52 protein-coding genes and 1 pseudogene are annotated in these 57,671 nt (G+C 58.6%); 29 read left to right on the top strand and 24 right to left on the bottom strand.

The genetic code is table 11. The features are described from left to right. Nucleotides 1-623: 623 nt before the first annotated feature. The 12 genes from ACTIEN_RS11855 to ACTIEN_RS11800 all read right to left on the bottom strand — a co-directional run bounded on the left by ACTIEN_RS11855 (nucleotide 624) and on the right by ACTIEN_RS11800 (nucleotide 13,196). Nucleotides 624-1,403 carry an XdhC family protein gene (locus ACTIEN_RS11855; protein WP_439523350.1) on the bottom strand — a complete coding sequence of 260 codons (780 nt, stop codon included), beginning with the start codon at nucleotides 1,401-1,403 and terminating at the stop codon, nucleotides 624-626. After that, nucleotides 1,400-2,581 (bottom strand): vWA domain-containing protein, encoded by a 1,182-nt coding sequence (locus tag ACTIEN_RS11850; RefSeq protein WP_439523349.1) that lies wholly within the window; start codon nucleotides 2,579-2,581, stop codon nucleotides 1,400-1,402. Before ACTIEN_RS11850 ends, ACTIEN_RS11855 begins: the two co-directional genes overlap by 4 nt. After that, complete coding sequence (locus tag ACTIEN_RS11845) at nucleotides 2,578-3,453, bottom strand: AAA family ATPase (protein WP_439523348.1); 876 nt, start codon at nucleotides 3,451-3,453, stop codon at nucleotides 2,578-2,580. The genes ACTIEN_RS11850 and ACTIEN_RS11845 overlap by 4 nt, the downstream gene beginning before the upstream one ends. A 50-nt stretch (nucleotides 3,454-3,503) precedes the next feature. Further along, nucleotides 3,504-5,930: an aerobic carbon-monoxide dehydrogenase large subunit gene (locus tag ACTIEN_RS11840; RefSeq protein WP_439523347.1), complete on the bottom strand. Its 2,427-nt coding sequence runs from the start codon at nucleotides 5,928-5,930 to the stop codon at nucleotides 3,504-3,506. Beyond that, nucleotides 5,927-6,421 carry a (2Fe-2S)-binding protein gene (locus ACTIEN_RS11835; protein WP_439523346.1) on the bottom strand — a complete coding sequence of 165 codons (495 nt, stop codon included), beginning with the start codon at nucleotides 6,419-6,421 and terminating at the stop codon, nucleotides 5,927-5,929. Before ACTIEN_RS11835 ends, ACTIEN_RS11840 begins: the two co-directional genes overlap by 4 nt. Before the next feature lie 14 nt (nucleotides 6,422-6,435). Beyond that, nucleotides 6,436-7,290 carry an FAD binding domain-containing protein gene (locus ACTIEN_RS11830; RefSeq protein ID WP_439523345.1) on the bottom strand — a complete coding sequence of 285 codons (855 nt, stop codon included), beginning with the start codon at nucleotides 7,288-7,290 and terminating at the stop codon, nucleotides 6,436-6,438. Between the two features lie 112 nt (nucleotides 7,291-7,402). Continuing rightward, complete coding sequence (locus ACTIEN_RS11825; protein WP_439523344.1) at nucleotides 7,403-8,530, bottom strand: MHYT domain-containing protein; 1,128 nt, start codon at nucleotides 8,528-8,530, stop codon at nucleotides 7,403-7,405. 111 nt (nucleotides 8,531-8,641) lie between these two features. After that, complete coding sequence (locus tag ACTIEN_RS11820; protein ID WP_439523343.1) at nucleotides 8,642-9,823, bottom strand: phytanoyl-CoA dioxygenase family protein; 1,182 nt, start codon at nucleotides 9,821-9,823, stop codon at nucleotides 8,642-8,644. A gap of 193 nt (nucleotides 9,824-10,016) precedes the next feature. Beyond that, entirely contained in the window at nucleotides 10,017-10,235 is a 219-nt protein-coding gene (locus ACTIEN_RS11815) for a hypothetical protein (RefSeq protein WP_439523342.1), read from the bottom strand. A 15-nt stretch (nucleotides 10,236-10,250) separates the two neighbouring features. Then, entirely contained in the window at nucleotides 10,251-11,045 is a 795-nt protein-coding gene (locus ACTIEN_RS11810) for an ATP-binding cassette domain-containing protein (protein ID WP_439523341.1), read from the bottom strand. Between the two features lies 1 nt (nucleotide 11,046). Beyond that, the gene (locus ACTIEN_RS11805; protein WP_439523340.1) at nucleotides 11,047-12,171 is read right to left on the bottom strand and encodes an ABC transporter permease; all 1,125 of its coding nucleotides are present in this window, start codon (nucleotides 12,169-12,171) and stop codon (nucleotides 11,047-11,049) included. A gap of 77 nt (nucleotides 12,172-12,248) precedes the next feature. Continuing rightward, nucleotides 12,249-13,196 (bottom strand): sugar ABC transporter substrate-binding protein, encoded by a 948-nt coding sequence (locus ACTIEN_RS11800; RefSeq protein WP_439523339.1) that lies wholly within the window; start codon nucleotides 13,194-13,196, stop codon nucleotides 12,249-12,251. 159 nt (nucleotides 13,197-13,355) lie between these two features. Here ACTIEN_RS11800 and ACTIEN_RS11795 point away from each other — a divergent pair, with 159 nt between their 5' ends. Next, nucleotides 13,356-14,357 carry a LacI family DNA-binding transcriptional regulator gene (locus tag ACTIEN_RS11795; RefSeq protein WP_439523338.1) on the top strand — a complete coding sequence of 334 codons (1,002 nt, stop codon included), beginning with the start codon at nucleotides 13,356-13,358 and terminating at the stop codon, nucleotides 14,355-14,357. On the opposite strand, the gene ACTIEN_RS11790 is transcribed toward ACTIEN_RS11795, so the two are convergent. Genes ACTIEN_RS11790 through ACTIEN_RS11780 form a run of 3 tightly spaced genes read right to left on the bottom strand, consistent with a single transcriptional unit; the run spans nucleotide 14,354 to nucleotide 17,517 of the window. Next, a complete protein-coding gene (locus tag ACTIEN_RS11790; protein ID WP_439523337.1) occupies nucleotides 14,354-15,487 on the bottom strand; it encodes a Gfo/Idh/MocA family protein in 1,134 nt (377 codons plus the stop codon). The two genes, ACTIEN_RS11795 and ACTIEN_RS11790, sit on opposite strands and share 4 nt — an antisense overlap. 16 nt (nucleotides 15,488-15,503) lie before the next feature. Continuing rightward, a complete protein-coding gene (locus ACTIEN_RS11785) occupies nucleotides 15,504-16,400 on the bottom strand; it encodes a TIM barrel protein (RefSeq protein WP_439523336.1) in 897 nt (298 codons plus the stop codon). A 13-nt stretch (nucleotides 16,401-16,413) separates the two neighbouring features. Then, a complete protein-coding gene (locus ACTIEN_RS11780) occupies nucleotides 16,414-17,517 on the bottom strand; it encodes a Gfo/Idh/MocA family protein (protein ID WP_439523335.1) in 1,104 nt (367 codons plus the stop codon). A gap of 124 nt (nucleotides 17,518-17,641) precedes the next feature. Here ACTIEN_RS11780 and iolD point away from each other — a divergent pair, with 124 nt between their 5' ends. The 5 genes from iolD to iolG are packed head-to-tail and all read left to right on the top strand — an operon-like array spanning nucleotide 17,642 to nucleotide 23,161. Then, entirely contained in the window at nucleotides 17,642-19,507 is a 1,866-nt protein-coding gene (iolD, locus tag ACTIEN_RS11775) for a 3D-(3,5/4)-trihydroxycyclohexane-1,2-dione acylhydrolase (decyclizing) (RefSeq protein ID WP_439523334.1), read from the top strand. Further along, entirely contained in the window at nucleotides 19,504-20,484 is a 981-nt protein-coding gene (iolC, locus tag ACTIEN_RS11770; RefSeq protein ID WP_439523333.1) for a 5-dehydro-2-deoxygluconokinase, read from the top strand. Before iolD ends, iolC begins: the two co-directional genes overlap by 4 nt. 11 nt (nucleotides 20,485-20,495) lie before the next feature. Continuing rightward, complete coding sequence (locus ACTIEN_RS11765) at nucleotides 20,496-21,338, top strand: 5-deoxy-glucuronate isomerase (RefSeq protein ID WP_439523332.1); 843 nt, start codon at nucleotides 20,496-20,498, stop codon at nucleotides 21,336-21,338. Next, the gene (locus ACTIEN_RS11760; protein ID WP_439523331.1) at nucleotides 21,335-22,165 is read left to right on the top strand and encodes a class II fructose-bisphosphate aldolase; all 831 of its coding nucleotides are present in this window, start codon (nucleotides 21,335-21,337) and stop codon (nucleotides 22,163-22,165) included. Before ACTIEN_RS11765 ends, ACTIEN_RS11760 begins: the two co-directional genes overlap by 4 nt. A 9-nt stretch (nucleotides 22,166-22,174) precedes the next feature. Continuing rightward, nucleotides 22,175-23,161, top strand: a complete 987-nt coding sequence (gene iolG / locus ACTIEN_RS11755) for an inositol 2-dehydrogenase (protein ID WP_439523330.1) — start codon at nucleotides 22,175-22,177, stop codon at nucleotides 23,159-23,161. A 103-nt stretch (nucleotides 23,162-23,264) separates the two neighbouring features. On the opposite strand, the pseudogene ACTIEN_RS11750 reads toward iolG, so the two are convergent. The 7 genes and pseudogenes from ACTIEN_RS11750 to ACTIEN_RS11720 form a co-directional block, all read right to left on the bottom strand. Continuing rightward, a pseudogene (locus ACTIEN_RS11750) lies at nucleotides 23,265-23,542 on the bottom strand (O-antigen ligase domain-containing protein); the annotation flags it as partial. Between the two features lie 175 nt (nucleotides 23,543-23,717). Next, nucleotides 23,718-25,046: a TRAP transporter large permease gene (locus ACTIEN_RS11745; protein ID WP_439523329.1), complete on the bottom strand. Its 1,329-nt coding sequence runs from the start codon at nucleotides 25,044-25,046 to the stop codon at nucleotides 23,718-23,720. Beyond that, complete coding sequence (locus ACTIEN_RS11740; protein WP_439523328.1) at nucleotides 25,043-25,609, bottom strand: TRAP transporter small permease subunit; 567 nt, start codon at nucleotides 25,607-25,609, stop codon at nucleotides 25,043-25,045. The genes ACTIEN_RS11745 and ACTIEN_RS11740 overlap by 4 nt, the downstream gene beginning before the upstream one ends. Before the next feature lie 74 nt (nucleotides 25,610-25,683). Further along, entirely contained in the window at nucleotides 25,684-26,736 is a 1,053-nt protein-coding gene (locus tag ACTIEN_RS11735; protein WP_439523327.1) for a C4-dicarboxylate TRAP transporter substrate-binding protein, read from the bottom strand. 48 nt (nucleotides 26,737-26,784) lie between these two features. Next, nucleotides 26,785-29,166 carry a xanthine dehydrogenase family protein molybdopterin-binding subunit gene (locus ACTIEN_RS11730; RefSeq protein ID WP_439523326.1) on the bottom strand — a complete coding sequence of 794 codons (2,382 nt, stop codon included), beginning with the start codon at nucleotides 29,164-29,166 and terminating at the stop codon, nucleotides 26,785-26,787. Then, nucleotides 29,163-29,663, bottom strand: a complete 501-nt coding sequence (locus ACTIEN_RS11725) for a (2Fe-2S)-binding protein (protein WP_439523325.1) — start codon at nucleotides 29,661-29,663, stop codon at nucleotides 29,163-29,165. Before ACTIEN_RS11725 ends, ACTIEN_RS11730 begins: the two co-directional genes overlap by 4 nt. After that, complete coding sequence (locus tag ACTIEN_RS11720) at nucleotides 29,663-30,493, bottom strand: FAD binding domain-containing protein (protein ID WP_439523324.1); 831 nt, start codon at nucleotides 30,491-30,493, stop codon at nucleotides 29,663-29,665. The genes ACTIEN_RS11725 and ACTIEN_RS11720 overlap by 1 nt, the downstream gene beginning before the upstream one ends. Nucleotides 30,494-30,637: 144 nt before the next feature. On the opposite strand from ACTIEN_RS11720, the gene ACTIEN_RS11715 reads away from it, so the two are divergent. Beyond that, nucleotides 30,638-31,282, top strand: a complete 645-nt coding sequence (locus tag ACTIEN_RS11715) for a TetR/AcrR family transcriptional regulator (protein WP_439523323.1) — start codon at nucleotides 30,638-30,640, stop codon at nucleotides 31,280-31,282. 127 nt (nucleotides 31,283-31,409) lie between these two features. Here ACTIEN_RS11715 and ACTIEN_RS11710 read toward each other — a convergent pair whose 3' ends face one another. After that, entirely contained in the window at nucleotides 31,410-33,266 is a 1,857-nt protein-coding gene (locus ACTIEN_RS11710) for a sigma 54-interacting transcriptional regulator (protein WP_439523322.1), read from the bottom strand. A gap of 211 nt (nucleotides 33,267-33,477) precedes the next feature. Here ACTIEN_RS11710 and ACTIEN_RS11705 point away from each other — a divergent pair, with 211 nt between their 5' ends. The 4 genes from ACTIEN_RS11705 (at nucleotide 33,478) to cynS (ending at nucleotide 37,198) form a co-directional block, all read left to right on the top strand. Then, entirely contained in the window at nucleotides 33,478-34,872 is a 1,395-nt protein-coding gene (locus ACTIEN_RS11705; protein ID WP_439523321.1) for a CmpA/NrtA family ABC transporter substrate-binding protein, read from the top strand. A 3-nt stretch (nucleotides 34,873-34,875) separates the two neighbouring features. Continuing rightward, complete coding sequence (ntrB, locus tag ACTIEN_RS11700; RefSeq protein ID WP_439523320.1) at nucleotides 34,876-35,712, top strand: nitrate ABC transporter permease; 837 nt, start codon at nucleotides 34,876-34,878, stop codon at nucleotides 35,710-35,712. Between the two features lie 10 nt (nucleotides 35,713-35,722). Further along, nucleotides 35,723-36,628: an ABC transporter ATP-binding protein gene (locus ACTIEN_RS11695; RefSeq protein WP_439523319.1), complete on the top strand. Its 906-nt coding sequence runs from the start codon at nucleotides 35,723-35,725 to the stop codon at nucleotides 36,626-36,628. 99 nt (nucleotides 36,629-36,727) lie between these two features. Then, on the top strand, nucleotides 36,728-37,198 hold the full coding sequence (gene cynS, locus ACTIEN_RS11690; RefSeq protein ID WP_439523318.1) for a cyanase: 471 nt from the start codon (nucleotides 36,728-36,730) through the stop codon (nucleotides 37,196-37,198). 219 nt (nucleotides 37,199-37,417) lie between these two features. On the opposite strand, the gene ACTIEN_RS11685 is transcribed toward cynS, so the two are convergent. After that, complete coding sequence (locus tag ACTIEN_RS11685; RefSeq protein WP_439523317.1) at nucleotides 37,418-38,422, bottom strand: LacI family DNA-binding transcriptional regulator; 1,005 nt, start codon at nucleotides 38,420-38,422, stop codon at nucleotides 37,418-37,420. Nucleotides 38,423-38,542: 120 nt separating this feature from the next. Here ACTIEN_RS11685 and ACTIEN_RS11680 point away from each other — a divergent pair, with 120 nt between their 5' ends. The 18 genes from ACTIEN_RS11680 to ACTIEN_RS11595 form a co-directional block, all read left to right on the top strand. Further along, nucleotides 38,543-39,601, top strand: a complete 1,059-nt coding sequence (locus ACTIEN_RS11680; protein WP_439523316.1) for a sugar phosphate isomerase/epimerase family protein — start codon at nucleotides 38,543-38,545, stop codon at nucleotides 39,599-39,601. Nucleotide 39,602: 1 nt separating this feature from the next. Further along, on the top strand, nucleotides 39,603-40,733 hold the full coding sequence (locus ACTIEN_RS11675) for a Gfo/Idh/MocA family protein (protein WP_439523315.1): 1,131 nt from the start codon (nucleotides 39,603-39,605) through the stop codon (nucleotides 40,731-40,733). After that, on the top strand, nucleotides 40,730-41,578 hold the full coding sequence (locus tag ACTIEN_RS11670) for a sugar phosphate isomerase/epimerase family protein (RefSeq protein ID WP_439523314.1): 849 nt from the start codon (nucleotides 40,730-40,732) through the stop codon (nucleotides 41,576-41,578). Before ACTIEN_RS11675 ends, ACTIEN_RS11670 begins: the two co-directional genes overlap by 4 nt. Next, nucleotides 41,575-43,086, top strand: coding sequence for a sugar ABC transporter ATP-binding protein (locus ACTIEN_RS11665; protein ID WP_439523313.1), 1,512 nt, complete (start codon nucleotides 41,575-41,577; stop codon nucleotides 43,084-43,086). Before ACTIEN_RS11670 ends, ACTIEN_RS11665 begins: the two co-directional genes overlap by 4 nt. Further along, nucleotides 43,083-44,069: an ABC transporter permease gene (locus ACTIEN_RS11660; protein ID WP_439523312.1), complete on the top strand. Its 987-nt coding sequence runs from the start codon at nucleotides 43,083-43,085 to the stop codon at nucleotides 44,067-44,069. Before ACTIEN_RS11665 ends, ACTIEN_RS11660 begins: the two co-directional genes overlap by 4 nt. Beyond that, nucleotides 44,066-45,052 carry an ABC transporter permease gene (locus ACTIEN_RS11655; protein ID WP_439523311.1) on the top strand — a complete coding sequence of 329 codons (987 nt, stop codon included), beginning with the start codon at nucleotides 44,066-44,068 and terminating at the stop codon, nucleotides 45,050-45,052. Before ACTIEN_RS11660 ends, ACTIEN_RS11655 begins: the two co-directional genes overlap by 4 nt. Nucleotides 45,053-45,093: 41 nt before the next feature. Next, entirely contained in the window at nucleotides 45,094-46,212 is a 1,119-nt protein-coding gene (locus tag ACTIEN_RS11650) for a substrate-binding domain-containing protein (protein WP_439523310.1), read from the top strand. Nucleotides 46,213-46,284: 72 nt separating this feature from the next. Next, a complete protein-coding gene (locus ACTIEN_RS11645) occupies nucleotides 46,285-46,848 on the top strand; it encodes a cupin domain-containing protein (protein ID WP_439523309.1) in 564 nt (187 codons plus the stop codon). 618 nt (nucleotides 46,849-47,466) lie between these two features. Further along, entirely contained in the window at nucleotides 47,467-49,413 is a 1,947-nt protein-coding gene (locus tag ACTIEN_RS11640) for an ATP-binding protein (protein WP_439523308.1), read from the top strand. Between the two features lie 138 nt (nucleotides 49,414-49,551). Further along, on the top strand, nucleotides 49,552-51,222 hold the full coding sequence (locus ACTIEN_RS11635) for a PAS domain-containing sensor histidine kinase (protein WP_439523307.1): 1,671 nt from the start codon (nucleotides 49,552-49,554) through the stop codon (nucleotides 51,220-51,222). Nucleotides 51,223-51,246: 24 nt separating this feature from the next. Further along, complete coding sequence (locus ACTIEN_RS11630; protein ID WP_439523306.1) at nucleotides 51,247-51,654, top strand: response regulator; 408 nt, start codon at nucleotides 51,247-51,249, stop codon at nucleotides 51,652-51,654. A gap of 113 nt (nucleotides 51,655-51,767) precedes the next feature. Then, entirely contained in the window at nucleotides 51,768-52,706 is a 939-nt protein-coding gene (locus ACTIEN_RS11625; RefSeq protein WP_439523305.1) for a response regulator, read from the top strand. Next, entirely contained in the window at nucleotides 52,651-53,085 is a 435-nt protein-coding gene (locus ACTIEN_RS11620) for an Hpt domain-containing protein (RefSeq protein WP_439523304.1), read from the top strand. The genes ACTIEN_RS11625 and ACTIEN_RS11620 overlap by 56 nt, the downstream gene beginning before the upstream one ends. Nucleotides 53,086-53,384: 299 nt before the next feature. Then, nucleotides 53,385-54,047, top strand: a complete 663-nt coding sequence (locus ACTIEN_RS11615) for a TetR/AcrR family transcriptional regulator (RefSeq protein WP_439523303.1) — start codon at nucleotides 53,385-53,387, stop codon at nucleotides 54,045-54,047. Between the two features lie 163 nt (nucleotides 54,048-54,210). After that, nucleotides 54,211-55,059, top strand: a complete 849-nt coding sequence (locus ACTIEN_RS11610) for an ABC transporter ATP-binding protein (RefSeq protein ID WP_439523302.1) — start codon at nucleotides 54,211-54,213, stop codon at nucleotides 55,057-55,059. Nucleotides 55,060-55,068: 9 nt separating this feature from the next. Beyond that, entirely contained in the window at nucleotides 55,069-55,842 is a 774-nt protein-coding gene (locus ACTIEN_RS11605) for an ABC transporter permease (protein ID WP_439523301.1), read from the top strand. Between the two features lie 42 nt (nucleotides 55,843-55,884). Next, nucleotides 55,885-56,910 carry an ABC transporter substrate-binding protein gene (locus ACTIEN_RS11600; RefSeq protein ID WP_439523300.1) on the top strand — a complete coding sequence of 342 codons (1,026 nt, stop codon included), beginning with the start codon at nucleotides 55,885-55,887 and terminating at the stop codon, nucleotides 56,908-56,910. Between the two features lie 68 nt (nucleotides 56,911-56,978). Further along, on the top strand, nucleotides 56,979-57,671 hold a 693-nt coding region (locus ACTIEN_RS11595; RefSeq protein WP_439523299.1), incomplete at its 3' end, for an amidohydrolase family protein.

The following is a 57,671-nucleotide window of genomic DNA, read 5'->3' as shown; positions in this document are numbered from 1 at the left end:
GCTGCGCGCGCATGCGTCGAATGTTTGACACTGCCAGGATCGGCTGAAAGCCAACTTGCGGCGGTGCTCGACCGCCGGACGCATCGCAATGAGCAGGGCCAGTCGGGTGCAAACCGTTAGACCACCCCGGGTGGCGCAGTCCCCGCCCAAGGACATAGGTCGCGCAAGGAACAATCCAGCACCCGGATCGGCGTGTGCATCGTCAGGCGGATTTTCGGCAGGCTTCCACATGCGCCTGACTAAAAATTTGCGACGCAGGCCGGAAATCATGCGTTTGAGACTGTTCATGGTGTCTCTTCCATGTCGCGACTTGGCAGGGTTTCGTGGGGTTGGGGTGCGCCGTTTTCCGTGCGGAACCTGCCGCCCCAATACGGCGCGCACCGGACGTGTTCGGGGTGCATTCCTGTTACCCCGTGGGCATTGGCGATTTCGGATTGGCCAGACGAAGCGCGCTCAAACGAGCCGGGACGGCTATGTCGCCATGCACGGCGGCAACCGGACCCCGCCTTGAAGATGCGGCGCGGTGACCGTCGACGATACGAGGGGTCATCAGGACACCGCAGACGGGCACACGCTGCGTGTTGCGTGTCCTGTATGGAGGTAAATCGAAGCGGACCATCGGATCACACCTGCGCCTCGATCACGGTCGCACGCCGTGCCTGAACCAGTTGTGCAAGGATCGACAAGGCGATTTCTTCCGGTGTCACCGCGCCAAGATCAAGCCCGGCCGGGGCTTGCACGCTCTCGACCAAGGATTGATCCATCCCTGCAGTCACCAGCTTTTCCGCAAGAGCTGCGAACTTGCGGCGACTGCCCACGAAGGCCACCCAGTCCGTTCCGTTGGCCAAGGCTGCCTTCAACGCATCGAGGTCTCCCTGACCTTGGGTCGCCACCACGATGAAGCGTTGCCGGTGTGCTGTGTTTTGCTGCGGCGTCACGCTGACGGACCAATGGAATTGCGGCGCAAGGGCGCTGAGCGCTTGTGCAACCGGCGATGCGCCCATGACCACAAGTTGTGGGATTGGCAGGCAGGGTTCGATGAAGATATCCACCGTGCCGCGCGACGGACAGCCGTTGCGCGCAAAGCTCGTTCCGTCCACCGTTTCCCCGGCGGTTACGCCTTTCTCCGCCAACAGGTCCTCGGGCGCGACCGAGACAAGCTGCGGCGTGCCGTCCTGCAACGCCTTGAGAGCTGCCCGCTTAACCGCGCCTCGTGTACAACCGCCACCCAACCAACCCTGCAGGATTGTCCCGTCCGCGCTTAGCAAGGCCTTCGAGCCAGGCTTGGCGGCGGTCGACCCGGCGGTACGCACGATCGTGGCAAAGGCAAAAGGTTCGTCCTTGGCACGCAGCTCTTGTGCAGCCTTGACCAGATCGTCAGAGAGAACGCCAGTCGACGTCATAACGTCACAAGCTCGGGTTCCAGAGCTGCCAGATCGCTCAACGTGTTTGCGGCTGCAAAAAGATCGAGATGCGGCAAGGCCGCGGCCATGCCGGAGGCTACGGGCGCATAGTCTTTCCAGCCCTTGAGCGGATTGAGCCAGATGATCTTGCAGCCGCGCTTTTTCAAGCGCGCCAAGGCGTCCGAGATCATTTTGGGATCTTCCGTGTCATACCCGTCCGACAGGATCAACACGACGCTGCGCCCGTCGACAAATCGCTTCGCATAGGTCTGGGCAAAGCGCATCAGGGAAGGACCGATTTTCGAGCCACCGCCAAACCCGTCGGCCATCAACGACATGCGCCCGATCGCGCGCAGCGCATCCTTGTCGCGCAAGGCGTCGGTGATGCGTACAAGCCGCGTGTGGAACAGGTAAGCATCGGCCGAGGTATCGGCGCGCATCAAACCCGCCAGAAAGGCGAGGAATACCTGCGCATAGACCGTCATTGATCCGGAAACATCGCACAGTGCCACAATCTTGTGTGGCCGGTCAGGGCGGTGTTTGCGAAACAGGCGCAGAGGCTCTCCACCCGTGGTCAGGCTGTTACGGATGGTCTTGCGAAAATGCAGACTGCTGCCCTTGCGCGCTGCGATCCGGCGGCGCGAGCGTTTGTCCCGCAATGCGGAGCCGATCCGGCGCGCGACATCTTCGGCGGCGGCGATCTCGTCGGGGCGCACCAAGTCGCGCAGGTCGCGGCGGTTCAGGTTGGTTTGTTCGGTCGCGATCAATTTGCCTGTGCCGTCGCTGTCCGCCTCGCCGCCGCAACTGTCGGGCGAGGTCGCGGCACCCGAGGCCCCGGCGTCTTGGCCTGTCGCATCGCGGGACGAATGCACGTCGTCACTGATGGTCGATGACAGGGTCGGGATGACCTTTTGTCTGACCCGCCCGGCATCCATCCAATAGCTGTCGAAAAGGGTGTCGAAGCGTTCGGCGTCTTCCTTGTTTCCAGTGCAGACGGCCCGGAGCGCCCTGCGGCTGTCATCTGGTCGGATCGCATCAACCACGACCAGTGCCGCCATGGCAATATCAGTTTCCCCCACCCCAAGCCTAAATCCGTTCTCGCGCAAATGCGCGATGAAGCCTGCAACCCGCGCCGAGGGTCCGGGGTCGCGCGAGGCGAATTTCGTGACACGGCTCATGCCGCTTTCCCCGCAATGCGGCTTGCGACTTCGGGAGCGATCTGGGCCAGATCACTTTGGGTCTTGAGAAGGGTCGTCAGTGTCGAATGAAGCACTGCGGGGTTCTCGGTGAGGTCGGCGATGCCAAGGCCCATAAGTGCGGCCGCAAAATCCAGCATCTCTGCAACGCCGGGCGTTTTCTCGAGTTCTTCTTCACGCAATTTCTGCACAAAACCCACGACCTGATCGGCAAGGCGTGACTCCACTTCGGGACAACGCGCCTTGAGGATCGCCAGTTCGGTCGCCCGATCCGGATAATCGACATAGGTGTACAGACAGCGGCGGCGCAATGCATCCGACAGATCGCGTGTGCCATTCGAGGTCAGGATCACGATTGGTTTCGTCGTCGCCGTGATCGTACCAAGCTCGGGAATCGAGACCTGATAATCGGACAGAATTTCGAGCAGGTAGGCCTCGAATTCTTCGTCGGCGCGGTCGATCTCGTCGATCAGCAACACCGGCGGCTTGTCTTGGGTAATTGCCGCCAGAAGGGGGCGTTCCAACAGGAAGTCGCGGGAAAAGATGCGGTCTTCGACGGTCTTGCCGGTTTCGCCGTCTTCTGCCGCAGCTCGGATGGTCAGCAATTGGCGCTGGTAGTTCCATTCGTAGATGGCCTGCGCCGCATCCAGCCCGCCGTAGCATTGCAACCGGATCAGGCGGGTGTCCTCAACCACGGACAAGGTGCGCGCAATCTCGGTCTTGCCAACGCCAGCCGCGCCTTCAAGCAACAGCGGTCTGCCCAGCGACAACGCCAGTTGCAGCGCCACGGCCAGATCGTCAGAGGCGACATAGCCTTCACTCGCAAGGCGGGATTTCAGATCGGTCCAAGTCATTTGCTTTGTCGCGGTCCGGCGGGGCTCAAGACCCCGCCAGACCTTCGCCTTTACCCGTGCAGACCAAGGTCATTGGCGGTCTTCCAGATCCGCCAGTGATCGTGCGGCATGTTGGTATGCGTGTTGCCAAAGGGGCGGAACGCATCCTGCACCGCGTTCGAGAAACACGGCACACCGCCGACATGTGGGCTTTCCCCGACGCCCTTGGCTCCGATCGGGTGATGCGGGCTGGGTGTGACGGTGAAGTCGGTCTCGTAATTCGGAACCTCCCATGCGGTTGGCAGGAAGAAATCCATCAGCGTGCCGGTCTTGACGTTGCCCATGTCATCATAGGCAATTTCCTGACCCAAAGCGACGGCAAGCGCTTCGGTCAACCCGCCATGCACCTGTCCTTCGATGATCATAGGGTTGATCCGCGTGCCGCAATCGTCCAGCGCATAAAAGCGGCGGATCTCGGGAACACCGGTGTCGATATCAATATCCATGACACAGACATAAGCACCAAATGGGTAAGTCATGTTGGGCGGGTCGTAGTAGCTGACCGCTTCAAGCCCCGGCTCGATGCCCGGAATGGCCTGATTGTAGGCGGCGAAGGCGATTTCCTTCATCGTCTTGAACCGGTCCGGCGCGCCTTTGACGACAAAGCGGTCCACGTCGAATTCCACGTCGTTGTCATGGACTTCAAGAAGGTAGGCCGCGATCATCTGGGCCTTTGCGCGGATCTTGCGTCCGGCCATAGCCGTCGCGGCACCCGCGACGGGTGTCGAGCGTGACCCATAAGTGCCAAGGCCATAGGGGGCGGTGTCGGTGTCACCCTCTTCAATGGTGATGCTGTCAGCCGGAAGTCCAATCTCGGAGGCGAGGATCTGGGCGAAGGTTGTCGCGTGGCCCTGTCCCTGGGAAATCGTGCCAAGCCGGGCAATCGCAGAGCCGGTCGGATGGATGCGGATCTCGCAGCTGTCGAACATTCCAAGTCCCAGAATATCGCAGTTCTTGACCGGTCCGGCCCCGACGATCTCGGTGAAAAAGCTTAGACCAATACCCATCAGCTTGCGCGTCTTGCCCGCCTTGAAGTCCTCGACACGCTGGGTCTGTTCGGCACGCAAACCGTCATAATCGACTGTCTTGAGCGCCTTGTCCCACGCCGTGTGATAGTCGCCGCTGTCATATTCCCAGCCAAGGGCAGCCTTGTACGGAAACTGCTCTTTCTTGATGAAATTGATGCGGCGCAGTTCTGCGGCATCCATATTCAGCTTGATCGCAAGCACTTCGATCATGCGTTCGATGAAGTACACGGCCTCGGTCACGCGGAAGGAACAGCGATAGCTGACGCCGCCGGGGGCCTTGTTTGTATAAACGCCCTCGACCTCCAGGTAAGCGGTCGGGATGTCATACGACCCGGTGCAGATGTTCATGAACCCGGCAGGGAACTTGGTGGGGTCAGCGCAGGCATCAAAGCCGCCGTGATCTGCGGTGACGTGACACTGAAGCCCGGTGATCTTGCCCTCCTTGGTGGCAGAGATCTTGCCGGTCATGTGATAGTCCCGCGCAAAGGCGGTGGTCATCAGGTTGTCCATCCGGTCTTCGATCCATTTGACCGGCTTGCCGGTCACGATCGACGCCACAACCGAGCACACATAGCCCGGATAGACCCCCACCTTGTTGCCAAAACCGCCGCCGATGTCGGGCGAGATGACGCGGATATTGTGCTCTTCGATGCCCGAAATGAGGCTGACGACCGTCCGAACGGCATGTGGTGCCTGGAAAGTGCCCCAAAGCGTCAGCTTGCCGTTGACCTTGTCCATCGACGCCACGCAGCCGCAGGTTTCTAGCGGACAGGGGTGGGTGCGGTGGTAATACATGGATTCTGTCGCCACGACGTCGGCATTGGCGATGACTTCCTCGGTCGGTTCCTTGTCGCCCGCTTCCCAGGTGAAGATGTGGTTGGCATGTTTGCGAGGACCGTGCGCGCCCGCTGGGATAGAGCCGTCCTCGGCCACCAGATCCTCTCGCAGCACGACATCCGATTTCAAAGACTCGAACGGATCGACGATGACGGGCAACTCTTCGTACTCGACCTCGACCGCTTCGATCCCATCGGCGGCAGCGTAGCGATCTTCGGCGACGACAAAAGCCACTTCCTGTCCCTGGAACAAGACTTTGCCGTCAGCAAGCACCATCTGCTTGTCACCGGCGAGCGTGGGCATCCAGTGCAGACCCAGCGGTTCCAGATCGGCAGCCGTCAGAACGGCCAGGACACCCGGAACTTTCAGCGCGGCTTCTGTGTCGATACTGACAACGCGCGCATGGGCATAAGGCGAACGGACGAAATCTCCGAAGATCATGCCATCCAGCTTGATGTCGTCGACGTAGTTGCCTTTGCCTTGCGTAAAGCGTGCATCCTCGACCCGCTTGCGCGAGCATCCCATCCCCTTGAGGTTGGCGACGCGTTCGTCGCGTGTCACTTCGTCCTTCATTCCGCCGCCTCCTTGGCTGCATTCATCTCGACCGCTGCGGCCCGGATGGATTTCACAATGTTCTGGTAGCCTGTGCAGCGGCAGATGTTGCCGGCCATGCCAAAGCGGATGTCCTCTTCGGTCGGGTTAGGGTTCTCTTCCAGAAGTTTTGCGGCCCGTGTGATCATGCCGGGCGTGCAGTAGCCGCACTGCAAACCGTGGTGTTCCTTGAAAGCGGTCTGAAGCGGGTGCAGATTGTCCGGCCCACCAATACCTTCGATCGTGGTGACTTCGGCACCGTCAGCCTGCGCAACGAACATTGTGCATGACTTGACCGACTTACCGTTGATCGTGACGGTGCAGGCTCCGCAATGTGAGGTTTCGCAGCCGATGTGAGGCCCGGTGATGTTCAGCCGTTCGCGCAGCGTGTAGATCAGAAGTTCGCGCGGCTCGGCCAGAAACTCCTCGTCCTTGCCGTTAACGTTCAGCTTTATGTGCATTTTCTTGGACATGGCAATTCTCCGTTTCAGGCGCGCGACCAGGCGCGCTCGATGGCCCGGCGCAGAATGACGCCCGCAACATGTTTTTTGAACGCGACCGGGCCGCGATTGTCTTCGGTCGGGTCGATGTCGCCAAGCATCGCGGCCATGGCGGCCTTGATCGCGGCATCATCAACCGTCGTGCCGACAAGAGCGTCACAAGCCCCGGCGGAATAGATCGGCGTGTCGCTGAGGTTAGTCATCGCGATGGCTGCCGACACACAGATGTCGCCATCTTTCACGATCTGAACCGCAGCCGCTGCCGTGGCATAGTCACCGATCTTGCGCTTTTGCTTTTCGTAGGCATACCCCCCTTTGGGCATGGGGATCGTTACCGATGTCAGGACTTCGTTGTCCTCGCGCGCCGTCATGTAAGCGGCCTCGTAGAATTCGCGAGCCGGAATTTCGCGCTCGCCGTCCTGACCGACGACCAAAAAGCTGGCATTCAGACACTGCATCAGACCAGGCATGTCATTGCCGGGATCGCCGTTGGCGACGTTGCCGCCCACTGTCCCCATGTAACGGACCTGCGGGTCTGCGATCTGCAAAGCAGCTTCACGCAGGATCGGCGCGACCTCTGCCAGAGCGGCGTTGTCGATGATGTCGTGTTGCGTGACCAGAGCACCGATGCGAATGTCGTCCGCGCCAATCTCAATGTCCGACAGGCCGACGACAGACTGAAGGTCGATGAGATGTGGTACATCCGCCATTCGCAGCTTCATCATCGGAATGAGGCTATGCCCCCCCGCCATGACGCGGGCGTCGTCGCCATGCTCTTCCAACAAGGACAGGACACCGGCCATGTCCGTGGGCCTGTAATACTCGAATGCCGCTGGAATCATCGGCTCTCCTCCCAAAAAGCGATTGATCTTTGCTTTGGGAAGTACCGCACATTTCGGCGCTGGACGGCTTCAGAAAACCAATGAAATGCAGGGGTTTTGCACGAAATGCACCCTAGCTTGCACGAACTGCGCCAACCCGCGCCGAAAGAGCATCCTGTATGGTCTTGAGCTTTGAGCGGCTGACCGGTGCAGGCGGCAAATCAGAGCCTGCAAATACGCATCGTCCATTGTACTTGCTTCGCTCGAAACGTGCCACATGGCTCGGATTCACCAGGTAGCTGCGATGCGATTGCAGGAAACCAGCCGGTACGAGGCGCTTCGTCGCTTCCGTAATCGGCCAGACACAGAACAACCGATCTTTCGAGGTATACACCTGTGTGTAGTGACCATCAGCGCGCACAAACAGGACGTCGCCCGCATCTATGAACACCTTGTGTCCATCCCGCTCGCACGGAATCCGCTGAACCGCCGCAGCGTCCAGGTCTGGTGAAGCAACGCGCCCCTCTGGCGCCACATCTTGTGGGTCTTCGCCGACCAGATAGGTCACGCTTACCCACAGGCAGGCACCGAAGATGACAAAGCTGAAAAAGATCACACCAAGCGCCAGGGTCTCGTTGCTCATCGAAGGACCAAACTCGGAACTGCTGGGTTCGGCAACAAAGTTGGTCCCGGCCATCGCCAAAAAGTGGACCGCGCACACCGCGAACGCAAAGAACAGTGTGCCAAGGATTATGTTGCGGTTGGTTCTTCGCTCATATGCGATCCAGAAGGCCAGAATGCACAATCCGATTGCCGACAGGGACGACAGGACGACCCCATGCGTCGTGTACACTGCACGGCACAGCTCCAGACCTGCCATACCGACATAGTGCATGACCAGGACGCCAACGCCGACGATCCCTCCTGCCAGAACGATGATGGTGCGGGTCCGTTCGGTGAAATGCAAAATCATCAAAGCCGCGCCCACGATCAAGATCGCCAGCAACGCCGACACCAACGTGATTGCGCCGTCATAGTAAAACAGGATGGGCAGTTGCAGACCGAGCATGGCCACGAAATGCATCGCCCAGATACCCCCGCCCAATGCTATGGACGCCAAAGAGATCGCGACTTTCTTCTGGAACTCGGTTTTTTCCGCAAGATCGCGTGTCAGGGATAGCCCTGTGAAGGACGCAGCAAGCGCCACCACGCAAGACATCGCGATCAGGAAGCCGCTGTTGGAGACATTCAGGAAGTCCATGTTTGCATAGTTGCCCAGATTTCAGCTGCTTTGCAAATAAAGCAGGAGCAGAACAAACAGGAAAACGCAGTCCAAGCACGCCGTTTTTGACAGCATCTATAAGTGAATCAATCAAGCCAGTCGCTTGTTTTCCTGCGCATCAAGCTGCGTATCGAAATCCGGTGCCGACAGGTTTTGCAAAACAAACTCTTTCAGCAAAGCCTGCTGCGTTTTCGGCGCAAGCCCATTGGCCGGTGGATCAGTATCCAGATTGGTCGGGAAGGAATATCCTTCGGCGGTAGAGGCAATAACCGCATCCAGTTCTGACTCCGTCAGGCCACCATTTTCCCAGAGCCTAGCGAGGATAGGATAGACCAGCTTGCTCATTCTCACACGGTCCACCGTTTCCATCGCTCGACCAAAAGCCGAAGAAACCTGAAGCAGGTTGACCATGCGATGCACGCTCTCACTGCGGTTTTCACCGGCGGCGTGAAAGAGCGCGGGATTGAAAAAGAGTGCGTCGCCTTTTTCAAGAGGAACCTGCACATGGTGCTTTTCAAAATAGCTACGAAAATCATCCCGGCGCCACGCGGCATAGCCCGGACGATAGAGTTGCGAAAACGGGAGCAGTTTGGTTGGGCCGCTTTCAACAGGCATGTCGCAATGTGCAATGCCGCCCTGGAGCGTCAGCAAAGGCGACAGATCATGCACATGTGCGGGGTAGGTCGCGCTGATCTCTGCGGTTTGAAATCCCAGGTGGTAGTCGCGATGCGCCTGTTGGGCCTTGCCTCCGGGATGCACGAGGTTGATCTGCGCTGTCATTTGGTAGTTGGGACCAAGCCAGGCTTCGCAAACGGCATCAATGGCGGGATTGGCAAAGTACTGGACAAAGGTCTCCGGTGCGACCTCGCATAGTTTTTGCAGCGCGTTCCAGATCCGGTCATTGCTTCCAGCCGCCGCAAAGTGATCCGCGCCTCCGCCATTCGCTGCTTTTTCGTGTTCGATGATGGCGTTGTAGACCGACGTAGCGGCATCAATAGGTGTTGTGTCCGCATAGGTGGATTTGAGCACCAGAACGCCGGGGCCATGCAACAGAACATGCGCCCATTCTGCCATGAGCAATCGGCGTGCCTTGGGATCGGCAAGAGACGAGCGCAGATGCGTCACATCGTACATCGGGATGTTCTTTATGACTTGGCTGGCCTGCGGGGCCGTTTCGGGGCGCATGGCTTGCTCGACCAGATCCGAAAAATCGCCAAGATTGCAGTCCGTTTGGTCGTAATATCCCGACGATATGTTTTCGATCACCGTCATTCCCCTTTTCAAATCCGCGAGGTTCTCATCAAGCGCCGTCTGCAACGGCTCTTGCAATTGGTTTGCGATCCGGCCCTGATCCGGGTCACTGTCAAAGTGCCATGTGCCCGGTGATCCTGCCCTTGCAATTCACATTCAAAAAGCGGCGGTCCGGCGGGTTTGCAGGGCGATAGCACCCGGACAAGTGACATCGCTAAGCAGGCGGTTCGTCATCATGCAGATCGAACGCAAAGAAAAAGACGTATCCCGCATAGATGCCGATGCCTCCTGCCAACATTGCCCAGAAAGGGTTCGCTGCGACAACTTCAAGACCTGTCCAGATCGCAAGGACGGCGAACGTGACCACCCGTCGCCACATGGGTCGGAAAAACGGGACACGCAGGTCCAACAGTTTCTTGCGTTGCTGCACCATGTCCGTTCCTTCTTTTCAGACCGTGCCGCCAAGAGAGCCTTCAAGTGTGGCCAGTTCCTGACCGCCTGCCATCAGGTCCTGTAGCTCTTCCGGTGTGATCTGCCCCCGTTGCGCCGTGCCAAGTGTCTGTCCCCGATTCAATACCGTGAAGCGGTCACCGACAGCCAATGCATGGCGGACATTGTGCGTAATGAAAACAACCGCCACCCCCTGTTTGCGAACTTTATCAACGGTCGCCAGTACGTTTGATGTCTGCCGCACCCCAAGGGCCGACGTCGGTTCATCGAGGATCAGAACCTTCGCCCCAAAATGAACCGCTCGGGAAATGGCGACTGTCTGACGTTCCCCCCCTGACAGCGTGCCGACCGCCTGATCGGGACCACGAAGGTTGATGCCCATCTCCCGCATCGCTTGCATGGTTACACGATCAGCCAGTTCGCGGTCAAAGAACGATATTCCCGCGATCTTCTTGGTGGGTTCATTTCCCATGAAGAAGTTGCGGCTTACGGACATCAAGGGGATCATTGCCAAATGCTGGTGCACCGTCGCAATCCCGGCATCCATTGCATCGCGGGGATTGTCGAAACTCATCGGTTTGCCGTCGAACAGGATCTCGCCTTTTGTGGGTTTGTGGACCCCTGACATCGTCTTGATGAAGGTCGATTTGCCCGCACCATTGTCGCCCAGAAGGCAGTGGCATTCGCCGGGATAGACTTCGAGCGACACCCCGGCGAGCGCGATTACAGCTCCGAAGTGCTTTTCGATATTCTTCATCTGGATGATCGGGGCGTGGGTCGTACGCGAGTTCATATCAACGTTCCCCGGTGATCATGCGACGGATGTAGGTGTTGAGGATCACAGCACCGAGCAGGATCACACCAAGAAACACACGAAACAAAGAGCTTTCGACTCCGGCAAAGAACAGGCCCTGCTGAACCACTCCAAAGATCAATGCGCCAAGGGCGGCGCCGATGACCGATCCATAGCCGCCGGTCAGAAGCGCACCGCCGATGACAACGGCAATGATCGCCTCGAATTCCTTGAGCAGACCACGATCCGCGCCAGCAGAGCCGAACTCCATGACCTGACATGTGGCGAACACGGTCGCGCAGAAAGCGGTGAACATGAACATCAGGATCTTTACGCGATTGACCGGAACACCAGAGTTCCGCGCCGCTTCGGCATCACCGCCACTGGCAAAGATCCAGTTGCCGAAGCGCGTGCGCGTCAGCACGATATGGCCAAAGACAACAAGGACAAGTGCCCAGACAATCAGCATCGGGATACCATCGACAACCGGCTCTCCTGCGCGCGAACCGCGTTCGAATGTTGAAATGAGGCCCGCGTCAGCAAGCCAGATGAAGACGTTCCCAAAAATCTTGCCGCCGAACAATGCGGCAAGCCAGTCGCCTTCGGCAGCCTCGGCCACACCGCCAATGATCGTTTTGCGCTCGATGGTCTGGGGCAGGAAGATCGTAAAACCGCGAAGAATGAAGAGAAAGGCAAGTGTCACGATAAAACTGGGCAACCCTGTTCGTATGACGATGATCCCGTTCAAAGCCCCGATCGCCACGCAGATGACAAATGTCACGATGATCGCCAACCAGACCGGCCATGTCATTGTGATCGTGAAGATCGCGATCAACATCCCTGAAAAACCGATCATTGATCCGACCGACAGGTCGAACTCGCCCGCGATCATCAACAGGCAGGCTCCGACGGCGATGATCATGAATTGGGCGGAAACCGTGGACCAGTTCAACACGCCCTGACTGCTGAACATGCCGCTGTCAAATGCGGTCAGCAGGAAAAAGGTGAAGACTAGAACTGTCCCGCAAATGCCCCCCAGTTCGGGGCGGATCAACGCTTTGCGAAATGGTGAAATTTCTTTGATGCGCTCGTCTGGCACTGACGCCGCCTTTGTCGCTTCGCTCATCCTCTTGCCTCCCGGTAGGATTGCTTTCGGCGAAAAGGCCGGTCCCTTGGGTGTGGACCGGCCAGAGGTTCAGGCGCTTAGCGGTATTCACCCGCGAATTTTTCCACCATCTCGAGTCCGTCAGCCGTCACGAAGCCGGGTCCGGAGTTGATGTTGTTGCCGGGAAGCACGCCATAGCGGTGATAGTTCGCCATGACGACAACCGGCAGATACGCCTGCAGGAAGGGTTGCTGGTCGATGCCCCATTTGATCGTGCCTGCCTTGATACCTGCAACGATATTTTCGCCAAGGTCAAAGGTGCCGAAATAGATGGCCCCCGCCATGCCGTTCTCGTCGAGCGCCAGAAGCGTCGGATCAGCCGAGGTCGGCCCAAGCGTCAGAATCGCGTCGGTTTCGGGATTCGCGTTGAGATACGCAAGGACGCGGTTCTTGATTTCTGCCGGGTCTTGACCCGAGTCGATCATCTGGTTGCCAAGTTCGACTTCCAGACCGTCTGCAAATCCCTGGCACCGCTCTGTGGAAGAAGGTGAGGAGATGTAGTGGTTCACGCAGAGAAAGCTGCCGACGCCATCGCCTTTGGCACGCATACCCGCAGCGTATCCCGCATCGTATTCGGGCTGGCCGACATACATAAGGGCACCGACCTCGCGCGCCTGTGCTGGTGTGCCGGAGTTCATGATGATCACATCAATACCGCTGTCCACGGCAGCCATGATGGGACCTTTGAGAACGTCATAGTCACTCAGGGTGGTGATGATGCCATTCGGACCAGAGGCAGCGGCCTGTTCGATGATCCGTGCCATGTCGGCAAGGTCGCCTGTCGGCGGATTGCGATATTCGACGTTCACACCCATCTGCTCACCGGCAAGCGCGATGCCGTTCTTGATGGTGTTCCACCAGCTGTCGCTGTCGGGCGCGTGGCTGACCAGAACATAGTTCAGGCTTTCGTGACCCGCCGCCTGTACTGTCACAGGCGCGGTTAGGACCGCTGCGCCAATCGCAAGCGATTTGATAATGCTTTTCATGAATTCCTCCCAGACTTTCATTCTTGACCTGACCGGCGCGGTTGATCCGCCTGTCGGGATCAAGAGAAGCACAAGGTTGACAAATATGCAACCGGTTGCAAAATCCAATCTCACATTTCAACCGCGGTGAAACAGGTTCTGAAAAATGGGGATGTCCGGATGCCGATTACACTGAAAGACGTTGCAGAACGTGCCGGCGTTTCCCGCTCTGCAGTGTCGCGCACCTTTACAGAGGGTGCGTCGGTTTCGCTCAAGACTCGCAAGAAGGTTGAGAAGGCGGCGGCTGACCTTGGCTACAGCCCCAACGCATTGGCCTCGTCGCTCACCACTGGACGGACCAAACTGATCGGCCTGATTTTAAACAACTTTCAAAATCCGCTTTTCCTTGAGGTCTTTGATCTTTTTACCCGCAGCCTACAGGATAGGGGCTTGCGCCCGCTTTTGGTAAATCTGTCGCAAGAGACCGAACCGGAAGCGTCGCTCAGAATGCTGCGTCAGTATTCGGTCGACGCGGTGATCGTGGCGTCCTCTACCCTTTCTCCGGAATTTTCGATGGCCTTTCAAGAAGCACAAATCCCGGTTGTCCATTCCTTCGGGCGCTTTGCCAGTGCGCCGCGTGTCAATGTCGTGGGGATCGATAACGTGGAATGCGGGCGTATGGCGGCGCGGACTCTGAAGGCGCGAGGGTATACTCGAATCGGATTTCTGGGCGGCCCGCGAGAGGCAACAACGACCATTGACCGGCGCAAAGGGTTTCTCGAAGAATCCGCGACGCAAAGCAACCTTGTCGTTTCCGAAAGCTTTGCCACTGCCTATTCGTTTGATGCCGGGCGTGCCGAAATGCTTGATCTTCTGAAAGGCGACCGTGCCGAGGCGTATTTCTGCGGGGATGATGTGTTGTCGATCGGAGCTTTGAGCGCCGTTGCCGATCACGGGCTGAACGTGCCCGAAGACATTGGCATCATCGGATTGAACGACATGGAAATGGCGCGATGGGAAAACATCAACCTGACCACAATTCGCCAGCCCATTCGCCAGATCATTGCCAGTTCGATTGAGCAGGTTGTGGCCATGCTTGAAGACCCCACACGGATGCCCGAAGCGCGGCTTTTCCCGTGTGAGATCATAGAGCGTGGAACGCTTCGCCCTCTTCGAACCTAGCGAAACATCGGCGGGCGGGCATCGACCCACGCGCCCTGATCGCGCGCCGACGCGACGGCTGCCGCGACAGCCGCCATCGACCGCACCCCATCCTGAGCTGTTGGCAACCCGTCGCGGGCTTCACCAGACAGTGCTGCCGCCAGATCCACATAGATGTTGGCCACGGCCAAAGGAAATCCTTCGGGATGGGCGATGGCAACGCGGGACAGGCGGGTGGCCTCATCCGATAGGCCGCTGTCGCCCTTTTCCATGATCTGGGTTCGCCCCCCAACCGGCGTGTAAAAAACCTGGTTTGGTTGCTCGGAGGCCCAACGCATGCCACCGGTCTCACCGAAGATCTGAATGTCGAAACCGTGCTGCCGACCGATGGCCACGGACGAAGTCCAAAGCCGCCCGACTGTACCGCCTTCCATTCTGAAGTTGACCATCGCATCGTCTTCAAGCTGTCTGCTGGCGATGGTCGATGCAAAATCGGCAGACAGACTGCGGACCTCGTCACCGGCGATGAAGCTTGCCATGTGGAGCGCATGAATGCCGCAATCCGCAAACTGACCGGACACCCCCGCCATCGCGGGGTCGTACCGCCAGCGCACACGCGGATTGTCGGCATCGGTGGCATCCCCATGGTGACCGTGGCTGAAGTTGGCTACGACCAGTCGCACCTTGCCAATCTGACCGCTGCGCACGACATGGCGCATTTCCCGCACCATCGGGTAAGCCGAGTAGCAGTAATTCACCGCGCAAATCTTGCCGCTGTCCTTGGCAACACGGACGATTTCCTCGCCCTCCTCAACCGTCATGGTCATCGGTTTCTCACACAGAACATTGAACCCGGCTTGCAGGAATGCCTTGGTGATTTCAAAATGAGTGCTGTTCGGAGTCGCGACCGTGACAAGGTCGATGCGGTCCTCGCGCGCGGTTTCACCGGCAAGCATATCCTGCCAGTTCGCATAGGCGCGGTCCTGCGGTATTCCAAGCGATTGGGCATAGGCGCGCCCTTTTTCGGCATCCACATCCAACGCACCCGCGACAAAGTCGAACAGACCGTCAGCCTGTGCGCCAAGCCGGTGTGCAGGTCCGATCTGGCTTCCTTGGCCGCCACCGATCATGCCCCATTTCAGTTTGGTCATTTGGAAACCCTTTTGCTCAGTGAAAGCCGATGGATTGCAGATACGCGCGGTTTGTTCTCGCATCGCCGACTGGATCGGTGTCAGGCAGGGTAGGATCGCAATCCTGTTCCACGGTGCACCAACCGTCAAATCCAGATTCCAGAAGGATCTGCCGAACGCGTGAAAAGTCGACATCACCATCGCCAAGATTGCAGAAAATGCCCTTTCCACAGGCGTCGTAAAAGCCAGTGCCGGTTGCGATCACGTCAGCTTTGACCACCGGATCAATGTCTTTGAAATGCATATAGCTGATGCGGTCGATGTGCCGTTCCATAAAGGCGACGGGATCAAAGCCCGCATAGGAATGATGCCCCGTATCGAAGCAGATTTTCAGCAACCTCTCATCCACTTCGTCAAGCAGACGCTCCAGTTCCGGTTCGAAATCCATGAAACCGGCGGCATGGGCGTGGATGCCAACCGTCAAACCGTACTCTTCGGTACCAATGCGCGCGACTTGCGCAATACGGTCTCGAAAAGCAGTCCATTCGGCAGTGTCCATCTGCTCGGCCTCGGCGACGCGTCCGGCGGTTGGTGCGCGGCGCGGCGAGATCGAGTCAATCAACACCAGATGCTCGGCCCCATGCGCCTTTAGTGCCTTGCAGGTGCGCGCCGCCCCATCAAGGACATCGTCAAATTGAGCCGGATCATGGAACGCGCGAAAGACAACGCCGCCAATCAGGGTGAGGTCATGTTCTGCCAAAGTATCTGCCAGAAGCGCCGGGTCTTCGGGCATGAAGCCGACAGGACCAAGCTCGATCCCCTTGTACCCCGCCTCGGCGTTCTCGCGAAGCACATCGCGCCACGCGGGATTGCGCGGATCATTTGCAAATTCCACACCCCACGAACACGGGGCGTTACCGATCTTGATGGTCACCGACGGACCTCCTTCATGCGTTGTCGATACATGTCCAGCCGCCATCCGCCTTTGACCGACGCGCAGCATTGAGAACCCGAGACACCTCAAGCCCGTCCCGGAAGCTGGGCCAGCGCGATTTGCCGGTGGCAATCGCCTCGAGAAAATCCCTGGCCTCGATGATGATCTGATCCTGATACCCGGTCCCGTGCCCCGGCCCCTGACAGAATGGCAGGTAATCGGGATGCGCGGGTCCTGTCAGGATCTGACGAAACCCGCGTTCGGCTTCAGGGCCATCTGCCTTGTAAAGCCACAGGGCGTTCTGATCTTCCTGATTGAATCGGATGGCCCCCTTGGTTCCGGTAACCTCGTAGATATAGCCCATTTTTCGACCCGTCGCGACGCGGCTGAAATAGAGATGCCCCATAGCGCCATTGGCGAACCGGCACATGAACTGGGCCTGATCGTCATTTGTCACGGCAACACCGCCGCGCGACGTGTGAACCGTTTCAATATCCGCCATCACCGCGCCGATTGGTCCGATCAGCGCCAGGGCCGCATTGACCATATGAGGCGCAAGGTCGCCCATCGTTCCGTTGGATTCGCCTGACGAGCGCCAGGACGCTGGCGTGTCTGGATCGGCGTAGAAGTCTTCGGTATGTTCGCCCCGGAACCATGTGACATCGCCAATCGCCCCATCGGCAATCAAGCGGCGCGCAAATTGGGACGCGGGCGTGCGGATGTAATTGAACCCGATCATGTTCACGATACCTGTATCTTTGGCAATCGCGACCATGGCTTCGGCGTCGTCAATCGAGGCACCAAGGGGCTTTTCGCAGAACACGGGTTTTCCCAGCGCAGCAGCGGCGCGGGTGATCTCGAGATGGGTTTCGGGAGGCGAGGCAATCACGATCGCCTCGATGTGTGGATCTTGGACCAGAGTCTGCCAGTCTGACGCAGCGCGGGCAAATCCAAACGCCTTGCGATACCGCTCTGCCGATTGGGGTGACGAGGCCGCAACCATTTCCAGCCGAGGGCGCAATGTCGTGCCAAAAACCGCACCGACGGCGGCATGGGCCACCGCATGCGCTTTGCCCATGTAGCCTCCGCCGATAATTCCGATGCCGATATCGGTCATCTCGCTCCCCCTCGAAAAACCCATTGCAACCGGTTGCAACACGGGTATCCTTAAATCCGAAGTCGGGTCAAGCATGGATACGCGGCCTGGCCGGGGGAATACAGATCCTGAGGGGGGATACGCGATGAGCGATGACACAATCCGTTTGACGACGGCCCAAGCCATCATTCGGTATCTCAATGCGCAATTCATTGAAATTGGGGGAAATCGCCACCGTCTTTGTGGCGGCGGTTTCGGTATTTTTGGTCATGGCAATGTCACCTGTCTGGGAGAGGCGCTGTATGATCACCGGGACACCTTGCCGCTTTATCGGGGCCAGAACGAGCAAAGCATGGGATTCGCCGCGGCCGCGTATGCCAAGTATCATCTGCGCCGAAAATTCATGTTCTGCACCGCTTCTGCGGGCCCTGGAACGGCCAATCTTCTCACGGCTTCGGCGCTTGCGCATGCCAACCGTCTGCCGATGCTCATGCTGTGCGGGGACACTTACCTGACCCGCCTGCCCGATCCGGTGCTTCAGCAACTTGAGCACTTCAACAATCCGGCACTTGGGCTGAACGATGCTTTCAGGGCGGTGACCCGCTACTGGGACCGCATCACGCATCCTGCACAGGTGATCCAGACGCTGCCTGCCGCGCTTGCCACGATGCTTGATCCGGCAGATTGCGGGCCAGCGTTTCTTGGCTTGCCGCAGGACGTGCAGGGCTGGACCTACGATTATCCGGTCTCGTTCTTTGAAGAGCAGTTGCATCATATCCGACGCCAACCCCCTGACGCAGGCGAACTTGCGCGCGCTGTCGAGGTGCTCAAAGAGGCCGAACGCCCGGTGATCATCGCGGGTGGAGGAGTGCAGTATGCCGGCGCCGTCGCCGAACTCACTGCGTTTGCCGAAGCGCACGATATTCCCGTCATCGAAACCATTGCGGGCCGGGCGAACCTTCTCAATGACCACCCGCTCAATATCGGGCCCGTCGGTGTCACCGGGTCGGACAGCGGGAACGCAGTGGCGGAAGCGGCAGATGTGATCCTGTCCGTCGGGTCGCGCCTTCAGGACTTTACCACCGGGTCGTGGACTGCGTTCGCCAAAGACGCGCGATTCATCTCGCTAAACGTGTCGCGCCATGATGCGGGAAAACACATGGCATTGCCCGTGGTCGGCGATGCGAAACTGGGACTGGTCGCCTTGGCGTTCATGATGGACGGGTACAAGGCACCTCAGAGCTGGCTTCAGTTCGCTCTAGGCGAGCGCCGCAACTGGAATGCCTACGTTGCCGAGAACGTCAAACCCGGCAACCGTCCGAACAGCTATGCGCAGGCGATCGGCGTGGTGAATGCGCTGTGTGATCCGCGTGATCGGGTGGTTGCAGCAGCAGGTGGGCTTCCTGCCGAAGTGACGGCCAACTGGCGCACGCTTGATATTGGCACGGTTGACGTGGAATTCGGATTTTCCTGCATGGGTTACGAAATCGCCGGGGGCTGGGGTGCGCGGATTGCACAGTCAGAGGTCGAGCCCGACAAGGACACCATCGTGTTCTGTGGTGACGGGTCCTATCTGTTATTGAATTCGGACATCTATTCCTCGGTCCTGACACAGAAAAAGCTGATCGTTCTTGTACTGGATAACGGTGGCTTTGCCGTCATCAACAAATTGCAGAACAACACCGGCAACGAAAGCTTCAACAATCTGATTCAGGATGCCCCGACAATCCCCGCACCCTTTGCTGTGGATTTCGTCAGCCATGCTGCCTCGATGGGGGCGAACGCTGTGCGCGTGGACACGCCGGAACAATTGGCAAAGGCGTTTCAGGACGCAAAGGTGTCGGACAAGACAAGCGTGATCGTCATGAATGTGGATGCCTATGAGGGCTGGACCACCGAGGGCCATACCTGGTGGGAGGTCGGGACGCCGCATGTGTCAGAACATGACACGGTTCGCGCTAAACATCTGGAAATCGAAGCAGAGCGCGCCAAGCAGCGGAAAGGCGTATGACGGTGCTGGACGGGATCGCCAAACGTAACTTTCTGATCATTGGCAGGGTTGGGATGGATCTGTCGCCGACTCCGGTCAACACCCGAACGCAAAACGCGACCGAGATGATGGTCGCGATGGGCGGGAGCAGCGCAAACATCGCGGCGGGTCTGGTCAAGTTCGGATGCCGTGCCGCGCTTGTGACCTGTGTGTCGGATGATGCGGTCGGGTGGTACTGCGAAAACCAACTGGATTTGTACGGTGTAGATCGCTCTCATGTAAGACGCGTCCGCGGCGAAGAACGCACCTCGCTGGCAATCTACGAGACCCGCGTCGACGAACATCAAAGCGTGATCTACCGAAACAACGCAGCAGATTTTCGGATGAGCGTTGCCGATGTCGAGGCCGTGGATTACCGCCAATACGGTGCTCTGATCACGGCAGGCACCGTTTTCGCAGCAGAGCCATCGCGCGGCGCGACGTTTCGGGCGTTCGACCTGGCACGCGCGGCTGGTTTGCCGATCATCTTTGATGTGGATTACCGTCCCTACAGCTGGCCCTCACCCCAAGTGGCGCAAGAAGTTCTGTCGCGCGCCGGTGCCATGTCCGACGTGATCGTCGGCAATGACGAAGAATTCGGCTTCATGGCTGGCGATATCTCCAAAGGTCTCGAAAAGGCCCGTGGTCTTGCCGATGAAACGGCCAGAATCGTCGTCTATAAAATGGGCCCTGAAGGCGCTGTGACATTCGCAGATGGTGCCGAGTTCCGCACCGGCATCTTTCCTGTCGAAGCTGTGAAACCAACCGGCGCGGGTGACAGCTTTATGGCCGGTTTCCTGGCCTCACTTTCCGAGAGCCTCCCGATGAAAGAGGCCGTTCTGCGCGGCTCTGCCTGTGCGTCGATCGTGGTGTCCAGACCCGGTTGCGCCCCGGCCATGCCGACTGCGTCCGACCTGGACGCATTTCTGAAATTGCACGCCGGGCCGACCGACGTCTGAAAGGACACGCCATGCATATCCCTCCTTATGACAACGCCAACAAACCGATTGTGGATGTGGGCGACGCCCATGTTCCGTTAAATTATTTCAACATCGTCAAGCTGGAGAAGGGTGAAAGCTTTGGCTACGCCGTGCCGGGGTTTGAAACCTGCATCGTTCCGGCCACTGGCCTGATAGATGTCCATGTCGGCGGGTTCGAGGCAACATCGCTGGGGGGCCGTGGTGTGGACGTCTGGGACGGAGAGCCCGAGGGAGTCTATGTACCGACCGGGTCGGAGGCAAAGATCACCTGTTTGTCGAACACTGCCGAGGTCTTCGTGGCCGGGGCCAAGTTCGATCAGGTTCTGGAACCCTTCTCGGTGCGCGCCGATGAGATCGACCTCGTGCAATACGGCTCTGACGACACCAAGACTCATCGCAAGATCAAGCACATTCTTGGCCAGAAACAGCATGATCGCGTAGGGCGACTTCTGGTGTCAGAGTTATACACGGTAGGGCAAGGCGGGTGGTCCGGATTCCCGTCGCACAAACATGACACGGATCGCCTGCCGGACGAAACCCGCCATGACGAAACCTATAATTTCCGGTTCCGCCCGAATTACGGGTCTGGCCTGCAAATGTTGCAGCGCGAAGACAACAAGCCCGGTGACGCCTATCATATTGTCGATGGGTCCACGATGCTGATCGACAAGGGATATCACCCCTGCTGTGTTCTGCCGGGTTACGAGATGTACTATTTCACCATTCTGGGTGGGCTCAGCCAACGCAGTCTGAAGCAGTATTTCCAACCGACACACGCCGAACAATTACGCACCATTCCGGGCATCATGGACATGGTGGCAAAGTTCAAATGACGCTCGCGACACTTGCTGATGTTCTGCAACCGGCGATGCACGGGGGGTATGCTGTCGGGGGTCTCGTTTGTCTTGGCTGGGAAGACATGCGCGCCTATGCACATGCCGCCGAAGCCGAGGGTCTGCCGGTTATTCTTCAGGCTGGTCCGTCCTGCCGCAAGCACACGCCCCTGCCGGTGCTTGGCAAGATGTTCCAAAGCCTTGCTGACTCCGTGTCGGTGCCTGTCGTTGCCCATCTGGATCACGGCTACACATTTGAAGAGTGCAAGGAAGCGCTGGACAGCGGCTTTACCTCCTTGATGTTTGACGGGTCACGCAAGCCGCTGTCGCAGAATATCGACGAAACCGCCCGCATCGCACAAATGGCCCATACCGCGGGAATTTCGTGCGAAGGTGAGATCGGCTTTGTCGGGTACAGTCAGGGTGAAGGCTCAACAGGGACGAACCCGGACGACGCCGCGCGGTTTGCCCGCGAAAGCGGGGTCGACGCCATGGCCATTTCGGTTGGCAATGTCCATCTGCAACAGAACCACGAGGGCGGACTGGACGAAGCCCGCATCCGCGCAATCGAGGCGGTAACTGACATCCCGTTGGTGATACATGGCGGATCAGGGGTGCCGGTCGCACAGCGCAGCGCGTTGGCGCGTGGGTCTCGCATCTGCAAATTCAACATTGGCACAGAACTGCGCATGGCGTTCGGCGCTAGCTTGCGGGACGTTCTCCAATCCGATCCGGACCGGTTTGACCGAGTTCAGATCCTTTCAGCCATCGAAGGCCCTTTGTGCGAGGCGGCCCGGCGGGCCCTTCGTGCGCTTGGCCCAGCATAAGGAACACCCATGACAAACTTTGGAATTCTCGGCTGCGGTCGGATCGGTCAGGTCCACGCCAAAAGCCTGTCCCGTCTGCCGCAGGCCAAGTTGGTCACTGTTGCGGATGCACTGCCAGAGGCTGCAAGTGCCCTCGCACGGCAATATGGAGCCAAGATACAAGCCGCTGAAGAGATCGTTACGGCGTCAGATATCGACGCTGTAATCGTCGCCACGCCGACGACCCTTCACTACGATCAAATTCATGCGCTGGCCGATGCGGGAAAAGCCATTTTCTGCGAGAAGCCGATTGACCTTTCCTCAGAACGCGCAGGCGAATGTATGGCGCGGGTTCAAGCGAAAGGTGTTCCTTTCCTGACTGCTTTCAATCGACGTTTCGATCCGCAATTCGCTCTTGTGCAGGCCCAGATCGAGGCAGGTGTCATTGGCGATCCCGAGATCGTTATCATCACCTCGCGCGACCCGTCTCCGCCCCCTGTTGCTTACATCAAACAGTCCGGCGGGTTGTTCCGGGATATGATGATCCACGATTTCGATATGGCGCGATTCCTCTTGGGCGAAGACATCGTCGAATTGCACGCCACCGGATCCTGCCTTGTCGATCCGGCGATCGGGGCGGCCGGTGATATCGACACCGCATCGGTCACGATGAAAACCGCGTCCGGAAAGATCTGCCAGATCAACAACTCGCGCCGTGCGACTTATGGGTATGACCAGCGGATCGAGGTGCATGGATCAAAGGGCATGCTGCAAGCCGCGAACCATTTGGAGAACCTTGTCACCAAAGCCGATGCCTCTGGCTTTGCGACAGCGCCGAACAAGCATTTCTTCCTTGAACGGTACGAGACCGCGTATCTGGCGGAAATGGAAAGCTTTGTCACCGCGCTGAAAAAGGGGACGACGCCCAATCCCGGCATAGAAGACGGAGTCAAAGCCCAAAGATTGGCCGACGCCGCGGCCAAGTCGCTAGAAACGCGAAGCGTCGTGATTTTGTGAGCCGACCTCTTGATGATCGTTCCAAGGTGCAGAAGCTGAATTTTCAAACGCGAGACGGCAGTAGCATCAGATCATGCCACGCTGGAAAGTGGCTAAAGGACTCTCAGACCCCGTCGTCGTCCGCTACTTCCCGCAAGTGGACACCCAAGAGGACCAGAGCGGGCCACAGCATGTAGGCTTCAATCTCCAGGTTTTGCCAAACGACAGTAAGCTAATCGTCATCAGGATTCCCATTGGCAGGCGACCGCGCGGATGACGGGCGGCGTCGATCATTGCAAGACAAGTGTGCCAGACCATCGGCACAAGCAATGCAATGAAACCCATCAAACCTTTCACAAACAATAGTCCGAACCATGTTTGATGGCTGCGTCCAAACGGCACCTATTGGAGAATGCCTTAGATGGTCTGAGCGATCATCTTGCCTATGGTGGACACAGAGACGTCCGACCGCGCACTCCATCTGACCCGAATACCCTTTGAAAGTCCGTTCTCAGCCTAGTGGCAGAGCTTGGTGGCAAATGAGTCGCCATCCCCCAAGGTCAGGTGTTCCGTTCCGTCATAAGAACAATGTCGCTGTCGCGGGAACCAGCGCCACGATCACCAGTACCAGCAGCATCACCCCGATGAAGGGCAGCGTCGCGGCGAAGATCTGTTCCACCGACACATTCGGATCGTTCAGCGTGTTATGCACCGTAAAAACCGAGATCCCGAATGGCGGCGTCAACAGCCCGATCTCGACCGCAATCACCGTGACAATGCCGAAATGCATCAGATCCAGCCCAAGGCTCTGCGCAATCGGCGCGGCGATCGGCACCATGATCAAAAGGATCGACGTACTGTCCAGGATCATCCCCATCAGCAGGATCAGCACTGCATAAAGAAACAGGAACCCAAGCGGGCCAAAGCCGGACTCCGTCACCAGACCGGCAATCGCATTCGGCAGCCCCGCAATGGCAAGCATCCGCGAATAGAACGAGGCCGCAATCAGCAACAGCAGGATCGACACCGAAATAACGCCGGTCTGCTTCATCACCTGCCAGAGCTTGTGGCGGTCCAGACTGCGCCGCGACAGGGCGACGATCAGCGCGCCGAAAGCGCCGATACCACCTGCCTCGGTCGGGGTGAAAAAGCCGGTGTACAGCCCGCCCAAAACAAGAATGACCAGAAGGATGATCGGCACCAGCTTGAGGATCAGCGTTTTTAGCGGCATCGGCGTGAATGTCCGGTCAAGCCGCCGATCGCGTACCTTGTCCGGGTCGCTGAGAACGAAGCGCGGAAACAGCATGGTCACGCCAATCAGCATCGCCACAAAGCCACCCGCCAGCATCAGCCCCGGCACAATCCCAGCGATGAACATGCCGCCGATAGAGACCTCGGCCAGCACGCCGTAGATGATGAGCAGAAGGCTGGGCGGAATCAGCATCCCCAGAACGGACGACCCGGCCACTGTCCCAGCCGAAAAGGCCGGGCGATAGCCGTGGCGCGTCATTTCCGGCACCGCCACGCGGGTGAACACTGCTGCCGACGCGATGGACACGCCGGTCACAGCCGCAAAGATCGTGTTGGCTGCGACAGTCGCCACTCCCAGCCCGCAGATCATGCGGCGCAACAGTTCCTCGGCCACCTCAAACGTATCGCGGCCCACATTGGACACGCTGACCAGCAGTCCCATCAGCACAAACAGCGGAATGGTGGCGAAAAGGTAGTCGGCAATACCGGAATAGGCCGTCAGTTCCAGCATCCGGAATGCCAGATCGACATTGTTGCGGATCACCCAGATCCCGACAAAGGCCACGCCAAACAGCGCATAGGCGATCTGCATCCCCAGAAGCACCAGCAGCACCAGAACCGCGATAAGGATGAACCCGATGGTCAGCGTCGTCATGCCTGCGCGCCCCTCATGCTGCGGATCTCCTCGAACGCACGGTAAAGCGCCGCAAGAACCGCGACAGTGGCGCCAAGGACGGTGATCCCCCGGAACGGCCATGTCGGAATGGTCCAGACACCTTGCACACCAAAGAATTCGGACGATCCCCAGCTTCCGGTGAATTTCGACCATGACGCCCAGAGGATCAGCGCAAAGACTATCGCGCCGACGATGCAGAACACGGTTTCGATCAGCGCAACCGCCTTGGGCGACGACGCCTCGATCCGGCGCACCAGAAAATCCGCCCGTGTCAGGCGTTTCTGCAAGATGGCCGCCGGGACTTGCAGAAAGACGATGGCCACAACAGACCGCGCGGCGATTTCGGACACGCCGGTGATCGGCATGTCCAGAAAGTTGCGCCCGATCACATCGGCCACGATCAGCAGCATCAGCGCCCCTATGGCCGCTGTTCCCACTGCCGACAGTGCCGCAGCAACCGTGCCAAGCACCGCTCCGTAAGGGGCTTGCGCAAAGGCCGGGACAAACCTGTCATCCGCTTCGGCTGTGGTGTCGTCGCTCATCATGCCATCCTGCTGTCAAAAAGAGACCCCCGCCCGAACAGTCTGCCGGGCGGGGGTCGGTCTGTCACGCGATCTTAAAGACCTTCGTCCCAGTTCCGGGTCGGCGTCGCGCCGCGTTCCCGCAGCGCGGCGAAATAGGCCTTGAGAACGGTTTTGCCCGCCTCACCGGTCTGTTCCAGCCACGGCTCGATGATGTTGGGCAGGCCGTTGACCCACTTGGCCTTTTCCTCTTCCGGCAGTTGGTGGACCGTCAGCCCCGCCGCCTGCATCTCGTCCATGGCGCGCGCCGCCAGATCACCAACGTAATCACCATGTGCAATTGAGGTGGCCTGCGCCGCTTCGCGCATCGCCGTCTGAACCGCCTCGGGCAAGCCGCCAAAGAATGACTCGTTCGCTGCGATGCCGCCGAAATACATCGACCCGATGCCGACGCGGGTCAGTTCGGGGGCCACTTCGTACACCCGTGTCGGAAGGATGCCGGACGCAAAGGACAGGGTGCCTTCGGTCACACCGGTCTGGATATTGGTGTAATAGGTGGTCAGCGCGCCATCCACCGGCGTCGCCCCGGTTTCGCGCAGCCAGTTGGCCGATGTGCCCGGCGCGTTCAGCTTGCGGTTTTGCAGGTCCGCCATCGAGTTGACCGGGAAGGTCGCGTAGATGTCATAACTGTCGGTGATCAGCGACGACAGGTGCACCATCCCGTTCTCGGACCAGCTGTTCTTCAACTCGGGCAGGTTTTCCGACAGATCGTCGAAGATCTCGATGATCATGCGATGGTCTTCGGTGGCGAAGGGCGTGAAATAGGTCACGTTCTGAAGCGGCATGTTCGCGCCTTCCCAGACCGTTCCGACCATGCCGATGTCCACAATCCCGTCCATCACCGCCTCGCGGGTGTCGGTGAACTTGTAGAGCGTTCCGGCATAGTTCTCGACCCAGTCTACCTGATACGCGTTGCCGTTCTCGGCAAGGATGCGGTTCACCTCGGGTTGAAAGGTGTTCTTCATCGCGTAGACCCAGATATTGGCCTCCGGGTGCGACGAGCCGATATTGACCGTCAAAGTTTCCTGGGCAAAGGCCGCGCCGCTGACAAGCACCGCTCCGGCCGTTGTAATGGCTGCTAGTTTCATGTTTTTCCTCCCATGAAGCGGGCGCTCTTTCCGAACGCCCTGATTGGTTCAGTCCTGAAGTTTGCCCAGCGCGCGCAGGATGCGTTCGGGGGTAAAGGGCATTTCCGTCACCTGCCCCCCCAGAGGGCGCAAGGCGTCGTTGATCGCATTCATCACGGCAGCAGGTGCGCCAGCCGTGCCAGCTTCGCCCGCACCTTTTGCGCCAAGCTCGCTTTCCTTGGTGGGGGTTTCGACATGGCCGATCACCATGTCGGGCATTTCGCCCGCCATCGGCACGAGGTAGTCGGCCATCGACCCGTTGAGAAGCTGGCCATCCTCGTCGTAATGGATTTCCTCGTAAAGCGCGCCGCCTAGACCCTGCACGATGCCACCGCGGATCTGTTCGTCCACCAGTTGCGGGTTGATGACACGCCCGCAATCTTCGACGCACCAATGCTTGAGAAGGGTCACAACCCCGGTGTCGGTATCGACCTCAAGGTAGGACGCCTGAACGCCATTGGTAAACGCAAACGGGTAGTCCATGGTGATAAAATGCCGGGTCTGCACCAGTTCGCGCGGCAAACCCTTGGGCAGGGTATCCCCGCGGAAATAGACAATGCGGCCCAGTTCCTCCAAAGGCATCCGCTGTTCGCCCGTATCGGCATCCACAACCTGACCGTCCCGGATATCCAACGCGCCGGCCTCGGCCTGCAACATCGCAGCCGCCACTTCGAGGATCGAGCCGCGCAGCGCCCGCGCCGCCTGAAGTGCCGCCTCGCCACCGATGCCCGCCCCGCGCGACGCCCATGTGCCGCCGCCATACGGCGTGACCTGCGTGTCGCCGGTGACCACCCGAACCTGTGTCGGGCTGACGCCCACGCCTTCAGCGACCACCTGACTGAGCATTGCTTCGGTGCCTTGCCCCTGTTCGGTCACACCAGACAAGGCCACAACCGATCCATCCGGGTCCATCCGCACGGTACAGCCATCCTGCGCCGAAATCCGTGCGCCACCGATGCCGTACATGAAGGGTGACGGGTTGGTCAGTTCGATGAAACTCGCAATGCCGATGCCGCGATGCTTGCCCTCTTTGCGCGCCGCTGCCTGATCGACGCGCAGCGCGTCGTAGTCCATCATCTCCATCAGCTTGTCCATCGACGCATGATGCGACAGGCCCTCGAACCGCATCTTGGCAGGTGATGTCACCGGGTAGGCATTATCCGCAAACATATTGCGCCGACGAATTTCCACCGGGTCCATGCCGATCGCCGCCGCCGCCATGTCGACCAGCCCTTCGGTGATCGCCACCGCAATCGGATGGCCGACCGCGCGGTACTGGCAGGTCGGCGTCTTGTTCTGGAACACCACCGTGGTCTGCGCGCGGTAATTGGCGAAATCATAGGGTCCACCGCACAGGTTGACCACCTGATTGCCCTCGATGGCCGAAGTGCGCGGATAGACAGAATAGGGCCCGATCCCGGTCCAATCATCGACGTCGATGGCAAGGATCTTGCCCTCAGCATCCACCGCAATCTTCGCCGTGATCTCGTGATCGCGGGCGTGAATGTCCGTGGTGAAACTCTCCAGCCGGTCCGCAATGAACTTGACCGGGCGGCCCATGATCTTGGCAATCGCCGCTGTCGCCACCTCATCGGGGTAGACATGCACCTTGATGCCAAACGACCCGCCGACATCGCCGCAGATCACCCGAACACGGCTCTCGGGAATGTCGAGATGCTCGGCGAAAACCGTCTGCATCATGTGCGGAGCCTGCGTCGCGTGATAGGCGGTCATCTGGCCTTCCGCCGGGTTCCAGTCGACAAGGATCGAGCGCGGTTCCAGCGTCACCCCGGTATGACGCGACGTGCGGAAACTGGTCTCGATCACCTTGTGTGCACCCGCGATGGCCCCGTCCACATCGCCCTCTTCGTGAAGACGGCGAAAGGCAAGATTGTCACCGAGATCGGGGTGAATGACCGGCGTGTCCGGGTCAAGCGCGGTCATCGTATCCGTCACCACTGGCAACGGATCGTAGTCCACCTCGACCAACGCCGCGCCATCCTCGGCGGCGGCACGTGTTGTGGCGACCACGGCCACGACCGGCTCGCCCACCCAGCAGGCGCGGTCGATGGCCAGAGGATGCTCGGGCGGCGATTTCAACCCTTTGAGATGCGCCAGAACGGCCACCCAGGGCGTACAAACCTCGGCCAGATCGGCCCCGGTAAAGACCCGCAACACACCTTTGACACCCTTGGCTTCCTCGGCATCAATTCGGGTGATCTTGGCATGGGCAAAGGGTGATCGCACATAGGCCACATGCACCATGCGCGGCAGTTGGATGTCATCCACATAGCGCCCCCGACCCTGCACCAGCTTGGCCGCATTGGGGCGCGGCACGGTCTTGCCGATATAGGAATTGGGCCGGTCGGGATTGCCGAATGCGATGGTCATGCCGCCCCCTTTCCGGCACGGGCACGCGCCACGGTTTCAACCGCATCGACAATCGCCTCATAGCCGGTGCAGCGGCAGTAATTGCCGGACAGGTGTTCGCGGATTTCCGCGCGGGTCGGTTCCGCGTTCTGCGACAGTAGATCTTCGGCTGCCACCAGCATGCCCGGCGTGCAGAACCCGCATTGCATCGCGTTGCGCGCCACAAAGGCCTCTTGCAGATCGGTGATCGCAGCGGTGTCGGACAGTCCTTCGATGGTCCAGACCTCGGCTCCGTCGGCCTGTGCGGCCAGCATCAGACAGCCTCGTACGGTTTGACCGTCGACCCGTACGGTACAGGCGCCGCAAACCCCGTGTTCGCAACTGGCATGTGCGCCGGTCAGGCCCAGTTCCAGCCGCAGGAAGTCAATCAGATGTTGCCCCGCAGGAACGCGCGCCTCGACGGGTTCGCCGTTTACTTTCAGGTCGATGTCGATCTTGTTGCGAAAAACCTCGGACATTATTTTACCTCCCCTATGCGTGCCACGGCACGGCGCAGCAGAACACCCGCAAGATGTCTGCGATATGCGGCGCTGGCTTGTGTGTCGGACGGTGGATCAAGTTCTTTACCAAGTGCCGCCACCGCCCCCTCCAGATCACCGGCATCCAGCGCCGCCATGGCGCCTGTGGCAAGGATCGGCTTTGGAGCGACCGAAAACATCGAAACGCGGTGACCGTCCTGGCGTCGTACAAGGCACAGGCCTGCAAGAGCGTAATCACCGGACCGTCGCGCAACCTCTTCAAGAAGCTGGACCTCTCCGGCTTGCGCTTTTTGTATGGATATCGTGGTCAGAATTTCGCCTTCGGCGATTGCGGTCTCAAAAGTGTCCTGAAAGAAATCCTGTGCAGGAATAGCCCGTTCGCCACCCGGACCCGCGACGTACATCACTGCATCCAGCGCAAGCATACAGGCGGGGAACTCGGCTGCTGGGTCGGCATGGGCACAGGCACCTCCGATTGTTCCACGGTTCCGGATCGCGGCATGGGCGATATATCCAACAGCCTCGGACAGAAGGGGTGCGTGCGCCTGAATCAAGGGATTCTGCCCGACTTGAACATGGCGTGTCAGCGCACCGATCTGAAGCATGTCGCCCGTGTCCTGCACACCCTGCAATTCCGACAAACGTGAAATGTCGACCAGCAGATCGTCTGTCGACAAACGCATGTTCATCGCAGCGATCAGGCTTTGTCCGCCCGCCACAACGCGTCCCTGACCATCGGACGCAGCCAGCAATGCCAGAGCATGACCCAAGTCCGTCGCCCGGGCATAACCGCCCGCAGATGCTTTCATGTCTCCCCCCTTGCGTCCCGCTTCTCGTGTTTGGATCGGCGGTTTCTTATTGAGCAGTTGCTCAGTTTTGTTGATCGAATGATCTATAAATAGCGAGTCGATGCAAGTACTATTTTGAACGAGGCACCGAATCGGGGACGGCACATGGACGGATCGGCGACAGCGCAAAGTGACGACACTGGCGATTCAATTGCGCGTCGGCGCTTGCCTCCGAAGGAACGGCGCAAACAGATCGTTGATGAAGCAGTCCGGTTTTTCGCCGAGGTTGGGCTTGAGGGGAAAACCCGTGTTCTCGCCAAACGGCTCGGCGTCACACAATCCCTGCTTTTCAATTACTTCGCCACCAAAGACGACCTCATCGAAGCGGTCTATGACAAGGTTTACCTTGACCGTCTTTCCCCTGACTGGCCGGAACGGCTGACAGATAGATCCCACCCTCTGCGACACCGGCTTCTGGACTTTTACACAGAGTACAGCGCCTTGATCTTCCAGGAAGAGTGGATGCGCATATTCATGTTCTCGGGCCTTGATGGAGCGATGCTGAACCGACGGTATCTGGAGCACCTTGGCACCGTCATCTTGCGCCCTTTGCTGGACGAAACCTTGGTTCTGACGACAAATGACCGGACCCCGACCATGGAGGATATCTGGAACCTGCATGGTGGGATTGTGTATATTGGAATCCGTCAGCACATTTATCGGATGCCCGCGCCGTCGGATCCAAAGGAAGCAATCGCAACAGCAATCGACAAATATCTTTCCTTCTTCGGCATCGTCGTAACAGACTGAACTTCATCTCATTCTCAGACCCTGAACAGTCCTTCCAGTCGAAACCGGCACAAAAAAATTTCAGTCGAAGGACAATAATGTTCGGCGGCCAAGCTTTGTTGATGCCATCGGGAAGGACACCCAAGAGTCATCCCCAGTCAGACTCACCAATACTCAGGGCCGAGATGCGGGAATACAGAGTTGTCGGTTTGACGCCAAGAAGTGCCGCTGCGCCCGTTGGTCCCGAGATGCGTCCATGTGTTTCGCGCAAGGCCGCGATAAGATTGTTGCGCAGCATGTCCTGCATCTGTGCCTCTGTGCGAAAGCTTCCGCTGGTCGAAATACTGGACGCTGGCGTGGCCAGTTCCAGAACGAGCTTCCTGTCCTGCGAGACGATGGCCGCACGCTCCATCACGTTGTTCAACTCCCGCACATTGCCGGGCCACTCGTAGGATTGAAGTTGCTGCACCACCCGTTCGGTCAGGATCGGCTCAGGACGGTTCAGCCTGCGGCACGCCGCCTTTAGAAGATGCGCCGCCAGCAATGGAATGTCCTCGGGCCGGTCGCGGAGGGGCTGGCAGGTGATCGGAAAGACGTTGAGGAAAAGATACAGATCCTCCCGAATGCGCTGTGTCCGACGGATCTGCGTCTCTGACAGGGAGGTGGAGGCAATCACACGAATGTCGAGCGGCTTTTCCCGTGTATCTCCAAGCCGGGTGACAGCACTGTTTTGCAGCGACGCCAGGAGTTTGCCTTGAATTTCTAGCGGAAGCTCTTCGACATCATCAAGGAAAAGCGTTCCGCCATGGGCCAGCTCAAGCTTTCCGGGCTTGTCGCGTGTCGCCCCGTTGGGCGCGCCGCGCACCTGTCCGCAAAGTTCGGCCTCCACCTCTTCCGGCGCGACGGAACTGCATTTGAAGTGAATGAGCGGGCGGCGTGCCCTTGGGCTGGCCTTGTGGATGGCGGTGGCGACAAGTGATTTGCCCGTCCCGGTTTCTCCGCTGATGAGAACCGTCGCGTCCGTGCCTGCGACCAGATCAATGCGCGTCACGATTTGCCGGATTGCTGGTGAATTGCCGATGATGTTGTGATGTGCCCGCTCGGATGTGATCGCTTCTTGCAGGTAGGCATTTTCCTGTTCCAGCCGGTCACGAAGCGCCGCAACCTCTGCAAGGGCATCCCGCAATTTACGCTCGCCTTCCTTGCGTTCGGTGATGTCGCGAAAGATGACGACGGCACCGGCCAGAACCTGTTGATCGTAGATCGGAGTCGACACATATTCCACGCGGATCGGCTTGCCGTCCTTGCGCCAGAATACCTCATCCTCGATCCTGTTGACCTGCTCAAAGCGGAAAGAGCGATAGATCGGGCATTGCTGCGACGGGTAGGCCTCGCCGTTCAGGTGGTGGTGGTGGATCATCGAATGAATGTCATGGCCCAGCAAATCCTCGCTGGTCCAACCAAGCATTTCCTGCGCGGCACGGTTCACGAATGTCGTCTTGCCCTCTGCGTTGACGCCGTAGATGCCTTCGCCCGCCGCATTCAGGATCAACTGGTTCTGCCGTTCCAACTCTGCGAAGAAACTTTCGGTGCGTTTCCATTCTATCAAACCCGCCCGAAACGTTTCTGCAGCCGCAGCCTGTTCGGCCCGCCTGTCGAGCGCCCGAAGATCCGTCAGGACAAGAGTGACCCAGCCCGGATTCCCCTGAACAGGCCGTGCCAGTATCTCGCAGCGCAGGGCGCGGCCATCCTCGGAGGTCAGAGCGACATCCCGCGTCCAGCCTTCTCCTCGATGGTCGATTTCTTCGATGAAGACGACAAATTGGGGCAGAGCCGCTTGCAGATAGTCCGAGAACCGACCGGGCCGCGCCTCAGCCCGACCTGTCAGCAGGACAGCGGCGTGCGGATTCCAATCGACCACGCGATCACGAGTCGTGTCGAGCACGAGCACCGGCTGCGGGAGCGCCTGCAATAGGGAATCAGGCCTGAGAAGATCAAGTGTCATCCCTGAACCCTATCGCTGCGTTGCGGCGCAGGGTAACGATATTTCGTAAATTACGATTTTTCATAAATTATGGATTGCAGAACGGGATTTAAACATTTGTTTTCTTTAAATTTTATCACAAGCATAAATTTTAGGCACATTCTTCTCGCTGCTCTCCAACGCTGTCAGGCTGCCGGTGAAGTCGATTGCGAATATGCAAAAGGGAAACGTTATGACGATCAAGAGCCTTGGAAATCCGTTTTCAGCAAAAACCGATCTGCGCCACGGCGCTGATTGTGGTTGCGACAGCTGCGCGTCGGGCCATGCCCACACGCATGACGCCGCACACACGGATCCTACGCAGATGTCCTCCGAGCAGATGATGGAGCGCGCTGTCGAAAGCGCCATCGTGCGGTCTGTCTTTGGTCAAAGCGACATTGGCCGGCGGTCCTTCATGGGGATGATGGGCGGCACTACGGTGGCTGCTGCGCTGGCGTCGGTGTTTCCGATGGATCAGGCCAAGGCGGCCATTCTCGACAACCTCGGCACGCCGGAAAAGACCGATCTCAACATCGGCTTTGTTCCAATCACTTGCGCCACGCCGATCATCATGGCGCAGCCGCTTGGTTTTTACGAACGCTATGGGCTGAACGCGCAGGTCATCAAGACCGCAGGCTGGGCCGTGGCGCGCGACAAGTCGCTGTCGGGTGAATACGATGCCAGCCACATGCTGACGCCCATGCCGCTGGCGATGACGCTGGGGGCTGGATCGGTGGCGGAACCGTACATCATGCCCGCCGTTGAGAACATCAACGGCCAGGCCATCGTCCTGTCCAACGAACATCTCGACAAACGCGATCCGACCCAGTGGAAAGGGTTCACCTTTGGCGTGCCGTTCGAATACTCGATGCACAACTTCCTGTTGCGCTACTACGTGGCCGAATTCGGCCTCGACCCGGATGTGGACATCCAGATCCGCGTGGTGCCGCCTCCCGAGATGGTTGCGAACCTACGTGCCGGCAACCTTGACGGTTACCTGTCGCCCGACCCGTTCAACCAGCGTGCCGTCTGGGAAGGCATCGGCTTTATCCACCTGCTGACCAAGGAAATCTGGGAAGGTCACCCGTGCTGCGCCTTCGCCGCGCCGCTGTCCTTTGCAACCGAGCTGCCCAACACCTATGGCGCGCTGCTCAAGTCGATCATCGACGCGACGCAATACGCGTCAAACCCCGACAACCGTAAGGAAATCTCTGCAGCAATTGCACCGACGAACTACCTCAACCAGCCGGTTCCCGTGATCGAGCAAGTTCTCACCGGCACCTTTGCAGATGGTTTGGGCAACGTCCAGAATGTGCCCGACCGGATCGATTTCGACCCGTTCCCGTGGCATTCGATGGGCGTCTGGATCCTGACCCAGATGAAGCGCTGGGGTTATATCGAGGGTAACATAGACTACCGCGCAGTGGCCGAGCAGGTCTACCTTGCTGCGGATGCCAAGAAGGTCATGAACGATCTGGGCTATGATGCGCCGGATATCACCTACAAGTCACACACGATCATGGGTAAGACGTTCGATCCGGCGGAACCCGAAGCTTATGTGTCCAGCTTCCCGATCGGAAAAGGCTGATCCATGCTGGACACTCTTTCGGTCAACAAGCGCGCCGCGATCCTGTCGATTGTCATGCTGGTGGTTGGCCTCCTTATCTGGGAGGTCTCCATTCCGGCGCAACAGGCTGCGGGCGAACTGACAGAGTATGAACGCCTGACCGGAGGCGGCGCGCCAAAAGCAGGTGTGCCACCGCCCAGTCAGGTCTTCGTCAAGGCATGGGAAGAGTTGTCGAACCCGTTCTACGATGCGGGGCCCAACGACAAGGGCATCGGTATCCAGATCGGCTATTCGATCTATCGCGTGTTGACGGGGTATTTTCTGGCCGCGCTGTTGGCGATCCCACTTGGATTTCTGATCGGGATGAGCCAGACCGCCTACAAGGCGTTCAATCCTTTCATTCAGGTGCTCAGACCCATCTCGCCGTTGGCGTGGATGCCGCTGGCGCTGTTCATCATTCAGGATTCCGAAGCGTCAGCCATCTTTGTCATCTTCATATGTTCGATCTGGCCGATGCTGCTCAACACTGCCTTTGGTGTGGCCGGGGTGCGTGAAGATTGGGTGAATGTCGCACGGACCCATGAATTGGGGCCACTCAAGACCGCATTTACGGTGATCCTTCCGGCGGCTGCGCCGACAATTGTGACGGGCATGCGGATCTCGATCGGGATCGCCTGGCTGGTGATTGTCGCGGCGGAGATGCTCGTCGGGGGAACCGGGATCGGCTATTACGTCTGGAACGAGTGGAACAACCTCGATCTTACCTCTGTCATCTTTTCGATCCTCATGATCGGCGTCGTCGGCATGTTGCTGGATTCCGCCTTCGGCGTCTTGCAACGCGCTGTGACCTACGCAGAATAAGGAGTTTACCATGGCCAAACCCTTTCTCAGCATTGAGCAGATGACCCAGCAATACCCGGATGGTCGGGGGGGTCTGCTGACCGTATTCGAAAACGCCAGTTTCGGGATCGAAAAGGGTGAGTTTGTCTGCATCCTTGGCCATTCCGGATGTGGCAAGTCTACGATCATGAATATCCTCGCCGGACTGGCCGAGCCCACGTCTGGTGTGGTCAAGATGGACGGGTTCGAAGTGTCGGGACCGTCGCTTGACCGGGGTGTCGTGTTCCAGAACTACTCGCTCTTGCCGTGGTTGTCGGCGCTGAAGAACGTCACCTTCGGCATCAAGGCGCGGTATCCGGATTGGACCCGCGACAAGGTCGAAGAGCACGCACGCGATTTTCTGGCCAAGGTTGGTCTGGAAGGTGATGTGGTCCATCGCAAACCCAGTCAGCTGTCCGGCGGGATGCGTCAGCGGGTTTCGATTGCGCGGGCGTTTGCCAATCATCCCAAGCTACTGCTTCTGGATGAACCATTCGGGGCCTTGGATGCCCTGACGCGGGGGACCATTCAGGAAGAGCTGTTGAAAATCTGGGCCGGCACGGAACAGACCGTATTCATGATCACCCACGACATCGACGAGGCGATCCTGCTCGCGGACCGTATCCTACTGATGACCAACGGGCCTTTTGCCCGCGTGGCGGAATCCGTCGACATCACCATTCCCCGTCCGCGCACACGGACCGAGATCGTCGAGCATCCGAACTACTATGCGATCCGCAACCATCTGGTGCAGTTCCTTGGACAGCGATCAAAGGAACTGGCGGGCAGGCAAAGCAGCGACGCCGACCAGCGCCCCGAAACCGTCCGCATCGACAAGACCGAGATGGCCGAGGAAGACCCCGGCGCCCCGCTGGCCTTGCGGGCGGTGAACGACTGAACCTCGGGGGCAGTCATGTGACACATCAGGAACCCGAAGGCCTGACTGACCTCGGGCTTTGACACTCAAGCTTTGCAATACGACCAAGGAGGAACCCCAATGAAAGACAGCTACGAGGTGCCAGTCATGATGACCAAGGAAGACGTGACGATGATGATCCTGTCCGCCAAGAAACAGGCGGGTATGACGTGGGAGGGCATCGCCGAGAAAATCGACATGTCTCCGGTCTGGACCCATTCCGCCTGCATGGGCATGAACGCCTTCCCCAAGGACAAGGCCGAAGCGCTGGTGTCGGTCATGGGCCTGCTGCAGGAAGCGGCCAGCGTGCTGGAAGAGCCGCCCACCAAGGTCTGGGAACAATCGGTTCCGACCGATCCCTGCATCTATCGTCTTTATGAGATCGTCGGCGTCTATGGCCCGACCATCAAGGCGCTGATCGAGGAAAAGTTCGGCACCGGTATCATGTCGGCCATCGACTTCGACATGCAACTCACCCGCGTGCCGCATGAAAAGGGCGACCGCGTCAAGATCGAGATGTCCGGCAAGTATCTGGGTTACAATTCCTGGTGAGGTCGCACCTGAAGGCAACACAAAAGGCACGCCGACATCCGTTAAATTCCCTACGGATGTCGGCATTTCGGTTCCCACCAAGGGAGTATCGCTGACGTCGGCGGTTTGTGATTTCGGATGTCGAGCGTGGTTCAGGCCGACATGCACAACGGGCAGGCGAAAATCCGGCCTGATCGGGCTGATCCGGGACTGTGTGGCGGCAGGCCCAGCAGGACCGCGTTAGCGGGGTGCAGGACCAGTGGACGCGCGGCTGACAAGCAATGCTTCGATTGGACCGGGCGGTTCTATTGAACGGGTATGTTCTTTGCCGTGCACACCTTGGATCATCTCGATGATCCGTTTAGCCGCAGCGCGGCCCATCTCTTTTCGCGGTTGATGGATTGTCGTGAGCGATGGCAGGAAACGGTCGGCGAAGTCGATGTCGTCAAAGCCAATCACCGATACGTCGCCGGGTACGTTGAACCCCAGGTGAACACATTCCGAGATGAAGCCCAGCGCGCATTCGTCCGACGCGCAGAAGACGCCGGTCGGTCGGTCGGATAGATGAGACCAGCGCCGCGCAGCTTCTGCGCCAGCTTCCAGCGTGAAGTCTCCCGAAAAAACGACCGGCGCAATCCCGTGGCTGGACACCGCGTCCAGAAACCCTTGCTGCCGCGTGACGGCAAGAACGTTGTCTTCTGGACCGCTCACATGCAGGATCGTGTGGTGTCCGAGACCCGCGAGGTGTTCGACGGCAAGACCGGCAGCCGCACGATTGTCGATGCCAAGGAGGGGCGCATCATAAGCATCGTTCCATTCGCTGAGTTGGATCAGGGGCAATTTCCAGCCATTCACGACTTCCGGATCAAGACCGCCGTCAAGAAGAACTATACCGTCCGCGCGACCGTCATAGCCAAGGGACAACAGGCGGTCGCGACCGATGCGGCTGTCCGAAATCTGGACGGTAAGTCCAACCGCGCTCGCTTCTTCCTGGATCGCCGCAAAGATGCGGCTGAAGAAGGTATTGGAAATGTTCGGAGCGAGAATGAGGATCGACCGGGCGCGGCGCTGGCGCAGATCCCTGGCAGCTGCGTTGATACGGTAGCCAGTCGACTTTACAGCCTCCATGACCCGTTCGCGTGTCGCTGGCTCGACAGTCTTGGGCGAAGACAGCGCCCGGCTCACGGTGGCTGTGGATACGCCGGCGAGTGTCGCCACGTCCTTGATCCTTACCCTTGCCGTCATGTCGTCTCCTGCGCACACCCTGCCGCTTAATCGATTACATTTTTCATTGCAATCGCGTGGTGAATCAGATGTAATCGATTTCATATGGTTCCAGGGAGGACGGAACCGTTGGGAGGATCTATGAAGACCATGAAGGGCCCAGCCCTGTTCCTGGCGCAATTCGCGTCAGACGATGCCCCTTTTGACGATTGGAGCACGATCACCCGCTGGGCCGCCGATTGCGGATATGTCGGCGTGCAGGTTCCAAGCTGGGACAAGCGCCTGTTCGATCTTGAGACCGCAGCGACCTCGCGCGATTATTGCGACACGTTCAAGGGTCGCGCAGCCGAGAACGGCATCACCGTGACAGAGCTGTCCGCGCATCTTCAGGGCCAGCTTGTCGCAGTCCATCCCGCCTATGACATTGCCTTTGACGGGTTCGCCGACGCGTCTGTACATGGCGACCCCAAGGCGCGGCAGGTCTGGGCAGTCAAGCAGATGAAACTCGCACTGGATGCTTCGAAAAACCTTGGCCTCACGGCTATTGGCGCGTTTTCCGGCGCGCTGGCCTGGCCTTATCTCTACCCTTGGCCGCAACGCCCTGAAGGATTGGTCGAAGCCGCGTTCGACGAGCTTGCCGCGCGCTGGCACCCGATCCTCGACCATGCCGAAGAAAACGGCGTTGATATCTGTTACGAGATCCATCCGGGCGAGGATCTGCATGACGGCATCAGCTTTGAAATGTTCCTCAACCGTGTAAATCAGCACTCTCGCGCGCGCATGCTGTATGACCCGTCGCATTATGTGCTTCAATGTCTCGATTATATTGCGAACCTCGACGATTATGCCGAGCGGATCGGGATGTTCCACGTCAAGGACGCCGAGTTCAATCCGACCGGCAAACAGGGCGTGTACGGTGGCTACCAGTCATGGGTGAACCGAGCCGGGCGTTTTCGCAGCCTTGGTGACGGGCAAGTTGATTTCGGCGCGGTGTTTTCCAAACTCACCACGATGGGATTCGACGGCTGGGCAGTCGTCGAATGGGAATGCGCGCTCAAGCACCCCGAGGACGGCGCGCGCGAAGGTGCGCAATTTGTCCGCGATCACATCATTCGAGTGACGGAACGCGCGTTCGACGACTTTGCAGATGGCGGTGCCGACGATGTGGCAAATCGCAAAATGCTGGGATTGGAGGGCTGACATGGCTGAGGCACCGATCAGACTCGGAATGGTTGGCGGTGGCGATGATGCCTTCATCGGTGGCGTTCACCGGATCGCCGCGCGGCTTGACGGGCATTACACTCTCTTAGCGGGGGCGTTGAGTTCCACACCAGAAAAGGCCCGCGCAAGCGCCGAAGTACTGGGATTGGCGCGTGGCTATGACACCTTTGCCGAAATGGCCCAAGCCGAGGCCGCACGCGATGACGGGATCGAAGCTGTTGCCATCGTGACCCCGAACCATGTCCACGCCCCGGCCGCCATCGCGTTCCTCGAGCAGGGAATCCACGTCATCTGCGACAAGCCGCTGACATCCACGATGGCAGACGCGGAACGGCTGGAAAAAGCTGCCCGGACATCGGGTGCGCTTTTCATGCTGACACATAATTACACCGGCTATCCAATGATCCGGCAAGCCCGCCAAATGATCGCCGAGGGCGAATTGGGTGACGTTCGGCTGGTGAACGTCGAATATGTTCAGGATTGGATGACCGGTCCCGCCCAAGGCAAACAGGCCGAATGGCGGGTGGACCCCGCGCGGTCCGGCGCGGGCGGTGCGATCGGCGATATCGGCACCCATGCCTATAACCTCGCCTGTTTCGTCTCGGGACTGACGCTTGACCGGCTGGCTGCGGATCTTGACGCCTTTGGCACCGGCCGGACGCTTGATGACAATGCCCATGTCATGTTGCGATGGAAGGGCGGGGCCAAGGGGATGCTTTGGTGCAGCCAGGTTGCGCCGGGCAACGAAAACGCGCTGCGCCTTCGGGTTTATGGCGACAAAGGTGGTCTCGACTGGTCACAGGAGGACCCAAACGCCCTGTGGTTCACGCCTTTCGGTGAACCCAAGCGCCTGCTGACCCGCAACGGTGCTGGCGCAACCGAGGCCAACGCCCGAATGAGCCGCGTTCCGGGTGGGCATCCGGAAGGCTATCTTGAGGCCTTCGCAAACCTGTATTCCGAGACCGCACGCGCGATCCACGCGCATCGGCGTGGCGGCGCGGTTCCCGGTGACCTGCTGTTTCCCACCATCGCCGACGGGATGGACGGGATGCGGTTCATCGACGCCTGTGTGCGGTCCTCATCCAATGACAGCGCATGGGAGACACCATGAAACTGGGGATCAACCTTCTCTGTCTCGGCGGGCATATTGACGAGTCCCACCTGCCCCAGATCGAGCGGATTGCCGAAATCGGCTTTGATCATGTCGAAGTGCCCGTGATGCGTGGCGCGCCGGATCACTACGCCTGGCTGGGAGAGCGGATCGCGTCGTTCGGATTGGGGCGCGCGCAGACCTCAATTGTGCCAGAGGTAGATGCGAACCCACTATCGGACGACATCGACATCCAAAGGCGCGGGCTTGCCCACCTTTCGTGGATTCAGGACTGCGCCGAGGCACTGGGGTCCGAAACCGTCGGCGGCCCCTTCCATGCGCCCATCGGGCACTTTACCGGCGCGGGTCCGACCGAACCCGAGATTGAACGCGCAGCACTTGCGCACCGGACGATGGCCGAACGGGCGGCGCGGGGCGGATACCTGCTGGCCCTCGAACATCTCAATCGTTTCGAGACCTACTTTCTGAATACGATGGAGCAGGCGCGCACCTATGCCGACAGGGTCGATCATCCGGCCTTTGGCATCATGTTCGATACCTTCCATGCCAATATCGAGGAACTGGACCAGGTCGCCGCCATTCGGCACCTCGGGGACAAGATGCACGTCCTGCATGTTTCGGAGAATGACCGTGGCATACCCGGACGCGGTCAGATCGACTTCATTTCGGTGTTCCGGGCAGCAAAGGCGACCGGCTTTGACGGACATGTGGTGGTCGAGGCCTTCGGCGCAGGTGTGCCGGAACTGGCTGCCGCGACGCGGGTCTGGCGTCCATTGTTTCCCGATTTCGAGACCCTGTTCACTGAATCGCATGACTTCATCCGGGGAACGTGGGAGGCCGCATGACCGACCCCATCATCGAGATGAAAGGCATTACCAAGACCTTTCCGGGCGTGCGCGCGTTGTCGGACGTCAGTTTCGACGTCCGCGCCGGGGAAGTGCAGGCGCTGGTGGGCGAAAACGGGGCGGGCAAGTCCACACTCATCAAGATTCTGTCGGGTGTCTACCATGCCGACGCGGGTGAGGTTCACGTCAGCGGAGACGCCGTGCATTTCGCCCATCCTGTCGACTCTCGGCATGCTGGAATCGCAGTGATCTACCAGGAGTTCTCTTTGCTTCCGGAACGAACCGTGGCGCAAAACCTGTTTCTGGGGCGGGAACCACGCACCCGTTGGGGGCTGATCGACACGGCCAGGATGCGTGCGGAGACGAAAGAAGTCCTTGCGCTTTTTGCAGCGGCGGGGCGCATAGATCCGGACCGGCTGGTCGACGATCTGGATGTTGCCACCCAACAAGTCGTCGAGATTGCCAAGGCGGTATCGACTGGCGCGCGCGTCGTGGTGATGGATGAGCCGACTGCGGCCTTGAACGAGGCGGAATGCGAAGAACTGTTCACCACTGTCGATACGCTGCGCGAACGCGGCGTTGCCCTCATCTACATCACACACCGAATGCGCGAGATCACGCGTCTTGCCGATCGCGTCACCGTGCTCAAGGACGGAGAAGTGGCGGCGCGTTTTGACGAGGTGCCGGCGCCGGACGCGATTGTCCGCGCGATGGTCGGGCGGGACATTGCAGATTTTTACGCGCCCCCCGCATCTGTAGAAGAGGTAGGCGACCCTGTTCTGCAGGTCCGCGGCGCGGGCAACGCGGTGCTTCACGACATTCATCTCGACGTGCGCGCGGGCGAGATCGTCGGGCTTGCTGGCATTCAGGGCGCAGGTCGAGTGGCCTTGGCCATGGCACTTTTCGGCGAGACTCCGTTCGAACACGGCAAGGTCATGCTGAACGGTGAGGTTGTCACCTTCGGCACCCCGCGTGCCGCGATCCTGGGCGGAATTGGCCTTTTGCCCGGCGACCGCAAGAGTGAGGGGCTCGTACTCATGCAATCGGTGCGCGACAACGGCATGCTGACCTCGCGCGCTTTCGCGCCGCTATGGTCAAGCGATCGTCGCAACGTCCATGTGGACAAAGCGCGGATGGATGGGCTGCTCGACCACATGGAAATCCGGGCGGCATCTTATGATCAGGACATCCGATCCCTGTCGGGTGGAAACCAACAGAAGGCCATCGTTGCACGTTGGCTGTCCATGCGCCCGAAGCTCCTGATCTTTATCGAGCCAACCCGTGGCATCGACGTGAATTCGAAGGCGGGCATCTATCACCTGATGCGGGATCTTGCGCGGGACGGGGCCGGAATCCTCATGATTTCGTCAGATCTGCCCGAAGTGCTTGGCGCTGCTGACCGCGTGCTTGTGATGCAAGAGGGCCGGATCGCGGCCGAGTTCCCGCACGGTGCAAGCGAACAGGAGGTCATGCATGCCGCGACCGGACAGACGGAGGTCGCCGCATGAGTATAGTCGAAGCCACCGCGCCTCGGAAAACGGGATTCCGGTTTGAACGCTGGGCGCCGCTGATCCTGCTGGGTGGCGCTTTCCTGATCTATGTTGTGATCGCGCTAGCCACGGATCAGGCGCAATATCTGAGTATTGACAACCTCATCACCATTCTAGGCCGCTCTATCGCCCTTGGAATCACCGCGATTGGCCAGACATTCGTCATCCTTGTTGCGTCCATCGACCTGAGCGTCGCAAGCGTGATCTCGGCCACATCCGTTCTGGCCTCGGTCATCATGGATGGCTCACCGGCGATGATTGCTCCGGCTGTCCTTGCCGCGATCGCATTTGGCGGGATCGTGGGTGTGACAAACGGATTGGTGGTGGTCGGTCTGAAAGTGAACCCCTTGATCGCCACACTGGGCATGAGCCTGATCATTCAGGGCTGCCTGTCCGCCTTCGTTTCCAACTTTGCAGGCGAGGTGCCCGAAGCGTTCCAGATCTTCGCTTATGGTGAAATCGGCCCCTTGCCAGTGGCGCTTCTGTTCCTCATGGCCCTTGCCGTTCTGGCATGGGCGGTCCTGCGCTTTACCAAGTTCGGCTCGGACATTTACGCGGTCGGCGGCAACGAAGAGGCGGCACGTTTCGCGGGTATCAAAACCGGGCGCATTGTCGTTCTGTCCCATGTCATCTGCTCGGTCTGCGCCGCTATTGCCGGTCTTTACCTGGCCTCCAGATTGCGGTCCGGCGCCCCCTGGATCGGGTCCGACGGGGTCTATGACCTTGAAAGTATCGCCGTCGTGGTGATCGGAGGCACAGTTCTGGCCGGCGGACGTGGCGGCATCTGGGGCACGATGGCTGGAATGCTGATCTTTTCGCTGATCGATTCAGTTTTCAACATCGCCGGAGTCGACAGTTTCGCAAAGCAGGTCCTGCGCGGCATCATCATCGTGGCAGCGGTCGCCTTTTACGCCATTCGCTCGAAGAGGATCGTGGCATGACGGACAAGGCCGACACGCCGGGTGCCGAGAAGCGCCGCCGCCTGCCGCAGATCAATCCTGTCTGGGTTCTCTTGGCGGTGCTGGTGGTCGCGATCATCTTCATGAATCCAAGATTCATAGAGCCGACCGGCTATATGAACTTTCTCAAACGCGCTGCTCCTCTGGCGATCCTTGCTGCGGGGCAGGTCTACGTCATCGTGTCTGGCGGCTTTGACCTTTCGGTCGGATCCGTCATCACGCTGGTTGTGGTCGGGTCATCCATGCTGACCAACAACGATCCGATGGCGACGTATTGGGTTATTCCGCTCATGCTTGGGATCGGGCTGGGTGTCGGCGCAATCAACGGTCTCATCGTGTGCTTCCTGCGCGTGCCGTCACTTATCGCGACGCTTGGCATGATGATCACGCTCAATGGTCTGGCTTTCCTGTGGTCAGGGGGCGCGCCGCGCGGTTACCTGCCCGATACGTTCCGCTTTTTCGGACGCGAACTCATTCGCGACGTGCCTGTTGTCGGGTTCATCCCGGTCTCTGTCATCGTACTTGTGGTCGTCGCTGGCGTTTTTGCCTGGCTGATGCACCGAACCAATCTGGGACGACAGGTCCACGCGATCGGGGACAATCCGGTCGCGGCCCGCCTTGCCGGTGTGGCTGTCAATCGGGTGCGCATCACTGCGTTCATGCTTTCCGGTCTGTCCGGGGCCATCGCAGGCATCCTTCTGGGCGGTTTTGCGGGCGTGTCGATTGACGTCGGTTCGGGATACGAATTGCAGGCGATCACCGCCGCTGTTCTTGGGGGGGCGCAGTTGCTGGGCGGTCGCGGCTCGGTCCCGGCGGCCATCGGTGGCGCTCTGGCGCTGACCGCCATTTTTACACTTCTGAACTTCCTTGGCCTGCCGCAACCCGTCCGGCAGGTGGTGCAGGGACTCATTCTGATCGCGGCTGTCGCGTTCGCCATGCACAGAAGGAAACAGACGGGAACCTGAGGGCGCGCCACGAGCGGCCCCCAATCGATAGGGAGAGAGAGATGAAACATATCCTGATGGCGACGGGAGCGCTGGCCCTCAGCCTTACGCCCGTGTACGCCCAGAACTTCGACGACCCTGCGGAATTTGCAAAGCAGCAAGAGCAGCTGCAGGCCGAACCAATGGGCCCGGACGGGCAGCCCTGGCTACAGCATATCGGTGGCGAGATGGTCGAAACGGCCGACCTTGGGTTGGATGCCCCGGCGACGGTGTGCTTCTCGAACGCGGGGGTCAACAATCCGTGGCGGGTCGTCGGCTATACCAACATGACCGAGGAAGTCGCCAACCACGAGTCCATTGGGGACTTCATCCACGTCGACGCAGAAGGCTCGGACGACAAGCAGATCGCGGATATCGACGATCTGCTGGCGGGTGGAGATTGCGATGTGATGATCGTCTCGCCCAATACCACGGCAGCGCTGACACCTGCCGTTGAACGTGCCTGCGAAGCGATGCCAGTCATCGTATTTGACAGGGGCGTCAACACGGATTGCCCGGTGTCCTTCATTCATCCGGTTGGCGGTTACGGCTTTGGTATCCAGGGTGCGGAATTCATCGCGGGTGCGGTGGACGAAGGCTCTGATGTCCTGATGCTGCGCATCCTGCCGGGTGTCGACGTGCTTGAAACCCGCTATTCGGCAGGCCGTCGCGTTCTGGAAGAGGCAGGCATGAACATCGTCGGTGCAGAGTTTACCGACGGAGACAACGCCAAGACCAAGTCCATTGTCGAGGACTACCTCATGCGCGGCAATATCGACGCCGTCTGGATGGATGCCGGTGCCACAGCTGTCGCTGCCATCGAGGCGTTCGAGGATTCCGGTTACGAGATTCCGGTGTTCGTCGGCGAAGATCAGCAGGACTTTCTGCGCAAATGGCAGGACGAGGGTCTGACGGCCATCGCTCCGACCTACCCGACCTACCAATGGCGCACTGCGGTCATTGCTGCAGCGCGTGTGATCGAGGGTGAGCCACTGCCGGGTCCGGAATGGGTGCTGCCGCAACCAGCGATCACGCAGGACAACCTTGACGACTTCGTCAATCCGGCGATGCCGCCACTGCACTACGCGATGTGCGGTTGCGAGGAGATGGAGAACTATCCCGAAGCATGGGGCGGAAACTGAACCATCAGATCGGGGCGGCTCAGGCCGCCCCATTTGGTCTCACTATGGCAACCAGACTCCAGGAGGATCAGCATGACTGGAACCATCGAAGAACTGCAGTCCATGCCCAACGGACGCGCACCGAACAGCCGCTTTCCGCTTCTCATCCATCGCGCTGGAGTGCCCGGCGGTGGCAGCGATGCCGTGCGTGCCCGCTTTCGCGAAAACGGCTGGCTGAACAACTGGCACTATCCGGGGATTTACCTGTACCACCACTTCCATTCCACGAGCCATGAATGCCTTGGCGTCGCCTCGGGGTGGATGGAACTCGAGCTCTTTGGCAAAGGCGGGACGAAGGTCCGGGTCGAGGCGGGCGACGTTGTGGTGATGCCGGCCGGAGTTTCGCACGCAATGATCGGAAATTCCGACGACGTCATGGTGATCGGCGGCTATCCCGAAGGACGCGACTGGGACAACATCCAGGAGGAATTCGTGAGTGACGATGACTTTCGCGCCGCAGCCAAGCTTATCATGTCACTGCCAATCCCGGCGGCCGATCCGGTGACCGGTCAGCCCCTGACCCAATGGCGCGATGCACCCTCCTCGGTCGATGCGGGCTGGAACGACTTTCGCGACGGCCTGGATGCGATGTCTTGAAGCGCGAAACGTCCGGAATTCGGAATGACAGCCCGGCAATCGCAGCGATTGCATACGTTCTACCCGGCGCCCAGTCATTCAGTTCATCCTGAAGGCGCCAAGCCGACCTGCCACACAGGTTGACGGCAGCGTCCGTCTGTCTACCAACATCTGCGTCTGAGCGCCGACGGGCTTGTCGCCAGAACTCAGAGACCCAGATTGCCGATCTTGTTTGCGATACGCGCCCAATGAGTGTATGAAAGCCTCGCCTGATTGGAATTACACATTTGGCGGCATTGGAGAAAGACCGCTCAGGCAAGACGCGCACATTCAAGATGACACCCATACACCGAACGAGACCCAAAACAAGGGCGCGAAAGATGCCCAAGACAGCGGTCACGCACTTGGAAACGGTGCAAAATAGACTCAATATCTTCTGGTTGCGATGGTTTACGCTTGGGCAACCTTTGACTGCAAAACGTCAGTCTGCAACATCATCATCGGCAATTTTCCGTCGAGCAAGTCCATTTATCTTGTACAAGTATCCATGACCACCGTTGAGAAAAAAATTCGGAAAAATGGGGCGATATGCTTCGTACACTCTCGCGATATGTTGTGGTCATCGCCGTCGCCCTTTTGGTGGGGATCGGCCTGAACGCACTGAGTTCACAAGAACATCTTGCCGATCAACGTCTGCAAGTGACCCAAACCAGTGCATCAATCGCGTCTCGACTTCAGCAGACCATCAATGAAAAGGTACTTATCACCGAAGGAATTGCGGCTGTCTTTGTCGCTGAGCCTCAGCTTCCTCGTGATCTTTTCTCGCGAATTGTCAGCAATCTGGTGGGCAACGTCGAAGAGGTTATCAATGTTGCTGCGGCCCCGGACCTGGTCATCGAATACGTCTATCCTCTTGAGCCAAACCGTCCTGCGATAGGTCTTGACCTCAGAGACTATCCCGAATTCATGGTGGCCGTTGAGACCGCCTTGCTCGAAGACTCCACGGTTGTGGATGGGCCATTCGACCTTGTTCAGGGTGGACATGGCTTTATCACCCGCAGCCCTGTCCTGACGCCGGGTGACAATGGTGATGCCAGTTCGATCTGGGGTGTTGTCTCATTGGTCATGGATGCGTCCCTCTTGTTCTCTGCCAGCCACTTCACCCAGTTCGAAGAAAGCCTTGCGGTATCGGTGGAAACCCGGAGCGGCGAGCATTTGTATGGACGTCCAAACCTTGAAGGTGAACACCCGGTTCAGGCATCAGTTCAGGTGGCCGGAATCGACTGGGTAGTTTCAGTGGTCCCCCTTGATGGATGGGCAGTTCAGGCACCGAATTCTGCAAGGATTTGGGCAGCCGTGGCCGCCTTCGCCGTTTTGGCAATGGTCATCATGCGGGCGTTCGATTGGGTGTTTGCAAAAAGTGAACGTGCCGAAACACAACTTCTGGAAGCGATCGAAGCGTTGGACGATGGCTTTGCCCTGTTTGACGAGGACGACCGCCTGATCGTCTGCAACAATCGCTACAAACGGATGTATAGCGCATCAGCCCAAGCGATGGTGCCGGGCACTCACTTCGAGGAAATTCTGAGATTTGGTTTGGCCAATGGCCAATATGAACAAGCATTGGGGCGCGAAGACGAATGGCTGGCCGATCGTCTTGAACTGCATCGCTCGCCGGGCCAACCCATGGAACAGCGCTTGAGTGATGGTCGCTGGATTCGCGTTGTCGAACGCCTTACCCCGAGTGGTCACACAGTGGGTTTCCGTGTCGATATCACGGCTCTCAAGAAAGCCCTCGACAAGGCGGAAGCCGCGAGCGCGGCAAAGTCAGATTTCCTGAACACCATCAGCCATGAACTGCGCACGCCATTGACCGTTGTCATGGGCTACAATGCCTTCTTGTCGGATCCAGAGAAGCTACCGAGCTATCAAAATTTACTGTCCGCACTGGATAGTGGCAATACATCGGACATCAAATCACGGTTCGATGCCCACCAGTCCGACCTGCGCCGCTTTTCCAGACAGATCAATCTGTCAGGGCAACAATTGTTGGAGCTCATCAACGGCATCCTGGATCTTGCCGCCATTGAAGAAGGCACCCTACAGCTCAAATGTGAAGAGCTGTGCCTTCGACCGATCTGCGAAACCGTTGCCGAACAGTTCAGACCTATGGCCAAACAGAAAAATCTGCAGATTCATCTTGAAGGCAATGCCAGAAAGGTCTTTGCGGACCCGTTGCGCATCCGACAAATCTTGTTCAACCTTATCGGGAATGCCGTGAAATTTACGCCTGAAGGGCATGTTACGGTCCGGTTGGGAGAGTCAGACTCGTCCGTTTGGATTGATGTCGAGGACACGGGAAACGGCCTCGCAGAAGATGAGATGAACATCATCTTTGAACGCTTTGGTCAATTGGACACCTCTCAGGCGCGCGAACATGGTGGCATTGGACTGGGCTTGCCGATCTCGAAAGAGCTGGCGGAGCTTCATAATGGCACTGTCGAAGCGCATAGTGTGCAAGGTCGAGGCAGCGTTTTCCGACTTCAGTTGCCAGCCCTGTCGCTTGTCACGGACGACGCAGCCTAAGGTCGCTCGACCCCGGAAATTCCTTTTTTTAAATATCTGGCTGCCGCATTCACGCCGAATTCTCGGGTCAAGTTCTCATCATGATTAACACAGTATCTATGTGGCATTGACCACAAGTGTAAGTGTGTGGGACAGAATATGAAGAACATTAGCATCCAACCCTCGTTGTTTCGGTCCTATGCGGATTGGAGTCTTATAATAGCCGTCGCAGTTGCGTTGTTCTTCTTCACCCATTGGATTTTGAACTTCGCTCCCGAAATCGACCAATTCTCGCTGGCCTCTGCTGCGATCCTGCTGGCAACGGCCGCTATCGCCAGTATTCTTAACGTCATGCGCAGCAACCGCGTCAGAAACCGCCTTGAAGCAAAATCGCGGGCGATCACGCTGCACGAGCGGGCGCTGGAAGAACATACCATTGTCAGCCTGACGGATCGCAACGGCAACATCTCTGCGATCAATCAAAAATTCACTGACACGTTCGGGTATGAATCCCACGAGATCATCGGCAAAACGCCGAGAATCCTTTATGGCAGTGATGTCGATCAGAAGGCCTACGACAACATCCTGATGACCATCATGGATGGAAAGGTCTGGTCAGGCTGTCAGCGGCTACGCGACAAGTTCGGTAAGAACGTCATTGTTCAAACGACCATTTTTCCAAAACTGGACGAATACGGGAACATCAATCACCTGGTGTCGATCCGCACCGATGTTTCGGCGGTATTGGCCGACAGCGAGGAACAGGGTCGGAAAGCCGTCCTTGAGGCATTGCCGGACGGGGTCTTTATCTACGATCCGGACACGTTCAAATTGAGCTATGCGAACAAGACTTTCAGGCTTCGGACCGGATGGACTGATGATGACCTGCACGCGAAATCCATCATGAGTCTGTTTGGCGAAAGTGATCTGCACCTGTTCAAACGCTACATAGATCCTTTGTTGAAAGGCGAAGTTCCGATTGTTGTGTTTGAATTCGAACACCAAACCGGCCCGGTGGAAGTCCTGACCCACCTTGTCGAAGACGTCGATGGCAAACGCAATCTTGTGTCCGTCGTGCGGGATATCTCTGAACGCAAGCAGGCCGAACAGCTGAAACTCAGCTCGGTCTCGACGGTGAGCCATGAACTCCGCACACCGCTGACGTCAATCAAAGGCGCACTGCGGTTGCTGGAATCCGGTGTCATGGGTGAACTCAGTCCGGATGTGAGCCGGTTGATCGGTGTGGCACATCGCAACAGCGAACGACTCTTGGCCATCGTCAATGACATCCTCACGCTTGAAAAGCTGCAATCGGGTGACCTTGGTATCAGCACCCAGGATGTTGACCTGCGGGACATTCTGAACGAAGCCGCCGAAGCGAATGCGCCCTATGCGAACGAATGCAAGGTGGCGTTCGTTGTCGAAACACCGAACGAGGCCGCGTTGGCAAAGGCGGATCCAGATCGCTTGATACAGGTGATGTCGAATTTGATGTCGAACGCTGCCAAACTATCGCCTGAAGGCGCTGACGTCACCCTCAGACTGATTGACCGCGGCGACACCTGGCGCATCTGCATCGAGGATCGCGGGCCGGGCATTCCGGAAGATGCCCGAGACACCCTGTTCGACAGCTTTATTCAGGTTGAAAACAGGCAAAGCAAAGCGTTCCCGAGCACCGGTCTCGGCCTGACGATTTGCCGCGAGATCGTGCAGCGTCATGGTGGATGGATCGCGTTCGACACCGAGGTTGGTCAAGGAACCACGTTCTACTTCGAATTGGAAAAACACACCAGTGTGGCGCTGGACACGCGCATGTTGATGGCAGTCTAGCGCGATAAGGTTTTGAGGGGCACAATGACGACACTTACGACAATTCTGCATGTCGATGATGACGAGGATATCCTCGAAATTGCACGCATGGCATTGCAGTTGGTTGATAATTTCGACCTGTATCAATGCAACTCCGGCCCAAAGGCCCTGGAAATGCTGGACGACGTCAAGCCGCAACTTTTGTTGCTGGATGTCATGATGCCAAGCATGACCGGACCGGACTTGTTCGACATCGTCCGATCAAATGAGCGTCACCGCGACATTCCGGCAATCTTCATGACGGCCAAAGCGGAAGACGAGATGTCCAAAAAGCTGCTGGAAGGCGGTGCGCTTGATGTTTTCACCAAGCCATTCGACCCAATGACACTTGGATCACAAATCCGCACCGTCTGGGCCAAGCGCGAAAAAGAGATCGCAAACTGCAAAACGTAAGGTTGCAGAGAATGTATCGGTGCAAAGCCATAATTGCGTCACCTTTACACAACATCCTCAAGAAAAGGGCTGCAAGAATTGTGGCTCGGCAACCCAATAATAATAGGTGAAATATGAAAATCCTGGCCGTCGACGATGATCCCGATTTCCTCGCGCTTTTTCTCCACACGCTGAGCGAACTTGGCTATTCTGATGTCACCACGGCACTGTCAGGACAGGATGCGCTCGAATTGATCGAGACGTCGTCCCATCACTTTGAATGCTGCATTCTGGATATCCAGATGCCTGAAATGAACGGCATTCAGCTGTGTCGACACATAAGGGCGCGGGATGGTTACGCCGAAGTGCCGATCGTGATGAACACAGTCATGTCCGACAAATCCTATATCGACGATGCGTTTGCAGCCGGTGCGACGGATTATCTGACCAAGCCGGTCGACAAGACCGAAACCAAAAGCCGACTTGGGGTTGTGCAGCTTTTGGTCAACGAGCGCCTTCGCAACGAGGCCGGGCGCATGGGTTCGGGGTCTCACATAACTGCAAATCCGTCTTACGGATTCCATGACAGCATCCCGATGAAGCACATTGACGGCGGCATAGATGTCCTGGCGATGGAGAACTACCTGAACGCCCTGGGCCTGTTCCGCGCGCTTTCGGTGTTTGCTGTTGGCGTACATGTCACCAACGGCCGCGAAATCTACGACATGGAGGGTGGGGCTGTTTTCGGCGACGTGATGCTGGATGTCGCCACATGTATTTCCGATTGCCTGCCATTCTCGGCCAAGATGATCGCCTATAAGGGCGGTGGTGATTTTGTCTGCCTGCTGCCCAAGCGCAGAGAACGTGACAATTCCGCATTTGGCGACCAACTTCTTGGGTATATCGCAGAGTTTCAGCGGGTTTATGATGAACTGCAAATCCGTCTGCCCATGGTGTCGGTTGGACCAGCAACCACATGTCGCGCCACGAACCTGACCACTCCGGCACGCCTGATTGATGAAGCACTTGCCTTGGCCAAGAACCACCATGATCGCGAGGTTCATTTTGGCTGATCCTGCCTTGAACCCGCAAACATCACAGGGCATGGCAGCACATGGTCAGCTTCCTGAGCTTGCTTTCCAGCTATCGAAAATTCGCCAGAGCTTTGTATCGCGTCTTGTAGACCGGTGTCTGGAAATCGAAGCACTTGCGCTGAACATAGATCAAACCGGCGTACAGCCCCAGCTTGTCGAAGGCATCGCACAGCGCGCTCACAAGATCGCCGGCGTCGCATCAACACTTGGATTTGCAGCGTTGGGAAAATTGGCCGAAAGAACGGATGCCGCCATGACTCGTGTTCGCTCTCAAGATGACTGGCACGATTCTCGCGCCCTGCTCGAGGACCTGTTGAACGAGATTGAGAACGTTCTGGACAGTCAGGCGGACCGCTGACCCAAAGGGGACCAAGGCCCGCAGCCTGTTTTCTTGGTGCGACACAACATGGCTTTCCCGTTTCCTTGGCAAAGGGGCCAGATCGTCATGGATGATCCCCCGAACAAGGTCGTCCCACCGCTGATCAATTTCTCGCACTTGAAATTCCATACGCAGGTTGAACCCCAAGGCTTCTGCCTTTGGAACGAACTCTGCGTTGCTGAATAAGATGATCGAAGCGTAAGTCTTGGTCAGGCTGAACGCGATGATGGGACGGCCTTCAATCTTGACACACGCAAAACTGGTGTTAGCGCTGCTGCATGAAAAAGTCTTCTGCCAGCCAAACCTCCATTCGGTCACGCGACCCGGAACGGACCAAGGGCGAGATCCTCACTGCGGCATTGGAAGAATTCGCCGCCCATGGATATGACGGGGCCAAGGTGCAGAAAATCGCGCAAAGCGCCGGCTGCAATCCAAGATTGATTTATCACTACTTTGACAACAAGGAATGCCTCTATCTGGCTGTGCTGCGTCATATCTACGCCGAGATTCGCGCCCGTGAGGAGGAACTGCAACTTGAAGCCCTGCCGCCAGATCAGGCGATTGTTCGGTTGGTCAAGCTGACCTTCGATTACTTCCAAGGCAATACGGTATTCCTGTCGATCACCCGCAGCGAGAACCTGCTGGGCGGGCGTTTCATCGCCCAAATGCCAGAAATCCAAAAGATGTCGGCCCCGTTTCTCGACAAGATTTCGGATGTCCTGAAACGCGGCCATGCCGACGGTTTGTTTCGGGCCCGGATTGATGCCCTGCAACTCTATGTCAGCATCGTTGCCCTGAGCGCGCACCACATCAACGCTGGGCACACATTGTCAGCCACATTCGGTCGCGACATCTCAGGCGAAGAGTGGCGGCACGAGCGCCGTCAGCATGTCGTGGACATGATCACAAGCGCAGTTTCGGTGGCCGAATCGACCTCCTGAGCGAGGCTTGGACAAGAGATTGTATACCTCCGCATATGCAGCATTCTTGCTCAGACAAGCTAAAAACTGCCTGATAAAAAGGCAGCCTCAAGATAATTCAATTTTCATTTACTTAACGACTTCCTAATCTCAAAGTCACCGCCGCAAGTGCTGTGGTATGAACATGACAGCCAACATACCCGCTCCCTCCACGCAGCAGGCCAAACCTGCAGACGTACATTCCAGACCGGCGTTGGAACTGCAGGACGCCTCTGTTGTCTTCGGGTCCGGCGACAAGGCAGTCACAGCTCTTTCGCCCACAAACCTCAAGATGGAGAGGGGCGATTTCCTTGCCCTTGTTGGACCGTCTGGCTGTGGCAAATCCACGATACTCAAGCTGGTGAGCAACCTGATCCAGCCCAGTTCCGGTCTGGTTCTGGTCGGCGGAAAAGAAGCCAAGGCCAAGGAACTGCGTATCGGGATGGCGTTCCAGAACCCGACCATGCTGCCTTGGTTGACGATCGAGCGGAATATCATGATGCCGCTCAAGATCGTGTCGCCGTTCAAGCAGACCTATCGCAAAGACAAGACCGGGGCGTTCCGTGACCGGGTGCATGCGCTGCTGAAACAGGTCGGTCTTCAGGGGTTTGCCAACCATTACCCGTGGCAATTGTCCGGTGGCATGTTGCAGCGGTCGAACCTGTGCCGCGCGCTGATCCACGAACCTGATCTACTTTTACTGGATGAACCGTTCGGCGCACTGGACCAGTTCACCCGCGAAGAGCTGTGGCAGATCATGCAGGACCTCTATCTCGACCGCAAACCAACCGTTCTTCTGGTCACGCATGACCTGCGCGAAGCCGGGTATCTGGCCAACCGCATCTGCGTGATGAGCGCGCGTCCCGGTCGCATCATCTCGGACGAGCCGGTGACCATCCCGCAGCCGCGCGACATCGGCATGATCTACAGCGCCGAATTTGTCGAAATGACCCAAGGCTTGCGTGAACTGATCGCGCAAGTCCGAAGCACATAAGGACGCCCCATGACCGACTCCCAACGTATCCGTCTGCTGTCCTCGTCGCTGATCATCGGTTTTTTCCTGATGTGGGAGGTTCTGTGCATCGTTCTGAACGTGTCGGACCTCGTCCTGCCGCGCCCCTCCGAAATCCTGGTGACCATGTGGACCCGGTTCCCGGTTCTGTGGCCGCATATCCTGCAAACGCTCTATTCGACGCTGTTCGGGTTCTCGCTCGGGGTCATTATCGGCGTGACCCTGGGAGTGATCGTCGGCACGTCGAAGATCGCTTATGCGGTGGCCTATCCCTTGCTTGTCGGGTTCTCGTCGATCCCCAAGGTCGCGGTTGTTCCAATCTTCGTGCTCTGGTTCGGGTCGGGCACAACGCCTGCGGTGCTGACCGCAATGGTGATCTGCGTCTTCCCGATTGTGGTGAACATCGCCACAGGGCTTGCGACGACGGAACCGGAACTGGAAGACGTGCTCAAGACGCTGGGTGCGTCCAAGACCGAGATTCTCTGGAATGTCGGTCTGCCCCGCGCGATGCCGTATTTCTTCGCCTCGCTCAAGGTCGCGATCACGCTGTCTTTCGTCGGCGCGGTGCTGTCGGAAACCGTGGCGTCGAACATGGGCATCGGCAACGTCATGATGACCGCCTCGTCCAACTTCCAGGTGTCGCTGGTCTTTGCCGGGCTGATCATCCTCGCGCTGATGGGTGTCGCGCTTTACGCCGTGTTCTCCATACTGGAGCGCCGGGTAACGGGCTGGGCCACACGCGGCAATGACATCGCCATCACCTGAACACACTCCCTCAACGTCCCTCCAATCAAAAAGGATGACCTCATGAAACATTCCCTGTTCGGTGCCGCCGTCGCATTGCTGGCCGGAGCTGCCCCCGCATTGGCGGAAATGACCGATATCCGCTTTACCCTTGGCTGGAAGACCCAAGGATCCGACGCACCCTTCCTTCTGGCCTTGAACAAGGGGTATTTCGAGGAAGAGGGTCTGAACGTCACCATCGATCAGGGCGAAGGATCGGCCGCGACCGTGACGCGCATCATGGGCGGTGCCTATGATGCTGGCTTTGGAGACATCAACGCGATCATCCAGAACGCCGCCGCCCGTCCGGGAGAAGCACCGGTGATGGTGTACCAGTTGTGGAACCGCCCGCCCTTCGCCATCGTGACACCCAAGACCGCAGGCATTGAAGCACCCGCCGATTTCGAGGGCAAGACGCTGGGCGGTGCGCAAGGCACGCCGACAACCCGCCTGTTTCCGGTCTTTGCCGAGCTGAACGGCATCGACCTTGAGAAGGTCGCGCAGGAAAACATGGCGCCGAACCTGCAAGAACCGATGATGATCCGCGGTGACATCGACGGCGCGTTCGTGTTCACCTCGACCAGCTGGTTCAACCTGATCGCCAACCGTCAGGACCCGGCGAACGACTACAACTGGTTCAACTTCGAAGATTACGGCATGGACCTCTATTCCAACGGTCTGATGGTGTCGCGCGAAATGCTGGCCGAAAATCCCGAAGCGGTGGCCGGTCTGGTCCGCGCGGTAAACAAGGCCACGATGGAAGTCGCGGCCAACCAGGACAGTTCGGTCGAGGCTATCATGGCCTTCGACAACCTTGTCGATCCCGAACTCGAGCGTGCCCGTCTTGAATTTGCGTTGACCAACCTGATGAACGCGCCCGAAGTGACCGAGATCGGCATGGGTGATCTGGTGGATGAACGCCTGACCCGCTCGATCGAGATTGTCGCCAAGGGCTATGGCCTTGACCGTCTGCCCGAAGCGTCCGAGATCTTTGACCGCTCGTTCCTGCCGCCGATGGACACGCGCACCTTCGAAGTGACGCTGAACTGAGCCATGCAAGCCACATGCGCCAGGGCCCCCGCTTTGGCGCATGTTTTCTGTCTGGGGGTCGCGGACAAATGACCAAGACTTTGATCCAGGGCGCGCAGGTTCTTGTCGCGAACGACAGCTTTGCCGATGTGTCGCTGTTGATCGAGGGCGACCTGATCGCGGCCATTCTGCCAAAGGGTGAAACGGTCGCCGATGCCAAATCGATGGATGCGAATGGACGCATCATCATTCCCGGCCTCGTCAACGGGCACACCCATTCGCACGGCGCATTGGCGCGCGGCGGTGTGCCGGACGATGCCATTCTCGAGACGTTCCTGTCCGGGTCCGCTTGGTTGAACCTTGGTCGAACCCATGACGATCTGACGCTCTGTGCCCAGTTGTCGGCAGTCGAGTTGATCCGAAAAGGCTGCACCGCCTGTTTCGACCTGTTCATCGAACTGCCCGGACCCACGGTTGATGGCACCCACGCGGTGGCCCATGCCTATCATGACGTCGGCCTGCGGGCGGTCGTGGCCCCCATGATCGCGGACCAGACGATCTATCAGGCGTTGCCGGGCCTGCTGGACAGTTTTGATGGCCCGTTGAAAGACGCGGTTGCGGCGATGACCTTGCCGGATTGGGACAGCACGATGGCGGTTTGCGGCGAGGCGCTGCGCAACTGGCCGGTGCCCACGGATCGCGTGCGTCCCGGTATCGGCCCGACAATCCCGCTGCATTGCTCGGACCCGTTCCTACAGAGCTGTGCGCATCTATCGGCGGAT

Source organism: Marivita sp. (genome assembly GCF_051859345.1).
Classification (GTDB): Bacteria; Pseudomonadota; Alphaproteobacteria; order Rhodobacterales; family Rhodobacteraceae; genus Marivita.
The sequence above is the reverse complement of the archived record's forward strand: the minus strand, read 5'-3'. Positions and strand labels throughout refer to the sequence as shown.

Coding starts and splice junctions, on each gene's coding strand:
- cynS (WP_439523318.1), top strand. CDS start 36,728: ATGAAAGACAGCTACGAGGTGCCAGTCATGATGACCAAGGAAGACGTG.
- ACTIEN_RS11650 (WP_439523310.1), top strand. CDS start 45,094: ATGAAACATATCCTGATGGCGACGGGAGCGCTGGCCCTCAGCCTTACG.
- ACTIEN_RS11835 (WP_439523346.1), bottom strand. CDS start 6,421: ATGTCCAAGAAAATGCACATAAAGCTGAACGTTAACGGCAAGGACGAG.
- ACTIEN_RS11645 (WP_439523309.1), top strand. CDS start 46,285: ATGACTGGAACCATCGAAGAACTGCAGTCCATGCCCAACGGACGCGCA.
- ACTIEN_RS11655 (WP_439523311.1), top strand. CDS start 44,066: ATGACGGACAAGGCCGACACGCCGGGTGCCGAGAAGCGCCGCCGCCTG.
- ntrB (WP_439523320.1), top strand. CDS start 34,876: ATGCTGGACACTCTTTCGGTCAACAAGCGCGCCGCGATCCTGTCGATT.
- ACTIEN_RS11660 (WP_439523312.1), top strand. CDS start 43,083: ATGAGTATAGTCGAAGCCACCGCGCCTCGGAAAACGGGATTCCGGTTT.
- ACTIEN_RS11760 (WP_439523331.1), top strand. CDS start 21,335: ATGACGCTCGCGACACTTGCTGATGTTCTGCAACCGGCGATGCACGGG.
- ACTIEN_RS11710 (WP_439523322.1), bottom strand. CDS start 33,266: ATGACACTTGATCTTCTCAGGCCTGATTCCCTATTGCAGGCGCTCCCG.
- ACTIEN_RS11685 (WP_439523317.1), bottom strand. CDS start 38,422: ATGACGGCAAGGGTAAGGATCAAGGACGTGGCGACACTCGCCGGCGTA.
- iolD (WP_439523334.1), top strand. CDS start 17,642: ATGAGCGATGACACAATCCGTTTGACGACGGCCCAAGCCATCATTCGG.
- ACTIEN_RS11850 (WP_439523349.1), bottom strand. CDS start 2,581: ATGAGCCGTGTCACGAAATTCGCCTCGCGCGACCCCGGACCCTCGGCG.
- ACTIEN_RS11825 (WP_439523344.1), bottom strand. CDS start 8,530: ATGGACTTCCTGAATGTCTCCAACAGCGGCTTCCTGATCGCGATGTCT.
- ACTIEN_RS11855 (WP_439523350.1), bottom strand. CDS start 1,403: ATGACGTCGACTGGCGTTCTCTCTGACGATCTGGTCAAGGCTGCACAA.
- ACTIEN_RS11615 (WP_439523303.1), top strand. CDS start 53,385: ATGAAAAAGTCTTCTGCCAGCCAAACCTCCATTCGGTCACGCGACCCG.
- ACTIEN_RS11740 (WP_439523328.1), bottom strand. CDS start 25,609: ATGAGCGACGACACCACAGCCGAAGCGGATGACAGGTTTGTCCCGGCC.
- ACTIEN_RS11610 (WP_439523302.1), top strand. CDS start 54,211: ATGACAGCCAACATACCCGCTCCCTCCACGCAGCAGGCCAAACCTGCA.
- ACTIEN_RS11605 (WP_439523301.1), top strand. CDS start 55,069: ATGACCGACTCCCAACGTATCCGTCTGCTGTCCTCGTCGCTGATCATC.
- ACTIEN_RS11795 (WP_439523338.1), top strand. CDS start 13,356: ATGCCGATTACACTGAAAGACGTTGCAGAACGTGCCGGCGTTTCCCGC.
- ACTIEN_RS11670 (WP_439523314.1), top strand. CDS start 40,730: ATGAAACTGGGGATCAACCTTCTCTGTCTCGGCGGGCATATTGACGAG.
- ACTIEN_RS11840 (WP_439523347.1), bottom strand. CDS start 5,930: ATGAAGGACGAAGTGACACGCGACGAACGCGTCGCCAACCTCAAGGGG.
- ACTIEN_RS11635 (WP_439523307.1), top strand. CDS start 49,552: ATGAAGAACATTAGCATCCAACCCTCGTTGTTTCGGTCCTATGCGGAT.
- ACTIEN_RS11790 (WP_439523337.1), bottom strand. CDS start 15,487: ATGACCAAACTGAAATGGGGCATGATCGGTGGCGGCCAAGGAAGCCAG.
- ACTIEN_RS11805 (WP_439523340.1), bottom strand. CDS start 12,171: ATGAGCGAAGCGACAAAGGCGGCGTCAGTGCCAGACGAGCGCATCAAA.
- ACTIEN_RS11620 (WP_439523304.1), top strand. CDS start 52,651: ATGAAGCACTTGCCTTGGCCAAGAACCACCATGATCGCGAGGTTCATT.
- ACTIEN_RS11625 (WP_439523305.1), top strand. CDS start 51,768: ATGAAAATCCTGGCCGTCGACGATGATCCCGATTTCCTCGCGCTTTTT.
- ACTIEN_RS11705 (WP_439523321.1), top strand. CDS start 33,478: ATGACGATCAAGAGCCTTGGAAATCCGTTTTCAGCAAAAACCGATCTG.
- iolG (WP_439523330.1), top strand. CDS start 22,175: ATGACAAACTTTGGAATTCTCGGCTGCGGTCGGATCGGTCAGGTCCAC.
- ACTIEN_RS11720 (WP_439523324.1), bottom strand. CDS start 30,493: ATGAAAGCATCTGCGGGCGGTTATGCCCGGGCGACGGACTTGGGTCAT.
- ACTIEN_RS11780 (WP_439523335.1), bottom strand. CDS start 17,517: ATGACCGATATCGGCATCGGAATTATCGGCGGAGGCTACATGGGCAAA.
- ACTIEN_RS11845 (WP_439523348.1), bottom strand. CDS start 3,453: ATGACTTGGACCGATCTGAAATCCCGCCTTGCGAGTGAAGGCTATGTC.
- ACTIEN_RS11765 (WP_439523332.1), top strand. CDS start 20,496: ATGCATATCCCTCCTTATGACAACGCCAACAAACCGATTGTGGATGTG.
- ACTIEN_RS11600 (WP_439523300.1), top strand. CDS start 55,885: ATGAAACATTCCCTGTTCGGTGCCGCCGTCGCATTGCTGGCCGGAGCT.
- ACTIEN_RS11725 (WP_439523325.1), bottom strand. CDS start 29,663: ATGTCCGAGGTTTTTCGCAACAAGATCGACATCGACCTGAAAGTAAAC.
- ACTIEN_RS11810 (WP_439523341.1), bottom strand. CDS start 11,045: ATGAACTCGCGTACGACCCACGCCCCGATCATCCAGATGAAGAATATC.
- ACTIEN_RS11695 (WP_439523319.1), top strand. CDS start 35,723: ATGGCCAAACCCTTTCTCAGCATTGAGCAGATGACCCAGCAATACCCG.
- ACTIEN_RS11745 (WP_439523329.1), bottom strand. CDS start 25,046: ATGACGACGCTGACCATCGGGTTCATCCTTATCGCGGTTCTGGTGCTG.
- ACTIEN_RS11715 (WP_439523323.1), top strand. CDS start 30,638: ATGGACGGATCGGCGACAGCGCAAAGTGACGACACTGGCGATTCAATT.
- ACTIEN_RS11735 (WP_439523327.1), bottom strand. CDS start 26,736: ATGAAACTAGCAGCCATTACAACGGCCGGAGCGGTGCTTGTCAGCGGC.
- ACTIEN_RS11800 (WP_439523339.1), bottom strand. CDS start 13,196: ATGAAAAGCATTATCAAATCGCTTGCGATTGGCGCAGCGGTCCTAACC.
- iolC (WP_439523333.1), top strand. CDS start 19,504: ATGACGGTGCTGGACGGGATCGCCAAACGTAACTTTCTGATCATTGGC.
- ACTIEN_RS11815 (WP_439523342.1), bottom strand. CDS start 10,235: ATGGTGCAGCAACGCAAGAAACTGTTGGACCTGCGTGTCCCGTTTTTC.
- ACTIEN_RS11830 (WP_439523345.1), bottom strand. CDS start 7,290: ATGATTCCAGCGGCATTCGAGTATTACAGGCCCACGGACATGGCCGGT.
- ACTIEN_RS11730 (WP_439523326.1), bottom strand. CDS start 29,166: ATGACCATCGCATTCGGCAATCCCGACCGGCCCAATTCCTATATCGGC.
- ACTIEN_RS11675 (WP_439523315.1), top strand. CDS start 39,603: ATGGCTGAGGCACCGATCAGACTCGGAATGGTTGGCGGTGGCGATGAT.
- ACTIEN_RS11820 (WP_439523343.1), bottom strand. CDS start 9,823: ATGACGGTGATCGAAAACATATCGTCGGGATATTACGACCAAACGGAC.
- ACTIEN_RS11680 (WP_439523316.1), top strand. CDS start 38,543: ATGAAGACCATGAAGGGCCCAGCCCTGTTCCTGGCGCAATTCGCGTCA.
- ACTIEN_RS11665 (WP_439523313.1), top strand. CDS start 41,575: ATGACCGACCCCATCATCGAGATGAAAGGCATTACCAAGACCTTTCCG.
- ACTIEN_RS11630 (WP_439523306.1), top strand. CDS start 51,247: ATGACGACACTTACGACAATTCTGCATGTCGATGATGACGAGGATATC.